This window comes from Streptomyces sp. NPDC001852 (assembly GCF_042891825.1).
Classification (GTDB): domain Bacteria; phylum Actinomycetota; class Actinomycetes; order Streptomycetales; family Streptomycetaceae; genus Streptomyces.
The window spans coordinates 111,966-169,636 of record NZ_JBIATN010000009.1 but is presented as its reverse complement, the minus strand read 5'-3'; the positions used below and the strand labels follow the sequence as shown (position 1 = coordinate 169,636).

Annotated in this window: 44 protein-coding genes and 1 riboswitch (2 of these 45 cut by a window edge); of the genes, 28 read left to right on the top strand and 16 right to left on the bottom strand. The window is 73.1% G+C overall.

The window, feature by feature from the left end:
- The 4 genes from ACFYZB_RS17770 to ACFYZB_RS17755 all read left to right on the top strand — a co-directional run.
- A protein-coding gene (locus ACFYZB_RS17770) for a protein kinase (RefSeq protein ID WP_388759302.1) crosses the window boundary here: on the top strand, positions 1-2,437 show its 3' portion. Its footprint begins 650 nt before the window's first position; only the last 2,437 of its 3,087 coding nucleotides appear in the window; its start codon lies beyond the left edge, outside the window; its stop codon occupies positions 2,435-2,437.
- A gap of 149 nt (positions 2,438-2,586) precedes the next feature.
- Entirely contained in the window at positions 2,587-4,389 is a 1,803-nt protein-coding gene (locus tag ACFYZB_RS17765) for a protein kinase (RefSeq protein WP_388759300.1), read from the top strand.
- An 86-nt stretch (positions 4,390-4,475) separates the two neighbouring features.
- Positions 4,476-6,275: a serine/threonine-protein kinase gene (locus ACFYZB_RS17760; protein WP_388759298.1), complete on the top strand. Its 1,800-nt coding sequence runs from the start codon at positions 4,476-4,478 to the stop codon at positions 6,273-6,275.
- Between the two features lie 53 nt (positions 6,276-6,328).
- Positions 6,329-7,969, top strand: a complete 1,641-nt coding sequence (locus tag ACFYZB_RS17755) for a serine/threonine-protein kinase (RefSeq protein ID WP_388759296.1) — start codon at positions 6,329-6,331, stop codon at positions 7,967-7,969.
- Here the strand turns inward: ACFYZB_RS17755 and ACFYZB_RS17750 are convergent.
- Positions 7,956-8,888: an AraC family transcriptional regulator gene (locus tag ACFYZB_RS17750; protein ID WP_388759294.1), complete on the bottom strand. Its 933-nt coding sequence runs from the start codon at positions 8,886-8,888 to the stop codon at positions 7,956-7,958. The two genes, ACFYZB_RS17755 and ACFYZB_RS17750, sit on opposite strands and share 14 nt — an antisense overlap.
- 106 nt (positions 8,889-8,994) lie before the next feature.
- Here ACFYZB_RS17750 and ACFYZB_RS17745 point away from each other — a divergent pair, with 106 nt between their 5' ends.
- The 4 genes from ACFYZB_RS17745 (at position 8,995) to ACFYZB_RS17730 (ending at position 14,530) form a co-directional block, all read left to right on the top strand.
- The gene (locus tag ACFYZB_RS17745) at positions 8,995-9,897 is read left to right on the top strand and encodes an MBL fold metallo-hydrolase (protein ID WP_388759291.1); all 903 of its coding nucleotides are present in this window, start codon (positions 8,995-8,997) and stop codon (positions 9,895-9,897) included.
- Between the two features lie 130 nt (positions 9,898-10,027).
- Entirely contained in the window at positions 10,028-10,918 is an 891-nt protein-coding gene (locus ACFYZB_RS17740) for a serine/threonine-protein kinase (RefSeq protein ID WP_388759289.1), read from the top strand.
- A 136-nt stretch (positions 10,919-11,054) separates the two neighbouring features.
- Positions 11,055-12,668 carry a succinic semialdehyde dehydrogenase gene (locus ACFYZB_RS17735; RefSeq protein ID WP_388759288.1) on the top strand — a complete coding sequence of 538 codons (1,614 nt, stop codon included), beginning with the start codon at positions 11,055-11,057 and terminating at the stop codon, positions 12,666-12,668.
- A 56-nt stretch (positions 12,669-12,724) separates the two neighbouring features.
- A complete protein-coding gene (locus ACFYZB_RS17730; RefSeq protein WP_388759286.1) occupies positions 12,725-14,530 on the top strand; it encodes a GMC family oxidoreductase N-terminal domain-containing protein in 1,806 nt (601 codons plus the stop codon).
- Between the two features lie 106 nt (positions 14,531-14,636).
- On the opposite strand, the gene ACFYZB_RS17725 is transcribed toward ACFYZB_RS17730, so the two are convergent.
- On the bottom strand, positions 14,637-15,680 hold the full coding sequence (locus ACFYZB_RS17725; RefSeq protein WP_388759284.1) for an LAETG motif-containing sortase-dependent surface protein: 1,044 nt from the start codon (positions 15,678-15,680) through the stop codon (positions 14,637-14,639).
- Between the two features lie 665 nt (positions 15,681-16,345).
- Positions 16,346-16,624 (bottom strand): chorismate mutase, encoded by a 279-nt coding sequence (locus ACFYZB_RS17720; protein WP_351210511.1) that lies wholly within the window; start codon positions 16,622-16,624, stop codon positions 16,346-16,348.
- Positions 16,625-16,908: 284 nt separating this feature from the next.
- Here ACFYZB_RS17720 and guaA point away from each other — a divergent pair, with 284 nt between their 5' ends.
- A complete protein-coding gene (gene guaA, locus ACFYZB_RS17715) occupies positions 16,909-18,489 on the top strand; it encodes a glutamine-hydrolyzing GMP synthase (RefSeq protein ID WP_388759282.1) in 1,581 nt (526 codons plus the stop codon).
- A 12-nt stretch (positions 18,490-18,501) separates the two neighbouring features.
- Here the strand turns inward: guaA and ACFYZB_RS17710 are convergent, their stop codons facing one another.
- The gene (locus ACFYZB_RS17710) at positions 18,502-18,966 is read right to left on the bottom strand and encodes a pyridoxamine 5'-phosphate oxidase family protein (RefSeq protein WP_388759498.1); all 465 of its coding nucleotides are present in this window, start codon (positions 18,964-18,966) and stop codon (positions 18,502-18,504) included.
- A 149-nt stretch (positions 18,967-19,115) separates the two neighbouring features.
- Here ACFYZB_RS17710 and ACFYZB_RS17705 point away from each other — a divergent pair, with 149 nt between their 5' ends.
- The gene (locus ACFYZB_RS17705) at positions 19,116-19,910 is read left to right on the top strand and encodes a class II aldolase/adducin family protein (protein WP_388759280.1); all 795 of its coding nucleotides are present in this window, start codon (positions 19,116-19,118) and stop codon (positions 19,908-19,910) included.
- A 140-nt stretch (positions 19,911-20,050) separates the two neighbouring features.
- Here ACFYZB_RS17705 and ACFYZB_RS17700 read toward each other — a convergent pair whose 3' ends face one another.
- Complete coding sequence (locus ACFYZB_RS17700; protein WP_388759278.1) at positions 20,051-20,938, bottom strand: DUF4429 domain-containing protein; 888 nt, start codon at positions 20,936-20,938, stop codon at positions 20,051-20,053.
- Between the two features lie 190 nt (positions 20,939-21,128).
- On the opposite strand from ACFYZB_RS17700, the gene ACFYZB_RS17695 reads away from it, so the two are divergent.
- From ACFYZB_RS17695 to ACFYZB_RS17685, 3 genes are all read left to right on the top strand, one after another.
- A complete protein-coding gene (locus ACFYZB_RS17695; RefSeq protein WP_388759276.1) occupies positions 21,129-22,403 on the top strand; it encodes a hypothetical protein in 1,275 nt (424 codons plus the stop codon).
- A gap of 22 nt (positions 22,404-22,425) precedes the next feature.
- Positions 22,426-22,647 carry a hypothetical protein gene (locus tag ACFYZB_RS17690; RefSeq protein ID WP_388759274.1) on the top strand — a complete coding sequence of 74 codons (222 nt, stop codon included), beginning with the start codon at positions 22,426-22,428 and terminating at the stop codon, positions 22,645-22,647.
- Between the two features lie 403 nt (positions 22,648-23,050).
- Positions 23,051-23,581, top strand: coding sequence for a DoxX family membrane protein (locus ACFYZB_RS17685; protein WP_351210525.1), 531 nt, complete (start codon positions 23,051-23,053; stop codon positions 23,579-23,581).
- Positions 23,582-23,672: 91 nt separating this feature from the next.
- Here ACFYZB_RS17685 and ACFYZB_RS17680 read toward each other — a convergent pair whose 3' ends face one another.
- Both ACFYZB_RS17680 and ACFYZB_RS17675 read right to left on the bottom strand, forming a co-directional pair.
- The gene (locus ACFYZB_RS17680) at positions 23,673-23,882 is read right to left on the bottom strand and encodes a hypothetical protein (RefSeq protein WP_388759272.1); all 210 of its coding nucleotides are present in this window, start codon (positions 23,880-23,882) and stop codon (positions 23,673-23,675) included.
- Positions 23,869-25,323, bottom strand: coding sequence for a PspC domain-containing protein (locus ACFYZB_RS17675; RefSeq protein WP_388759271.1), 1,455 nt, complete (start codon positions 25,321-25,323; stop codon positions 23,869-23,871). Before ACFYZB_RS17675 ends, ACFYZB_RS17680 begins: the two co-directional genes overlap by 14 nt.
- A gap of 175 nt (positions 25,324-25,498) precedes the next feature.
- On the opposite strand from ACFYZB_RS17675, the gene ACFYZB_RS17670 reads away from it, so the two are divergent.
- Together ACFYZB_RS17670 and ACFYZB_RS17665 are read left to right on the top strand one after the other, a co-directional pair.
- The gene (locus ACFYZB_RS17670; RefSeq protein ID WP_388759269.1) at positions 25,499-26,824 is read left to right on the top strand and encodes a PspC domain-containing protein; all 1,326 of its coding nucleotides are present in this window, start codon (positions 25,499-25,501) and stop codon (positions 26,822-26,824) included.
- Positions 26,821-27,561: a LuxR C-terminal-related transcriptional regulator gene (locus ACFYZB_RS17665; RefSeq protein WP_388759267.1), complete on the top strand. Its 741-nt coding sequence runs from the start codon at positions 26,821-26,823 to the stop codon at positions 27,559-27,561. The genes ACFYZB_RS17670 and ACFYZB_RS17665 overlap by 4 nt, the downstream gene beginning before the upstream one ends.
- A gap of 16 nt (positions 27,562-27,577) precedes the next feature.
- Here the strand turns inward: ACFYZB_RS17665 and ACFYZB_RS17660 are convergent, their stop codons facing one another.
- Entirely contained in the window at positions 27,578-28,645 is a 1,068-nt protein-coding gene (locus tag ACFYZB_RS17660; RefSeq protein WP_388759496.1) for an NlpC/P60 family protein, read from the bottom strand.
- Positions 28,646-29,073: 428 nt separating this feature from the next.
- Here ACFYZB_RS17660 and ACFYZB_RS17655 point away from each other — a divergent pair, with 428 nt between their 5' ends.
- Positions 29,074-29,427, top strand: coding sequence for a hypothetical protein (locus ACFYZB_RS17655; protein WP_351210535.1), 354 nt, complete (start codon positions 29,074-29,076; stop codon positions 29,425-29,427).
- 153 nt (positions 29,428-29,580) lie between these two features.
- Here ACFYZB_RS17655 and ACFYZB_RS17650 read toward each other — a convergent pair whose 3' ends face one another.
- Complete coding sequence (locus tag ACFYZB_RS17650; RefSeq protein ID WP_388759265.1) at positions 29,581-30,747, bottom strand: NlpC/P60 family protein; 1,167 nt, start codon at positions 30,745-30,747, stop codon at positions 29,581-29,583.
- Positions 30,748-30,754: 7 nt separating this feature from the next.
- Positions 30,755-30,924: riboswitch (cyclic di-AMP (ydaO/yuaA leader) on the bottom strand.
- 212 nt (positions 30,925-31,136) lie between these two features.
- On the opposite strand from ACFYZB_RS17650, the gene pcrA reads away from it, so the two are divergent.
- Entirely contained in the window at positions 31,137-33,626 is a 2,490-nt protein-coding gene (pcrA, locus tag ACFYZB_RS17645) for a DNA helicase PcrA (protein WP_388759263.1), read from the top strand.
- 42 nt (positions 33,627-33,668) lie between these two features.
- Here the strand turns inward: pcrA and ACFYZB_RS17640 are convergent, their stop codons facing one another.
- On the bottom strand, positions 33,669-35,198 hold the full coding sequence (locus tag ACFYZB_RS17640) for a M23 family metallopeptidase (RefSeq protein WP_388759261.1): 1,530 nt from the start codon (positions 35,196-35,198) through the stop codon (positions 33,669-33,671).
- 244 nt (positions 35,199-35,442) lie between these two features.
- Positions 35,443-36,294 (bottom strand): alpha/beta fold hydrolase, encoded by an 852-nt coding sequence (locus tag ACFYZB_RS17635; RefSeq protein WP_351210544.1) that lies wholly within the window; start codon positions 36,292-36,294, stop codon positions 35,443-35,445.
- A 224-nt stretch (positions 36,295-36,518) separates the two neighbouring features.
- Between ACFYZB_RS17635 and ACFYZB_RS17630 the strand changes: the two genes are divergently transcribed.
- Positions 36,519-36,941, top strand: coding sequence for a cobalamin B12-binding domain-containing protein (locus ACFYZB_RS17630; protein WP_351210670.1), 423 nt, complete (start codon positions 36,519-36,521; stop codon positions 36,939-36,941).
- On the opposite strand, the gene ACFYZB_RS17625 is transcribed toward ACFYZB_RS17630, so the two are convergent.
- Complete coding sequence (locus ACFYZB_RS17625; RefSeq protein WP_388759259.1) at positions 36,917-38,617, bottom strand: DUF5691 domain-containing protein; 1,701 nt, start codon at positions 38,615-38,617, stop codon at positions 36,917-36,919. The genes ACFYZB_RS17630 and ACFYZB_RS17625 overlap by 25 nt on opposite strands.
- Before the next feature lie 198 nt (positions 38,618-38,815).
- A complete protein-coding gene (locus ACFYZB_RS17620; protein ID WP_388759257.1) occupies positions 38,816-40,171 on the bottom strand; it encodes an SWIM zinc finger family protein in 1,356 nt (451 codons plus the stop codon).
- 141 nt (positions 40,172-40,312) lie between these two features.
- On the opposite strand from ACFYZB_RS17620, the gene ACFYZB_RS17615 reads away from it, so the two are divergent.
- From ACFYZB_RS17615 to sucD, 7 genes are all read left to right on the top strand, one after another.
- The gene (locus ACFYZB_RS17615) at positions 40,313-41,476 is read left to right on the top strand and encodes an AAA family ATPase (RefSeq protein WP_388759255.1); all 1,164 of its coding nucleotides are present in this window, start codon (positions 40,313-40,315) and stop codon (positions 41,474-41,476) included.
- Positions 41,473-44,082 (top strand): DUF5682 family protein, encoded by a 2,610-nt coding sequence (locus ACFYZB_RS17610; RefSeq protein ID WP_388759253.1) that lies wholly within the window; start codon positions 41,473-41,475, stop codon positions 44,080-44,082. Before ACFYZB_RS17615 ends, ACFYZB_RS17610 begins: the two co-directional genes overlap by 4 nt.
- Entirely contained in the window at positions 44,079-45,257 is a 1,179-nt protein-coding gene (locus tag ACFYZB_RS17605; RefSeq protein WP_351210554.1) for a VWA domain-containing protein, read from the top strand. Before ACFYZB_RS17610 ends, ACFYZB_RS17605 begins: the two co-directional genes overlap by 4 nt.
- Positions 45,258-45,375: 118 nt before the next feature.
- The gene (locus tag ACFYZB_RS17600) at positions 45,376-46,245 is read left to right on the top strand and encodes a hypothetical protein (protein ID WP_388759252.1); all 870 of its coding nucleotides are present in this window, start codon (positions 45,376-45,378) and stop codon (positions 46,243-46,245) included.
- 224 nt (positions 46,246-46,469) lie between these two features.
- Complete coding sequence (locus ACFYZB_RS17595; protein WP_388759250.1) at positions 46,470-48,557, top strand: hypothetical protein; 2,088 nt, start codon at positions 46,470-46,472, stop codon at positions 48,555-48,557.
- A 426-nt stretch (positions 48,558-48,983) separates the two neighbouring features.
- On the top strand, positions 48,984-50,162 hold the full coding sequence (gene sucC / locus ACFYZB_RS17590; protein WP_388759248.1) for an ADP-forming succinate--CoA ligase subunit beta: 1,179 nt from the start codon (positions 48,984-48,986) through the stop codon (positions 50,160-50,162).
- Positions 50,163-50,190: 28 nt separating this feature from the next.
- A complete protein-coding gene (gene sucD / locus ACFYZB_RS17585; protein WP_351210561.1) occupies positions 50,191-51,075 on the top strand; it encodes a succinate--CoA ligase subunit alpha in 885 nt (294 codons plus the stop codon).
- Positions 51,076-51,203: 128 nt separating this feature from the next.
- Here sucD and ACFYZB_RS17580 read toward each other — a convergent pair whose 3' ends face one another.
- A complete protein-coding gene (locus ACFYZB_RS17580) occupies positions 51,204-52,139 on the bottom strand; it encodes an RNA polymerase sigma factor (protein WP_388759246.1) in 936 nt (311 codons plus the stop codon).
- A 96-nt stretch (positions 52,140-52,235) separates the two neighbouring features.
- Here ACFYZB_RS17580 and ACFYZB_RS17575 point away from each other — a divergent pair, with 96 nt between their 5' ends.
- Complete coding sequence (locus tag ACFYZB_RS17575; protein ID WP_388759245.1) at positions 52,236-54,191, top strand: DUF6350 family protein; 1,956 nt, start codon at positions 52,236-52,238, stop codon at positions 54,189-54,191.
- A gap of 45 nt (positions 54,192-54,236) precedes the next feature.
- On the opposite strand, the gene ACFYZB_RS17570 is transcribed toward ACFYZB_RS17575, so the two are convergent.
- Positions 54,237-55,061, bottom strand: a complete 825-nt coding sequence (locus ACFYZB_RS17570; protein ID WP_388759243.1) for a hypothetical protein — start codon at positions 55,059-55,061, stop codon at positions 54,237-54,239.
- A gap of 317 nt (positions 55,062-55,378) precedes the next feature.
- On the opposite strand from ACFYZB_RS17570, the gene purN reads away from it, so the two are divergent.
- Entirely contained in the window at positions 55,379-56,017 is a 639-nt protein-coding gene (gene purN, locus ACFYZB_RS17565; protein ID WP_388759241.1) for a phosphoribosylglycinamide formyltransferase, read from the top strand.
- Positions 56,014-57,582, top strand: coding sequence for a bifunctional phosphoribosylaminoimidazolecarboxamide formyltransferase/IMP cyclohydrolase (gene purH / locus ACFYZB_RS17560; protein WP_388759239.1), 1,569 nt, complete (start codon positions 56,014-56,016; stop codon positions 57,580-57,582). Before purN ends, purH begins: the two co-directional genes overlap by 4 nt.
- A gap of 71 nt (positions 57,583-57,653) precedes the next feature.
- On the opposite strand, the gene ACFYZB_RS17555 is transcribed toward purH, so the two are convergent.
- Positions 57,654-57,671 carry the 3' end of a hypothetical protein gene (locus tag ACFYZB_RS17555; protein WP_388759237.1) on the bottom strand. Its footprint extends 453 nt past the window's final position, so only the last 18 of its 471 coding nucleotides appear in the window; its start codon lies beyond the right edge, outside the window; it ends in the stop codon at positions 57,654-57,656.

Genomic DNA, 57,671 nt, shown 5'->3' with positions numbered 1-57,671 from the left:
GCGCACGGAAACCGGCTCGGCCGCGCCGGGCACCGCTCCCGGGGCCTCGGCTCGGGCTTCCGGCGGCTTGGGGGATCCTGCGGGGGCGGGCGGTGGCCCGGCTCAGGGGCCGGGGGCCGCTCGTGGGGCTGCGGGCGACTTGGGCGCTTCCGCGGGGGCGAGCGGTGATCAGGGCGTGCCTGTGGGGCCGGGCGGTGCCCTGGATGTGCCTGCGGGTCGGGGCGGTGGCCTGGGGATGGCTCCGGGGCCGGGTGCGCCGGGAGCGGGACGTGGGCCCGGCGGGACTTCCCTCGTCGGGACCTCCGGGGGTTCCTCCGGTTCCGGCGACCGGCCGGGGGGTGCCGCCGGAGCAGGCGGAGTGCCTTCCGCGGACGTCGACCCCGAGGCCGCGCGCCGGGCCGCGATCCAGGCAAGGGCGGCCGGAGGGCTGCCGGTGCCGGGGGCGAACGGGGTATCCGGCGGGACCGGTGCGCCCGGCCCGGCGGGGCAACGGCCCCTGGAGAACGGCGCGGACATCCGTGCCGCCCGCGCCGGGGCCATCGCCGCGTACCGCGCGGGCGCCCGGGCCGCCGCACGGGTGCAGGAGGCCCGGCAGAGCGGGCGCGCCGCCCTGCCCGGCGCCCGGCCGCCCGAGGACGACGCCGGTGCCACCCGGGCCGACGGCACGCCGCAGCCGCCGTACCCCGGCGGTCCGGCCGCGACCCCGCCCGGACGGATCGCCGACCCCTACGGAGTGCAGGGCGCCCCCTGGCACGGCGCCTCCCCGCGCCCGGCTGCCGACGGCGCCTCCTCGGCCCTGAGCGGCGGCCCCCAGCGCCCGGGGCTGTCCCCGGCGAGCCCGCGCCAGGCACACCCGTCCGTCCCGGGCCAGGCCCCCGCCACCGCCTCCCGGACCGGCGGCGCCCCCCGCCGTCACGGCTCCGACCTGCCCCCCTACGGCACCGGCCCGACCCCGTACGACGCCGGACCGGCTCACCGCGACCCCCACCCCCCTGCGCACGCCATCGGCCCCGCCCAGCAGCACGGGGCGTACGCGACCGACGGCGCCCCCCAGCTCCTCCCCTCGCAAGCCCCGCAAGGCCCCCACGCCCCCGCTCACCCCGGCACGCCGCTGCCCCCGCACGCCGCCGACGGCGGCACCGCCCACCGCCGCTGGAACGACCCTCGAGAGGCCGGTGGCCGGTGGGGGCCCGGGAGCGCTCTGGCGGTCGAGCGGGCGCGGCAGGTGCGGATGACCGTCGTGGGGCCGGTGACCGAGCGGTGGGCGCCGGAGCAGGCCTATCCCGTGCACGAGAACTGGCAGCTGGCGGCGCCGATCGGCCCCGCGACCGACCTGTGGGCGCTCGGTGCGCTGCTGTTCCGGGCCGTGCAGGGACATGCGCCGTACCCGGAGGAGTCGACGGCCGAGCTGGTACAGCTGGTGTGCGCCGAGCCGCCCGCCTTCGCCGAGGAGTGCGGCCCGCTCCGGCCGGTCGTGGAGTCGCTGCTGCGCCAGGACCCCACCGAGCGGCTGGACTTCGAGGAGCTGAACGGCTGGCTGCGCTCGCTGGTGCGCTCCGCGCCCGAGCCGGACGCCGGCACCCATGTCGTACCCGTGCCGCCCGCCGACCCGAACCGGCTGCCGATCGTGCGGCGCCGCGGCGAGCTGGTGCGGATGCGGCGACGGCGCGCCGGACTGCCCGAGGTCCATCCGCACGGCCGGCACAAGCGCGCGCGGGCCCCGGAGGAGCCGCGTTCGCCGCGCAGGCTCGGCCGGACGCTGCTTGTGCTGGTCCTGCTCCTGCTGGCCGGCGCGATCGCGTACGCGATGCTGTTCATGCCCAAGCAGGGGCGGAGCGGGGCCGCGGGCGGCGACCGCACCGGCAGCGCGGGCGAGGCCGCTCCCGCGCCCTCGGCCACCCGGCAGCCCTCCCCGCAGCAGAGCGGCAGCCCCTCCGCGTCCGCGCCCGCCACCGAGCCACAGACCGGCGGCGACGCGTCCGTCGCCGGCGGGTTCACCCTGCGCAAGGATCCGGAGGGGTTCCAGGTCGCCGTCGCCGAGGGCTGGGACCGCACCCCGAAGAACGGCAGCGGCCAGGTGGTCTACACGCACGGGAACTTCGAGCTGATCGTCGTACCCGGACGGGACAGCGCCTCGGCCTACGGCAGCGACCCGATGACCTACCAGCGGGACAAGGAGAGCGAGCTCCAGCCCTACCGCGACTCCAGCTGGGCCACGGCCACCGGCCTGAGAACCATCGAGGTGGGCGGGCGGACCATGGCCGAGGGGCAGTTCACCTGGACCGACGGCCAGGGCCGCGACCTGTTCGTGCGCAACATGGCGATCCTGCTGAACGGCCGCTACCACGTCATCCAGGTGCGCGGTCCCGAGGCCCAGCGCGATCAGGTGACACAGCTCTACGAGCAGGCCACGACGACGTACCGCTACACGGGTTGAGCGCCCCGTATACCGGTTGACCGATCCTGACCGATTCCGGCGGCGACAACCGTCACAGTGCTGTCACCTTGGGACCCCGCCGGTTCCCTGTTGGTTGACCGGTCCTTAGTCTGACCCTGTCAAGAGCATTGCGGGGCAACGTGAATCAGATGCAGGGCCTGCTCATAGCGGGCCGCTACCGGCTCGCCGATTCGATCGGCAGCGGCGGCATGGGCCGGGTGTGGCGCGCCCACGACGAGGTGCTGCACCGGACGGTCGCCGTGAAGGAGTTGACCGCGGCGCTCTACGTCTCCGACGCCGACCGGGCCGTGCTGCTCGCGCGCACCCGGGCCGAGGCCCGCGCCGCCGCGCGCATCAACCACTCCGCCGTCGTCACCGTGCACGACGTCCTCGAACACGACGGCCGCCCCTGGATCGTCATGGAGCTGGTCGAGGGCAACTCGCTGGCCGACGCGGTCAAGGAGCGGGGACGGGTGGAGACCAGGGAGGCCGCCCGGATCGGGCTGTGGGTGCTGCGGGCGCTGCGCGCCGCGCACTCCGCCGGCGTGCTGCACCGGGACGTCAAGCCCGGCAACGTCCTCCTCGGCCGGGACGGCCGGGTCCTGCTCACCGACTTCGGCATCGCGCAGATAGAGGGCGACTCCACCATCACCCGCACCGGGGAGGTCGTCGGCTCGGTCGACTATCTCGCGCCCGAGCGGGTGCGCGGTCATGACCCCGGCCCGGCCTCGGACCTGTGGGCGCTCGGCGCCACGCTGTACACGGCGGTCGAGGGCCGTTCGCCGTTCCGCCGTACCTCACCGCTGAACACCATGCAGGCGGTCGTGGAGGAGGAGGCCGCCGAGCCGCGCCACGCCGGTGCGCTCGGCCCCGTCATAGCCGCCCTGCTGCGCAAGGAACCGGAGCGCCGGCCGAGCGCGGAGGAGGCGGAGCAGATGCTCGCCGAGGCCGCGGAGGGCCGCCGCCCGCACACCGCCCAGATGTTCATCCCGACCCAGGGCTCGGGCGTGCCCACCGGTGGGCCGAGCACCTCGGGTTACGGCTCCGGCCCGACCGCGTCCGGTTACGGCCCCACCGGAACCACTCCGGGCTACGACGGAACCACCCCCGGGTACGACGGAACCTCCCCGGGCTACGGCCCCACGGGAACCACGTCCGGTTTCGGCTCCACGGCAACCACCCCCGGCGGCCACGGCCCCGGGACACCGGCGGCCCCGGGCCCTTCCACGACCGGGCCGACGGCCGTGGCGCCCACACCGCAGGGCCCGGCGCCCGCACGGCCCCGCCCGCGCCGCCGGCTGCGCACCCTCGTCCTCGTCGTCGCCGCCGCGGCCGTGCTCGGCGGTGGCGCCGCGGTGGCCTTCCAGCAGTGGGGCGGCAGCGAGCAGAACACCGGGTCGAGCGGAGGCGCGGGCCCGGCCACGGACTCGCCCTCCGCGAGCAGCAGCGCCACCCCGGGCGGTGCCGGAACCGTGCCCGCCAGCTGGCAGGTCCAACATGACCCGCTCGGTTTCAGCCTCTCCCTGCCCAAGGGCTGGAAGCGGACGGTCTACGAGCTCAAGGGCGGCCTCAAGCAGATCGACTACAGCCCCGACGGCGGCCATCACTTCGTTCGCGTCGCCATCAACAGCTCGCCCGACTTCGCCGACGCCTACCAGCACCAGGTCGATCTGGAACAGCAGTTGCAGCGACTGGTCGACTACAAGCGCGTGACCTTGAAGCAGAACATCTACCGCGACCGCAGCGGTTCGCTGTGGGAGTACACCTGGCACGCGTTGAAGAAGGACCCGCCGCACGTCGCCGGTCCGCGGCACGCGATCGAGGAGACGTACTACGCGCGTTCCGGCACCGAGTACGCCATCTACATGTCCACCCCGGAACAGGACTGGGCGAAGACCAGCAAGCAGTTCAAGTGGGTGCTCCAGGGCTGGCAGGAGCCCAACGAGGGCTGATACGGCCGAAAACCGCTGGTCGATCGGCCCGTCTTGGCCGATCGGTGCCCCGGAGCGCGCGGGTCCGGTGAGGCATGATGGGGCGCATGGGGACCGAGGGCGCCGACTTCCGGGTGATCGCGGGCCGTTACCGTCTGGAGGCACGCATCGGGCGCGGCGGCATGGGCGTCGTGTGGCGGGCCGTGGACCAGGTGCTGGGCCGGCGCGTCGCGGTCAAGGAACTCCTCCCGGACGACTCCCTCGCCGAGGGCGACGCCCGGCGCCGCCGGGACCGTACGTTCCGTGAGGCACGGGCGGTCGCCCAGCTGCGGCATCCGCACATCATCGTCGTGCACGACGTGGTGGAACAGGACGAACGCCCCTACCTGGTCATGGAGTTGGTCGACGGCGGCTCGCTCGCCGACCGCATCTCACGGCAGGGCCCGGTCGACGCCGCCGAGGCCGCGCGGATCGGCGTCGCCCTGCTCAGCGCGGTGCGCACCGCGCACGAGGCGGGCGTGCTGCACCGGGACATCAAGCCCGCGAACGTGCTGATCGAGTCGGACACCGGCAGGGTCGTGCTGACCGACTTCGGCATCGCGCAGGTCGAGGGCGCCACCACGCTCACCGAGACCGGCTCCTTCGTCGGCTCGCCCGAATACACCGCGCCGGAGCGGATGTCGGGGCTGCGCACCGGCCCGGAGTCCGACCTGTGGTCGCTGGGCGCGCTGCTGTGCACGGTGCTCAGCGGCGAGTCGCCGTTCCGGCGCGACTCGCTCGGCGGCATCCTGCACGCCGTGGTCGCCGCCGAGATCCGGCCACCCGCCGAGGCGGAGCCGCTGCTGCCGGTCGTACGGGGGCTCCTGGAACGGGATCCCGACCGGCGGCTCGGCGCGGCCGAGGCCGAGCAGATGCTGCGGACGTTCCTGGAGACGGGCCGGACCCCGGAGGCGCCGGACGTGTCCGGCCCCAGCGCCACCGGCCGCGTGCACCGGCTCGGCGTGGGCCGGCCACCGAGGCCGGGTGCGGCCAAGACCGGTACGGCGGGGGGACGCTCGGCACGGTCCGGTGCGACCGGGGGACGTACGGCGAAGTCCGCCGCGACGGGGCGGGGTGCGCCGGAGGGCGCCGCGCCGTACACGCCGACCCAGCGGGACCTTCCGCACGGCGGGCCGCCGCCGTCCGCCGCGGCCGGCCCGCCCGACGGGCCCCGGACCCGGCCGCCCTCCACGCGCGGGGTGCTGGTCGCGGCCCTGCTGATCGCCGCGCTGGCCGGGGCCGGCGTCTCGGCGGCGGCACTGCTGCTGCACCGGGACGGCGGCGGGGGAGGCGGCAGCCCCGGCGGCACGGCGACCTCCCCGGCGACCGGTGCCGGTACCGGCGCGCCCTCGTCGCCGACGGCGCCCCCGAGCCCCACCACCTCCCGCCCCACCGGCTCGGGCTCGGCCGGGCCGCGCACCGCGCCCTCCGGTTACCGCACGGCCCGGGACCCGGCCGGCTTCTCCCTCGCCGTACCGCAGGACTTCACCCGCAGCCCGCAGGGCGAGCGCGTCTTCTACCTCTCGCCCGGCGGCACCTTCCGCCTCGGTGTCAAGGCCGCCGATCCCCAACCGGGCGGCCCGCAGGCCGTGATGAACCGTTCGGCCGCCAACGGCCCGTCCGCCAACCCCGGTTACCACGACGGCCGGGTCACCCCCACCACGCACGACGGACACCCGGCGGCGCTCTGGGAGTTCACCTGGAACGGCTTCAGCGCGGCGGAGGGCCCGCGCCACACCTACGACCTGTGCTGGGAGGAGGCCGGGCGGATGTACGACGTATGGGTGTCGGCGCCGGTCGGCAAGGTGCGGGAGGCACGGGAGTACTTCGACGTGGCGGTGGACACCTTCTCGGTCACGGGTTCGTGACCGGTTCGTCCTCCGTGTGGCTGGGGGCGCGCATGGCGCGATATGGATGATGCATGAGCAGTGACGGGGGAGTCGGGCCCGGGACCGACGACACGACGAGTTTTGTTCTGCAACCGCCGCAGCCGCAACCGCAACCGCGGTCGCACACGCAGCCGCAGTCGCAGCCGCCGCCCGTCCCGCCCCGGCAGCCGGAGGCGGGCGCCGGGCGGCGGCTCGTCGCCGGCCGGTACCGGCTGCTCGGCAGGCTGGGCCATGGCGGGATGGGGACCGTGTGGCGGGCCCAGGACGAGACGGTGGACCGGGAGGTCGCCGTCAAGGAGCCACGCGTACCGGACCACCTTCCCGAACGGGAACGCGCCAACGCCTTCGAGCGCATGCGCCGCGAGGCCCGCGCGGCGGCCAGGCTGGACCACCCGGCGGTGGTGAACGTCCACGACGTCGCGCTCGTCGACGGCCGGCCCTGGATCGTGATGGAGCTGGTGCGCGGCCGCAGCCTCGGCGACCTCCTGCGCGAGGGCACCCTGGACGCGCGCGAGGCCGCCCGGATCGGCCTGCAGGTGCTCGGCGCGCTCGAGGCGGCGCACGCGGCGGGCGTCCTGCACCGGGACGTCAAGCCCGACAACGTGCTGCTCGGCCGGCACGACCGGGTGGTCCTCACGGACTTCGGGATCGCGCAGATCGAGGGCGACACGCGGCTCACGGACACCGGCGGCTTCGTCGGCTCCCCCGAGTACATCGCGCCGGAGCGGGTGCTGGGGCAGCGGCCCGGCCCGGCGAGCGACCTGTGGTCCCTGGGCGTGCTGCTCTACACGGCCACCGAGGGCGTCTCGCCGTTCCGCCGCAGCAACACCCCGGCCACCCTCCAGTCGGTCCTCAACTCCACCCCGGCCGCCCCCGCGTCCGCCTCCGGCCCGCTGGCCGAGGTCATCGACGGGCTGCTCCACAAGGACCCCGCGCACCGGCCGCAGGCGGACCGGGTACGGACGCTGCTGGAGGCGGCGGCCCAGCCCCCGGCGCCGCCGCCGGCACCCACCCGGCCCGCCCAGGTGGTCACCCCCGCCAGGCCGGCCGGTCGCCGCCTCGGCCGCACGACGTGGCTCGGCGCGGGTGCGGCGCTGGTCGTGACCGCGGTGGTGGCGTACCTGGTGCTCGCCGACCCGTTCGCGGGCCCGCTGCCCGACGGCTGGGCCCGGCGCCCGGCCCCGAAGCTGGGCGCCACCCTCGCCGCCCCGCAGAGTTACCAGGTGGTCAGGCCCGCCAAGGACGACTCCGACCAGAACTGGGTGACGTACGAGGACTGGGGCGGCGGCATCTGGATCACGCTGGACCTGGCCAGGAAGTCGCAGGACTCCCTGAACCAGATCAAGAACAGCGCGCGCTCCCAGATGTACGCCGACGACGAGAAGTTCCGCGGCGACGGCGACTACAGCCTGCAGATGCCCGGCGGCGCGAGGACCCGCCCGGACGACACCACGACGTACCACGGCAAGGAGGCCGCGAAGAACACCATCGTCTACACGACCAACGACAGCCAGAACCCCCGCCCGCGCGAGCTCCAGATCTTCTACTACCGGACGAGTGGCGGCGACCTGTACAAGCTCACCGTCGGCTACCCGGGCAAGGGTGACTTCACGGCCCGCGGCCGCGACGTGGCCAGGGCGGCGATCGCGAACCTGGACATCAAGAAGCTCTGACCCCTCGGGCGCCGCGGTCCCGGTACCGGCCCGGTGTGGTCCCGAACTGCCGGCTGAAGGCGTGCGAGAGGGCGTACGGGCTGCCGTACCCGGTCTCCCTGGCCACGGTCGCGAGCGGCGCGTCCGTCTCGCGCAGCCGTCCCGCCGCCAGGGTCAGTCGCCACCAGGTCAGATACGCCATCGGCGGGCGGCCGACGAGGGAGGTGAAGCGGCGGGACAGGGTCGCGCGGGAGACACCTGCCGCGGCGGCCAGCCGGTCGGTGGTCCAGGGGGCCGCGGGGTCGGAGTGCAGGGCGCGCAGGGCCGCGGCCGTCGGGCGGTCGGTCAGGGCGGCGGGCCAGCCGCCGGTGCGGGCGTGGGCGGCCCAGGCGCGGATCACATAGACCAGCAGCAGGTCCAGCAGGCCGGGCAGGACCAGGCTCGCGCCGGGACGGTCGCCCTCCTCGTCCAGCTCACGGGCCAACAGGCCGACGGCCGCCCGCAGTTCGGGGGAGCCCGTATCGCCGTCCGGCAGGTGCACCATGTCGGGCAGTCCGGCCAGCAAAGGGTGCGTCCGGCTGCGGTCCAGGCGGTACTTGCCGCACAGCAGCCCCACCTCGGGCCCGGCCCCCGGCAGCGGCAGGTGCGGCTTTCGCACCTCCTCGAAGGGCACCGCCCGGCGTGCCGCGTCCGGCCCCGCCGCGGCGTCGGCCAGCACATGCCCGGCGCCGTGCGGGACCAGCACCACGTCGCCGGCGCCCAGGGGCACCGGTACGCCGCCGTCGTCCGGCAGCAGCGTGCAGGCGCCGCTCAGGACGACGTGGAAGCCCGCGCCCTCGTACGGCGCCAGCCGTACGGCCCAGTCGCCGCTCACCCGCAGCCGGCTGAAGGAGGGCCGCCCGACCCGGACGGCGGAGATCGCATCGCTGACCACGTCCATCGGACACCTCCCTGAGAGTCGCCGAGTGTCCCTGTGAGACGGCAGCGTATTCGACGGAGCCGGAGAAGCATTGGGATGCTCACCACGGGCATTCTAGGTTGGGGGTATGGCCGAAGACAGCGTGCAGAAGTTCCTGATCGGAGATGTCGAGGTCCTGCGCATCGTGGAATGGCAGGGCCCCACCGCACCCGCCCGGCGGCTCGTGCCGGACTGCGGTCCCGAGTTGTGGAAGGAGTACGAGGACCAGCTCGTCCCGGAGCACTGGGAGCCCGGTGCCGATCTCGCGGTGTCGGCGCTGCAGACCTGGGTGGTGCGCAGCGCCGGGCGGACGGTGCTGGTCGACACCGGGGTGGGCCGGGACCGGGAGCGGCCCGGCAACCCGCTGTTCCACCGGCGCCCCGGCGACCTCCCCGGGCGGCTGCGGCGGGCCGGGGTGGATCCCGGCGAGGTGGACCTGGTGGTGAACACCCACATCCACGCCGACCACTGTGGCTGGAACACCCATGACGTCGACGGCGAGTGGGTCCCGACCTTCCCGCGCGCCCGGTATCTCCTGCCGGCCCCCGACGACCGCCACTTCGGTCCCGAGGGCGGATACGCCGGCGGGGTCCGGGTGGACGACCGGCTGCTCTACGAGGACAGCATCGCGCCCGTGCACCGGGCCGGGCAGGCCGTGCTGTGGGAGGACACCCACCGGATCGACGAGCACCTCGTGCTGGAGCCCGCCCCCGGTCACACCCCGGGCTCCTCCGTGCTCCGGGTCGAATCCCGCGGCGAGCGGGGCGTGTTCGTCGGCGACCTCCTGCACAGCCCGGTGCAGATCCTGCGCCCCGAGTGCAGCAGCTGCTTCTGCCTCGACCCGCGGCAGGCGGCCGCGAGCCGGCGACGCGTACTGGAACGGGCGGCAGCGGAAGGGGAGTTGGTGGTACCGGCCCACTTCGCCGGAGCCGGCGCGCTGGAGGTGCGAAAAGCGCGACACGGCTTCACCCTGCACCGATGGGCCGCCTGACCTCCCACCGGCAGCCACGGCCCGCTTCTCGCGATGCTGACGGATCGGCCGTGTCCCGCCCCGGCCGGTGACGACTGGTCGCGCGTGCTCCGCTTCGACAAGGGTGTGGTGCTCGCGGTACTCATGTGACATGAGTGGAGACGGCGAACACCCGCCCGACGCACATCAGATCGCCGACGCACGTCTGATCGGTGGCCGCTACCGGCTGGCCGGACGCCTCGGGTCCGGGCCCTCCGGGACCGTCTGGCGGGCCCTGGACGAGCAGGAGCCGGGCCGCCGGGTCGCCGTCAAGGAGCCGCTGCTGCCCGGCGATCCGGACGGCGACGAGGACAGCCGCCGCATCGCCCACCGGCTTCACCGGGAGGCCCGCGCCGCGGCCCGGGTGCGCCATCCCTCCGCCGTCACGGTGTACGACGTCGTCACCGAGGGCCAAGTCCCCTGGATCGTCATGGAGTTGGTGGCGGGCGAGTCGCTGCGGGAGGCCCTGCGGCGCGGCCCCCTCCCACCCGGCGAGGCCGTCCGGATCGGGCTCGCCGTCCTCGGCGCCCTGCGCGCCGCCCACGCCGTCGGCATCGTCCACCGGGACGTCAAACCGGCCAACGTCCTGCTGGAGTCCGGCACCGGGCGGGTGGTCGTCACCGACTTCGGGACCGGCGCCGGGCACCCCGAGGACGCGCCCGCCGGTTTCGTCGCCCCGGAGCGTGCCGCGGGGCCCGGCGCCGGCCCGGCCTCCGACCTGTGGTCCCTCGGCGCCCTGCTCCGCGCCGCCCTCGCGGACACGGACCCCGGCCCGCTGGCCCCGCTGCTGGACCGGCTGCACGCCGACGAACCCGAGGCCCGCCCGGGTGCGGAGGAGGTCACCGCGGCCCTGCAGGAGTACCTCGGGCTCACGCCCGTACCGGACACGGCGCCCGAAGCCGCACCCGAGCCCCCTTCGCCGCCCCCGCCCGTCGACCCCCCGCGCCGCACTCCGCGGACCGCGCTCGGACTCCTCCTCGCGAAAAAAGCGGGGTTCGAATGATCCTTCTGCCCGCCGCCGTGCCAACGCGCTGATCAGCATATTCGCTGCCAGTGATCACTGGCAGTGTGTGAGCACTCGGTGAATCCCCGTTACCGACGGGTACACAAAGGCTGCGTCGCGGCATACCCTGCGCGTCATGACGGACACGCAGGCCCCGGACAGCACCGGCACCAACCCGCTCGCGCCCGCCCCCGAGGGCGCCCGCACCGCCGCCGACGTGGTCACCCCGGAACTGGTGGCCCAGCTCACCAAGGGCGTCGTCGGCTCCGGCCGTACCGCCAACCACACCCCGTTCACCGGCGAGAAGCTGGCCGACCTGCCCGAGTCCACCCCCGAGGACGTACAGCAGGCCTTCGAGGCCGCCCGCGCCGCACAGGCAGTGTGGGAGAAGACCCCGGTACGGCAGCGGGCCGCCGTCCTGCTCCGCTTCCACGACCTGGTGCTGCAGCGGCAGGCCGAGGTGCTCGACCTGATCCAGCTGGAGACGGGCAAGGCCCGGCTGCACGCGCACGAGGAGGTGCAGGCCGTCGCGGTCGCGGCCCGCCACTACGGCCGCAAGGCCCCCGCCTACCTGCGGTCCAAGCGGCACACCGGCGCCGTCCCCACGCTCACGAAGGTCACCGAACTGCGCCACCCGCGCGGCGTCGTCGGCCAGATCGCGCCCTGGAACTACCCCCTGGAGCTGTCCGTCGGCGACGCGCTGCCCGCCTTCGTCGCCGGCAACGCGGTCGTGATGAAGCCGGACACCGAGACCTGCCTCACCGCGCTGTGGGCCCGCGACCTGCTCATCGAGGCCGGCCTGCCCGAGGGCGTCTTCCAGGTCGTCCTCGGCGAGGGCCCGGTCGTCGGTCCCGAACTCGTCCGGCACGCCGACTACGTCTCCTTCACCGGCTCCACCCGCACAGGGCGCGAGGTCGCGCAGGGTGCGGCGGCCCGCCTGGTCGGCGTGTCCCTCGAACTCGGCGGCAAGAACGCCATGCTGGTGCTGGACGACGCCGACATCGAGAAGGCCGCCGCCGGCGCCGTACGGGCCTGCTTCTCCTCCGCCGGACAGCTCTGCATCTCCATCGAGCGGCTGTACGTCCACGAGTCGGTCGCCGACGCCTTCCTGGAGCGCTTCGCCGCCCGCACCCGTGCCATGCGGCTCGGCAACTCCCTCGCCTACGGCGCCGACATGGGCTCGCTCGTCGGCGAACGCCAGCTCAAGACCGTCGAACGGCACGTCGAGGAGGCCGTCGCCAAGGGCGCGAAGGTGCTCGCGGGCGGGGTCGCCCGCCCGGACATCGGCCCGTACTTCTTCGAGCCGACCATCCTCGACGGCGTCGAGGACTCCATGTCCGTGTGCGAGGAGGAGACCTTCGGCCCGGTCGTCTCGATCTACCGTTTCAAGACCGACGACGAGGCGATCGAGCGCGCCAACGCCACCCCGTACGGCCTGAACTCCTCCGTCTGGACGAAGAACGCCGCGCGCGGCCGGGACGTCGCCGCCCGCCTGCGCACCGGCACGGTCAACGTCAACGAGGGCTACGCACCCGCCTACGGCAGCGTCCAGTCCCCGATGGGCGGCATGAAGGACTCCGGTCTCGGCCGCCGTCACGGCTCCGAGGGCATCCTCAAGTACACGGAGGCCCAGACGGTGGCCCAGCAGCGGTTGCTGCCGATGGCGCCGTCACTGGGCATGACGGACGAGGCCTACGCCCGCTTCATGAGCACGAGTCTGCGCCTGATGAAGGCATTCCGGTTCCGCTAGAAGTCCCCCGCCCGCCAACCCCGTTCGGAAAACCCCGTTCTCGACGAGGAGAGCACGTGTCGCAGGAGAAGTCTGTCCAGACCCGGGACGAGGACGGGTACGACTACGACGTCATCGTGGTCGGTTCGGGGTTCGGCGGCTCGGTGTCCGCCCTCCGCCTGACCGAGAAGGGATACCGGGTCGGCGTGCTCGAAGCCGGCCGCCGCTTCACCCGCGACGCGTTGCCCAGGAACTCCTGGGACCTGAAGAACTACCTCTGGGCCCCCAGGCTCGGCATGTTCGGCATCCAGCGGATCCACCTGCTCGGCAACGTCATGGTGCTGGCCGGCGCGGGCGTCGGCGGCGGCTCGCTCAACTACGCCAACACCCTCTACGTACCGCCGAAGGCCTTCTTCGACGACCCCCAGTGGCGGGACATCACGGACTGGCAGGAGGAGTTGAAGCCGTACTACGACCAGGCCCGGCGCATGCTGGGCGTACGGCTCAACCCGACGATGACCCCCTCCGACGTCCATCTGAAGGCGGCGGCGCAGCGGATGGGCGTCGGCGACACCTTCCACCTCGCCCCGGTCGGCGTGTTCTTCGGCGACGGCAAGGACGCCGACGGGACGGCGAAGGCCAGGCCCGGTGAGCAGGTGAACGACCCGTACTTCGGCGGCGCCGGCCCGTCCCGCAACGCCTGCACCGAGTGCGGCGAGTGCATGACCGGCTGCCGGCACGGCGCGAAGAACACCCTCAACGAGAACTACCTCTACCTCGCCGAGAAGGCGGGCGCGGTGGTCCACCCCATGACGACGGTCGTGTCCGTCACGGACGACTCACGGGGTGGGTACGCGGTGGCGACCCTGCCGACGGACCGGAAGAAGAAGGGCGAGGGCCGGCTCTTCACGGCGCGCAGGGTCGTCCTCGCGGCCGGCACCTACGGCACACAGACCCTCCTGCACCGGATGAAGGCCGGCGGCCAGCTGCCGTACCTCTCCGCCCGGCTCGGCGACCTGACCCGCACCAACTCCGAGGCACTGGTGGGTGCGCAGACCGACAACCGCCGCTATCGCAAGGCGACCGGCGAAGCGAGGGCCGACTTCACCCGGGGCGTGGCGATCACGTCCTCGATCCACCCCGACGAGAACACCCACATCGAGCCGGTCCGCTACGGCAAGGGCTCCAACTCGATGGGCGGCCTGTCCATCCTCCAGGTCCCCTACGCCGAGGGCTCCTCGCGCGCGCTGGCCTGGCTGGCGAACGCCGCCCGGCACCCGGTCCTGGTCCTGCGCTCCCTCTCCAACCGGCGCTGGTCCGAGCGGACCATCATCGGCCTGGTGATGCAGTCGCTGGACAACTCCCTGACGACGTACCTGAAACCGGACGGCGTCGGCAAGGGCCTGCTCACCGCCCGCCAGGGCCACGGCACCCCCAACCCCAAGCAGATCAAGGCCGCCACGGAGGCCGCCTCCGCGCTCGCCGCCGAGATCAACGGCTTCGCGGGCAGCAACGTCGGCGAACTGATGGGCACCCCGCTCACCGCGCACTTCCTCGGTGGCTGTCCCATCGGCGACTCCGCGGAGACCGGCGTGCTCGACCCCTACCACCGCCTCTACGGGCACCCCGGCATCTCGGTCGTGGACGGCGCCGCGGTCTCGGCGAACCTGGGCGTGAACCCCTCGCTGACGATCACCGCGCAGGCCGAGCGCGCGATGTCCTTCTGGCCGAACAAGGGCGAGGAGGACCCGCGTCCTGCGCAGGGTGCGGTGTACGAGCGGCTGAAGCCGGTGGAGCCGCAGGCCCCGGCGGTTCCCGCGGAGGCGTTCGGCGCGCTGCGCCTGCCGTTCCTGGGGATGCCGGCGGTACCGCCGAAGGAGTAGGGCGGTACCGCGCCAAGAACCGGCGCGGGTATGCCGAAGGGGCCTGCACCCCCCTCCTGGCGCAGGCCCCTCCGGTTGTGCGACCGCGCCTTACGCGGCTGCCGCCTTACGCGGCTGCGTCCGAACCGGCGCCCTTGCGGCGACGGACGGCGAACACCGCTCCGGCGCCGAGGACGACGGCGACACCGCCGACGAGACCGATGGTCGGCAGCATGGAGCTGGAACCGGTCTCCGCGAGCGAGCCGGTGACGTCCTGGGTGTTGCTCTTGCCCGGCTTCTGGGTGGGAACCGGGACCTGGCCGCCCTCCTGGGGCTTCGTCCCGCCGGTGTCGGTGCCGGCCTTGACGATCTTGATCAGGTAGGCGGCCTGGTCCGAGCCGATGCAGTTCTTCTCGTCGTCGAAGTACATCCCGCCGCCGATGGTCAGGCCCTGCCCGACCGGCGCGTTGGCCTTCACGTTCAGCCGGAGCTGGTAGTTCACCGTCTGGCCGGCCTTGATGGCGGCGAGGTCGAGGTAGCCGTTGGAGTGGCCGGCGCCGTCCTCGACGTCGTACCAGGCTCCGTCGTACTTCACCTGGAGCTGGACCTGGCTGGTCTTGAAGGCGTACTGGGCGTTCGGGTCGCTCGGACCGACACCCGCGTAGAAGATGACGTCCTTGAGGTCGCCCGACGTCGGGTTCTTGACGCTGAGCGTGAAGGGGTGCCAGCCGCTGCCCACGGCGATCTCGCCGGGCAGGCCGCTGAGCGAGGCGTGGATCTTGGACTTGTAGCCGGCGTCGTCCTGCTCGCAGATGCCGGTCGGCGTGGTCGGCTCACCACTGGGCTCGGCGCTCTCGCTGGGCTCGGTGGACGTGGACGCGGAGGCGGACGCGGATGCCGACTCGGACGCGGAGTCGGAGGCGGACGCCGACGTGCTCGCGCTCGCGGAGTCGGAGGCCGACGCGCTGTCCGACGGCGTGCCGGCGGGCGAGCTCGCGTCGGCGGCCGGGCTGGTGCTCGGGTCGGCCGCGGGAGTCGTCTCGGTCGCGGCCGGGCTGCTCACCGAGGAACTCGGCGAGTCGTCGGCGAACGCGGCAGGGGCACAGACGAGGGCGAGCGGCGCGAGGGCGGCCGTCGCGGCCGCGGTCATCATGGCGCGGCGAAGCTTCATCGAGGACCTCTTGTGGGGCTCGCGTGCTGCCGGGGGGCGGCACGTGGTCGGAGGCCTCCGTGTGTGGGGCACGGGCATGGCCGTTGGTTGCACAGGTGAGACCCGTGGCCTGTGAGGAGGGTTGTGCGTCAGCCGACAGGAGGTTTCTGTGAAGTGGCTCACATTTGTCGGGGCATGACGAAGGGCCCCGCGGGACGGAGGGACCGCGGGGCCCTTCTTCTGGCCAGCACCGGCGTCAGGGCAGCGCCGGTGCCCGGGGCGGCGCCGGGGGGTTGCGCCGCTGGTTCATGGCCCCGGCCCCGGCCGTGTCATCGGCGGGCCGGGCCGGACGGTGTGCGGCAATGCCGTTTCCGTGCCGTTGTCTGCGCGGGGACTTGGGGCTTCTGCGCGCAATGTTTGTTTTCCGCATGCTTGCTTTCCCGCCGGTCGGCCCCGGGCGTCCCCGGAGCCGACCGTTCTCTAGGGTGACCGGGCTGCTGTCCCCTGCCGTCCGGTCACTTCCCTGGAGCGAGGTCCCACGGCGTACGGCACGACCCGTACGCCTCATCGCCCCAGCGAGCCACGCGTGGTTCTGTCGGGCCCGCCCCTGGCTGGCACGGACACCCGGCTCAACGAAGTGCGGCGCGAGCCGGTCACGCGCCGTACGGGTGAGACGTCGTTCGAACTCAGATACGGCCCCGGCACAGCTCGAGCAGGGTCATGGCGAGGCCGGTGCCCGGCTTGCCGAGGGCCTCGCGGTAGCGCCCGAGGATCTCCATCTCACGGGAGAGGTGCACCCGGCGCCCGCCAGAGGCGATGCGGGTCTGCTGGACCACGGCGGAGACGGCCATCCGCTCCTGGATGAGACCGATGATCCGGTCATCGAGCACGTCGATGCGCTCACGGGCGTCGGCGATGGTCTCTTCCGGGGAGGTCATGGTCTCTTCCGGGGAGGTGGTGGTCATGTCGGGGCTCCTTGACGAGGGTGTCGGTGATGCCCCGGAACGACAGGACCCGGAAAACGCAAGGCGCCCCGGGCCTTGTCGGCCCGGGGCGCCTGGGAAGTCGCTTGGCGTTCGCTCAAGCAGCACGACCATGGCAGCCGGCGGGCCGGTTGCCATAGGTAAAGAGGAAGGTCGAGTGCGTGAGCATGGGTGCAGTATGCCACGGCTCCTTCCGGAGAGGGTCCCCGGCCGCCCCCGTTAGAATCGGAACCACAGACCCCCGCCCAACCGCCGGAAGGCACATCGTGTCATCAGCGACCCCCGCTGCCGCCACCCCCGACACCGTCCTGGTCGTCGACTTCGGCGCGCAGTACGCCCAGCTCATCGCCCGTCGCGTCCGCGAGGCCCGGGTCTACAGCGAGATCGTGCCGAGCACCATGCCGGTCCAGGAGATGCTCGCCAAGAACCCCGCGGCGATCATCCTGTCCGGAGGCCCGTCCTCGGTGTACGAGGCGGGTGCCCCCCGCCTCGACCGCGCGATCTTCGAGGCCGGCGTCCCCGTCTTCGGCATGTGCTACGGCTTCCAGCTGATGGCACAGTCCCTCGGCGGCACCGTCGACAACACCGGCGCCCGCGAGTACGGCCGTACCGACCTGCACGTCTCCAGGACGTCCTCCACCCTCTTCGAGGGCACCCCGGACGAGCAGCACGTGTGGATGTCACACGGCGACGCCTGCTCCGCCGCCCCCGAGGGCTTCACGGTCACCGCGTCCACGGACGTCGTCCCGGTCGCCGCCTTCGAGAACGACGAGAAGAAGCTCTACGGCGTCCAGTACCACCCGGAGGTCATGCACTCCACGCACGGTCAGCAGGTGCTGGAGCACTTCCTGTACCGCGGCGCCGGCCTGAAGCCGAACTGGACGACCGGCAACGTGATCGAGGAGCAGGTCACGGCGATCCGCGAACAGGTCGGCGACAAGCGCGCGATCTGCGGCCTGTCCGGCGGCGTGGACTCCGCCGTCGCCGCCGCCCTCGTCGCGCGCGCCATCGGCGACCAGCTGACCTGCGTGTACGTCGACCACGGCCTGATGCGCAAGGGCGAGACCGAGCAGGTCGAGAAGGACTTCGTGGCCGCGACCGGCGTCAAGCTGGTCGTCGTGGACGCCGAGGAGCGCTTCCTGACCGCGCTCAAGGGCGTCACCGACCCCGAGGAGAAGCGCAAGATCATCGGCCGCGAGTTCATCCGCGTCTTCGAGCAGGCGCAGGCCGACATCATCGCCGACGAGGGCCCGGCCGTGGAGTTCCTGGTCCAGGGCACCCTGTACCCGGACGTGGTCGAGTCCGGCGGCGGCACCGGCACCGCCAACATCAAGTCGCACCACAACGTCGGCGGCCTGCCCGAGGACCTCGAGTTCAAGCTGGTCGAGCCGCTGCGCAAGCTGTTCAAGGACGAGGTCCGCATGGTCGGCCAGGAGCTCGGCCTGCCGGACGAGATCGTCCAGCGCCAGCCGTTCCCGGGCCCCGGCCTCGGCATCCGGATCGTCGGCGAGGTCACCAAGGAGCGGCTCGACCTGCTCCGCGACGCGGACGCGATCGCCCGCGAGGAGCTGACCGCGGCCGGCCTCGACCGGGACATCTGGCAGTGCCCGGTGGTGCTGCTCGCCGACGTCCGCTCCGTCGGCGTCCAGGGCGACGGCCGCACCTACGGCCACCCGATCGTGCTGCGCCCGGTGTCCTCCGAGGACGCCATGACCGCCGACTGGTCCCGGCTGCCGTACGACGTCCTGGCCCGCATCTCGACCCGGATCACCAACGAGGTCCGGGACGTCAACCGCGTCGTCCTCGACGTGACCTCGAAGCCGCCGGGCACCATCGAGTGGGAGTGACCCCCACGGCCCCTACGTGCGCCTGATCGTGCGCAGGGGCTCACCGGGCCGCCAGACCTGGACGACCAGATACCGCTCGTCCTCGACGTAGGTCCGCACGACCTCCGTCAGCTCGGTACGGAAGAGGTGGAACGGCTCCGGCGGTTCCACCTCTTCCGCGTAAGACCTCTTCCCCTCGCCCCCGACCTCGTACGCCCGCCCCGCGATCCGTACGTCCCCGCCGCCCGTCCCCGTGTCCTCGCCCGGGTTCGCCTGGAGCGCGAAGCGCGCATCGCGCCGCAGGTCGAGGGCCTTTCGCGAGCCCGCCATCATGCCGAGCCACAGCTCGCCGCCGCGGAAGTCGGCCTCCAGGCCGGAGGTGCGCGGCGAGCCGTCCCGGCGGAGGGTGGCGAGGACATGGTGACGAAAGGCCCGGAACCGCTGCTCGACGGTCATCGCCAGCTCGGGCTCGGCGCAGACGAAGGCCGCCCAGTTCATCCGTGTCATACGCGCCAGTCTCACCGGCAAACCAGACACCTTCTGTCGGGTATCCGCCGCGTACGTCATCTTTACAAAACAGCTCTGCCCTTTTGCGCTGACCGGCGGTAACTTCCGGCGCATAGAGCAATCCCAGCGCTGGAGGACCTATGCACGGGCCCACCCCGCCCCTGCCGCTGCCCACCGACCAGCTGCGGTTCGCCATGCCGCCGATGTTCGACTCGGTGGAGGACGAGCGCCGGCACCGCAAGGAGCGGCTCGCCGGTGCCCTGCGGATCTTCGGGCGGACCGGGCTCGAGGACGGGGTCTCCGGGCACATCACCGCCCGCGACCCGGAGTTCTCCGACTGCTTCTGGGTCAACCCGTTCGGGATGTCGTTCAAGCACGTCACCGTCGGCGATCTCGTCCTCGTCAACCAGGACGGTCAGGTCGTCGAGGGCCGCTACCACGTCAACCAGGCCGCGTTCACCGTGCACGCCCAGGTCCACGCCGCCCGCCCCGACGTCGTCGCCGTCGCCCACTGCCACTCCGTCTACGGCCGCGCCCTCGCCGCGCTCGGCGAACTGATCGACCCCATCACCCAGGAGAGCTGTGCCTTCTACGAGGACGTGGCCCTGTACGACGCCTACTCCGGCGTCACCGTCGACGTCGAGGAAGGCCGCCGGATCGCCGGGGCCCTCGGTTCCCGCAAAGCGCTCGTGCTGCGCAACCACGGACTGCTCACCGTCGGTGACTCGGTGGACGCCGCCGCCTGGTGGTTCCTGTCCATGGAGCGGTCCTGCCAGGTGCAGCTGACGGCGAAGGCGGCCGGCCGGCCGGTCCTCATCGACCACAAACTGGCCGTCGCCACCCGCGAACAGCTCGGCGGCGACCTGGTGGCCTGGATCAACTACCAGCCCCTGTGGCAGGACATCAGCCGCAGCGAGCCCGACCTGCTCAGCTGACCCGGAACCTCGCAGAACGTCCGGACCGGCTCAGCTGACCCGGAACCTCGGCGGGGCGGCTCGGACTGCTCCCCTGATCCGAAGCCCCGGCGGGCGGCTCGGCCTGCTCGGCCCAAGCCTGGGCGGGAGGCCGGGCCCGCTCAGCCGAAGCCCCTCAGCACGGCCGCCTTGGTCCTCGCGAACTCCTCGTCCGTGAGCACCCCGTCCCGGTGCAGCTCCCCCAACTCCCGCAGCCGGCGCAGCAGTACGTCATGGTGGTCGGCCCGCCCCGGTACGGCCGAGCGCTGCCGGCCCCGGTCGTCGTAGGCGCCACCCGTGCGGGTGGAGGGGTGCGGCAGGCGGGCGGTGACGGCCGTCGCGACCAGCGCGGTCAGCAGATCGCGCCGCACGCTGCCCCACAGGTCCAGGGTGTAGGGGTCCCGCTCGGGCGGCAGCTTGGAGAACACCGTCTCCGGGGTCACGAACCGGAGAAACCCGTCTTCGTACCCGGAGTTGGGCAGCCACTCCACCTGCACCAGATCGCCGAGGCCGATGATCCGCGGGCCGGTCGCGCGTTTGACCCGGTCGGAGGTGTCGGCCCAGTCGATGCGCACCTGTGTGCCGTCGAAGGAGACCGTGCCGTCGGAGGACCGCACGGACACCGGTACCGGCGGGCCCGGCAGCAGATAGGCGGTCGTCGGCTCCTTGGGGACCCGGTCGAGGAGCAGGGCGTGCCGGATCTCCTCGGCGACGTACTCCGCGACCCCGCCGCGGTCCGCGTCCACCGTCAGCCGGTAGGGGTCGGCCGGGTCCGGCAGCCGCCCACCCGTCGCCTGCAGCAGCGGATCGGCGCCCTCGCGCAGCCGCATCCTCAGCCGGCCCCGCTTGCGCTCGGGTTCGTAGACCACGTCCGAGACCGCCTCCAGCGGCACGGAGACCTCGCCGTACGTCTGCCGGAACAGCGGAACGCAGCGGTGCAGTCCGGGGGTGATCCGGATCGTGTTGCCGTCGAAGGCCCAGGACCCGTCCCGCTGGATGATCTCGGCCATACGGGAATTCTCGCAGCCGGGTCAACACGGCGGCTCGTACTTCACCCGCCGTGACCCGGTCCGGGGGTCCCGGACGGCCCGGCGTAGGGCACAATTCGCTGTCGATGCAAGGGACTTGTGCGGCGGCGAGGCCTTCCCCGGAGGGCCCGCCGGCCGCGCCGGCAGGTCGTGGGGAAGGCGGGCGCAGGTCGTGGCGGTGCAGGAGGCGAGACAGGGCACTGGTGCCGGGCACTTGGGCGGCTGCGCCTGCGGGGACTGTCCGCACGGCGCCCGGGAGGGACACCGGCGGGCCGTCGCCGCTTTCCTGCGCCGCCGGGACGAGTTCGCGGCCGGGCAGGGCCTGCCGGTGGCCGTGGCCCACTCGGCCTCGGCCTCCCGACAGTGGGTCTCCGAGGAACTGACCCAGGGGGCGGAGGCCGTCGCCGAACGCGGCCGCACCGAGGGCGAGGCATGGCTGGCCCGGCTGTGGCTGCGCACGGTCTGCACCGTGTGGGGCGCGGTGCTCGCACTGCTGCTCGGCGAGGCGCTCACCGCGGTCGGTGCGGGCTGGACCGGCGCCCGCACCGCGGCCCTGACCGCCGCGCTCGTCGTCGCCGGTGTGCTCGGCGCCGCCTCCTGGCTGCACCGGGCGCGTGGCGGGGCGCTGGCACCGGTGATCGGCGAGGACAACCGGATGTCCACCTCCCGTACGGTCGCCGCCTGTTGGGTGCTGTTCGTCGGCTACGCCGTCCTGCTGCTGGCCGCCCGGCTGGCCGCCGCCTCCGACCACACCGAACGCGACGCGCTGATCTCGGGCCTCGACCTCGAGCGTGGCGCGGGCGTGGTGACCGTCCTCGCCGTGGTGTGCGGCATCGCCGTCCTGGTCCGCCGGGTGGTGGGCCTGCGCATTCTGGCGCAGCGGCTGCAGAAGGTGCCGGCGCACCGGCCGCGCGCCGCCGACCTGCTCACCGACGACGCCGGCCGGGGCGCCTTCACCGACATCCAGTACGTCGCCATCAGCGCCGTCGCCCTGCTGTTCGCCGCCGTCCGGCTGGCCCGCCGCCCCGACCAACTGCCCGACCTGCCCTGGGGGCTGGGCATGGTCGTGCTGATCTCGGCCGTGACCTACCTCGCCGGCAAGTACGCCGAGGGCGGCCGCCCGGTCGTCCTCTCCGTCGTCCGCGCCCGGGAACCCGGCGACCTGGACGGGCCGATCCGCACCGGCGACGACATCGAGATCCGCGGCGCCGGTTTCGTACCGCCCGGCGCACAGAGTGCCGACCGGCTCTCCCGCATGGTGGTCCGCATCGGCAGCGTCGACGTGCACGTCCCGCTGGTCCCCGTCACCGGCGGCTTCAGCAACCCCACCGACAGCGTCCTGACCGTGCCCGTACCCGCGGATGTCGAGCCCGGCGCGGTGGAGGTGCAGGTGGTCACCGCGGCCGGGGTGGCGACCAACCGCTGTATCGTCCAGGTGACGGAGTGAGCGGCGGGGGAGCGGCGGACCGATGAGCGAGAGCGTCCTGTCGGTGATACCGGCCGACCCGCACTGGCAGCCCGCACCGGACGCCGGGAAGCATGCCGCGGCCCTGGTCCTGGAACTGGTCTCCGCCTCGACGGACGGCACCGAGGCCGACCCGGACGACGTCGAACTGGACGTCGACCGGCACGATGCGATCGCCGCCGTCGACTGCGGCCAGAACCTGATGCGCATCGGCTGCCCGCACTGAGGTGCCTCCGTCGACCGCGACGGGTGCGCGGACCTGCTGGAGGAACACAAGGGCCTCCTGCCCACCCTCGACATCACCACCCCCTTCTGCACCACCGACACCTCCCTGGACCGGCGGGGCTACGACTGGCCGTGCGGTTTCGCCCGCTTCGAGATCGCCGCCTGAATCCGCAGCGCCCTCTGCTCACGCCCGAGGAACCGGCCACCGTCGGCCGGGTACTCGGCCGCCCGGTGCGGCAGATCCTGGGCCGCGTCCGAGCGGAGCCCGACGACCCCGCCCGGCCTCCTCGCACGAGGGGCCGAAATCCGGAAAAACATCCGGGTTGGGATTGAACTGCTCCTCCTTGTCGTACGTATGGTCAAAGTGAGGGGGCGGAACTGCGGGCGAGAGGCGGTCGGCGACGATGACTCACGGCATGCGGACGGACACGCACATGAACCGGCTGAACGGTTCGGGCGGATGGCGGGACACCGCCGCCCACTACGCCCTGCTGCCGTTGCGCGTCTTCCTCGGCGTCACCTTCATCTACGCCAGCCTGGACAAGCTCACCAGCAGCTCCTTCCTGAAGTCCGGCGGCGCCGGGTCCATCGGCGACACCATGCGCTCGGCCCGCGACTCCGCCGCCATCCCGGCCCTGGTCGACCTGGCCCTGAAGGCCCCGGTCGGCTTCGGCTACGCCATCGCCCTCGGTGAACTGGCCGTCGGCATCGGCACCCTGCTCGGTCTGCTCGCCCGGCTGGCGGCGCTCGGCGGCGCGCTGATCTCGTTCAGCCTGTGGATGACGGTCAGCTGGTCGACGACCCCCTACTACTACGGCAACGATCTCGCCTACTTCATGGCCTGGATCCCCCTGATCCTCGCCGGCGCGCCCTATCTCTCCGTGGACGCGGCCTGGCGAGCCCGCCGCCGACAGCGACTGGGCGGCTACCGCTAGCCGACACCGGACACCCACGGCGGTCGGCCACTCACCCACTGCCGACCACCCACCGACAGCCGGACCCCGGCGTCCCGCTGGATCTCGGCCGTCAGCGGCTTTCGGCGTCGCCCCGTCTCCGTATGCCCCGGGCCACGGCCGCCGTGGCACCGGCGAGGAACAGGCCACCCACGATCAGCGGCACGACCGCGAACCACGACGTCTCCCACAGGCCGGCCGCGTCTCCCGCGAAGACCACACCGGTGGCGGTGACGAAGAGACCGGCGACCAGCTTCCCGGGCTGGAACTCATGACGCAGCACGATCGACCTCCACCTGTCCCACACCGACCTTCAACGTGAGGTCCAGCGTGCCCGTGGCCTTGGCGCCCTTGGCCGGCGCCAGCGTCACGTTCTTGAGCCTGCGCGGCTGCACGTCCACGTCCTTCCTGCTGTCCCCGGGCAACCGGATGTCTCCGACGCCCACCTCGATGTCCATCCGCACGGTCGCGTCCGCCGGCACGATCACCTTCAGCTGTCCCGCGCCCACGTGGGCGTCCGTCGCGACCGTCCGCCCCTTGCCCGGACGGACCCGGCTCAGGTCCAGCGTGCCGCGCCCGGTGCCGAGGTCGTACGCCGGCCGTACCTGGGCCGTCGCGGCGGGCGTCCAGGCGGTGTCCCTCCAGCGGGTGGTGATGTCCTTGGGCATGGCCGCCGCCCCGGCGAGCAGCGCCGCCGTGACGATCGCCAGGAAGACCGTCCCGGCTCCCGTGCGGCCGAGGAACGCGCTGATCGTGATGCCCAGGCCGAAGACCGCCAGGGCGCACGCCAGACCGGTCTGCAGGCTGGTGCCCAGCGGGTGGGTGTCCCACGTGAGCCCCGTGCCCAGGCCGCCCGCCACCAGGGCGAGCAGGAACACCCAGCCGCCGATCCAGCGCGGGCCGCGCGGTCTCGGGGGCGCACTCGGCTGCGGCTGCTGTATGGCACCGGGGTGCGTCCAGGGAGTGGCGATGCCGACGTCGAGCACCGAGGTGAGGTCCCGGTTGCGCGCGTCGCCGGGCCCCCACAGATAGCCCGTGCCGCCGACGTGGCTGCCGTCCTTGACGATCGGGTCCCGCCACCACGACGGGTAGATCGCGACGACCGGCGGCGCCTGGGCCTCCGGCGGCGCGTCGGCGGCGGCCTGGGCGGCGAGCGGGTCGGGATCGGTGGCGCCGCGGCGCCGCGACCAGTACCCGGCGCCCGCCAGCAGCAGGGAGAGCACCACGGCGAAGGCCAGCACCCCGCCGTTTCTCAGCATGGTCAGGAGGACGCCGCAGCCGACCAGGGCGAACAGCACCGCGGCGAGCGCCTGGCCGTCGACCCGGCCCGTCAGCAGCTTGCGGACCTCGTTCTCCTCCTCGTCCTCGTACGGCACCAGCAGCCAGGCGAAGCCGTAGAAGATGAGGCCGATGCCGCCGGTCGCGGACAGCACGGCGAGGGTGATCCGGAAGACCACCGGGTCCATGTCGGTGTGCCGGCCGAGGCCCGCGCACACGCCCGCGATCATCTTGTGCCCGCGGTCACGGCGGAACCCCTCGGGGGCTCCGGCGCCGTGCTGCTCCTGATCCCGCTGCAGTGCGTCGGCGTGCGTATCGGCGCCGGCGCCGGCCGCTCCCGTCTTCTGCGTCGCGGCGGGCGCGGCATCCGTCGGTCCGGTGCCCGGGGCCGGGCGCGGGCCGGTGCCGGGTCCCGGACCCGTCGCGGCGTGCTCGTGATCCGTCATGCGTCCATGGTGACGGCCCGGCCGCCGCCGCGGCAGTCGGGACGACCCTGGCCGAACCCTGAAATCGGCCCTGACACGAGGCGGGGAACCGTTCGAGCCGCCCGCGGCCGCCCCTGCCCGGTCCTCCCCGACCGGGCCCCGAGGAAGATCAGGGGCGTCTCGGGGGCCGACCCTGATGCCTGGCCCCGCCGGGCATGTGACCATCGTTGGCATGCCGGAAGCCGCAAGCCTGCCAGTCGACGACCCGCGGCCGCCGCGCAAGCTCTACCGCAGCAGCGACGGACGCTGGCTCGGCGGAGTGGCGCGGGGCCTCGCCGGGCATCTCGGGCTGCCCGTCATCTGGGTGCGACTCGCGTTCGTCGGCCTTTTCATGGCCAACGGCCTCGGCGCGCTGCTGTACGCGGCGTTCTGGTTCTTCGTCCCGCTCGGCGTCGGTGGCGTGGGAGACCACAAGCCACCACTGGTCGCCACGGAGACCGCGCCGGGCGGCCGCCGCAGACTCGTGGCCCGCAAGCCGGACCGCGGGCAGATCGTCGCCCTGCTCCTCATGGTCATCGTGTCCATGGTCTTCGTGGGCAGCGTCAATCCGACCAGCGCGGCCAAGGCGTATCTGCTGCCCGCCGTCCTCGTCGCGGCCGGTGTCGCCCTCGTCTGGCGTCAGGCCGACAACGCCCGCCGGGCCCGCTGGGTCGAGGTCGGACGCCGGCGCCGCACCCTCACCCTGCTGCGCGCGGCCGGCGGTGTCCTGCTCGTCACGGCCGGTGTGTCCGCCATCTTCGTGCTGCAGGGCTCGGCCGCCCATCTCGGCGCGGTCCTGCAGGCGGCCCTCGCCGTCCTCGTCGGCATCACGCTTCTCGCCGGCCCCTATCTGGTCCGCATGACCCAGGACCTGTCCGAGGAACGCCTGATGCGCATCCGCGCCCAGGAGCGTGCCGAGGTCGCCGCCCACGTCCATGACTCCGTGCTGCACACCCTCACCCTGATCCAGCGCAACGCCGACAACGCGGGCGAGGTGCGCCGCCTCGCCCGCGCCCAGGAGCGAGACCTGCGTACCTGGCTGTACAAGCCGGAGGGCACCGGCAGGGACGAGGCCGACGAGCCGGACACGGTCGCCGAGGCGGTCCGGCGCAACGCCGCCGAGGTGGAGGACAAGCACGGGGTGCCCATCGAGGTCGTCGTCGTCGGCGACTGCCCACTGGACGAGAGAACCGGCGCGCAGATGCAGGCCGCGCGTGAGGCAATGGTGAACGCCGCCAAGTACGGTGGCGAGGGCGGCGCCGTACAGGTCTATGCCGAAGTCGAGGGGAGGACGGTGTTCGTGTCCGTGCGCGACCGCGGGCCCGGCTTCGACCTCGACTCGATACCCGCCGACCGCATGGGCGTCAGAGAATCGATCATCGGCCGCATGGAACGCAACGGCGGCACGGCCCGGCTGCGGTCCGTGCCGGGCGGTGGCACGGAGGTCGAGCTGGAGATGGAGAGGGCGGAGAAGACGTCATGAGCGACGCGACCGAGGCGAACGGCACGGCGGGCACCCCCGAGGGGGCCGCGTCCGGCGCTGTCGGCGGCGCGGGCGGACGGCACGTACGGGTGGTGCTCGTGGACGACCACCGGATGTTCCGCACCGGCGTCCAGGCAGAGATCGGGCAGACCGCCGAGACCGGCGTGGAGGTGGTCGGCGAGGCCGCGGACGTCGACCAGGCGGTCACCGTCATCACCGCCACCCGGCCCGAGGTGGTCCTCCTCGATGTCCACCTGCCGGGCGGCGGCGGCGTCGAAGTGCTGCGCCGATGCGCGCCGTTGATGGCGGACGCCGAGCGGCCCGTCCGCTTTCTCGCGCTGTCCGTGTCGGACGCGGCGGAGGACGTGATCGGCGTGATCCGCGGTGGCGCCCGCGGCTATGTCACCAAGACCATCACCGGCACCGACCTGGTCGGTTCCATCTTCCGGGTCCAGGAGGGCGATGCCGTCTTCTCCCCGCGCCTGGCCGGGTTCGTCCTGGACGCCTTCGCCTCCACCGACGCCCCGCCCGTGGACGAGGACCTGGACCGCCTCACCCAGCGCGAGCGCGAGGTGCTCCGCCTGATCGCCCGTGGCTACGCCTACAAGGAGATCGCCAAGCAGCTGTTCATCTCGGTGAAGACCGTCGAGTCCCATGTCTCGGCGGTCCTGCGCAAGCTCCAGCTGTCCAACCGCCACGAGCTGACCCGCTGGGCGACGGCCCGCCGGCTGGTCTGACCCCTGCGGGCCGGGCCTAGGCCACCCGGGTCGCCCCCGCGAACGGCATCAGGTCGAGGGGGGCCAGCCGGACCGGTGCCGAGGGGTTCGGGGCGTGGATGATCTGTCCGTCTCCCACGTAGATGCCGACGTGGCTGATCCCGGAGTAGAAGAACACCAGGTCCCCCGGCTGGAGTTCGGAGCGGGAGACGCGTCGGCCCGCGTCGATCTGGGCGTAGGTGGTGCGCGGCAGGGAGATGCCGGCGGCGCGGTAGGCGGCCTGCACCAGCCCCGAGCAGTCGAAGGCGTTCGGGCCGGCCGCGCCCCACACATAGGGGCTGCCGAGCTTGGCGTAGGCGTAGTCGACGGCAGCCGCGGCGCGCGCGTTCGGGGCGGTGACCGTCCCGGCCTGCTCCAGCGCGTCCCGGGTGTCCGAGGCCGAGCGGGAGGCACGTCCCGGCAGAGTGACGTCACCACCGGTGATCTGGGCCCGCTGCTGTGGAGCGAGCTGCGCCAGCAGTTGGCGGGCCGCGTCCAGCTTGGCGGTGATGGCCTTCTTCTGCCGTCGCAGCTCGGCCTGCCGGGACCGCAGCGACGTCAGCTCGATGCGCGCCGCGCCTCGCAACTGCTCGATCTCCCGCAGCTGTCCGCGCACCTGGGACACGGCGGCGGCCTGCCGGTCACCGGCCCGCTCCACGAACGCGGCGTCGTCCAGGTACCGGTCCGGGTCGCCGGACAGCGCCAGCTGCCAGGTCGGTGCGAAGCCGCCCTCGCGGTACTGCGCCGCCGCGAACGAACCCAGTGCGTCCCGGGCGGTGTTGAGCCGTTGCTGCTTGCGGGCGGTCTCGTCCCGCAGCGCGTTCAGCCGCCGCTGCGCCGCGTCCGCCTTCTCCCTGACGCCGTCGTACGTCTCGGTCGCGGCCTCGGCCTCCTGGTACAGCTCGTCCACCTTGGCCTTCACCTGTGCCGGCGTCAGCTGTGGCTCGGCGTGACCCGTCCCGTCGAACCCCGTCGCGGTGGCCGCGCCCGCCAGGGCGAGTGTGGCGGCCGTCCGGGCCGTATGCCCGCCCATCGAACGTTGCCGGGGCTTGCGGTGCGCTGCCACCTGGACCGTCACGTCCTTCCGTACGACTCGCACGACCGAGAGGTCCGTGCGTCCGGCGGCGGCCCGCACAGGGGAAGCGGGCCACCGCCGGACCTTCTCGGCGGTGGTGGCCGACGGCCGCCCCTGGCCCGGGCGGCGGTGGGGAGCCGGTCACCTGGGGGAGGACGCTAGGCCCGACTGTGACGACTGGGTAACGCAGTGTACGGAACTGGCCTCGACGGACCGGAATGTGACCGCAAGTGACCGCACGGCCGGTCTGGAGTCGTCGGCTTCACGCAGCGTGGTGACCGAAGCCCGGAAAGCGGGACGGAGGCGAGGCTCCGGGTGCTATGGGGCGCATATATGCAAGATCGTCCGCGCGCTCGCCGACCGCTGTGGCCGGGGCCGGTGACAGGAGGCTGCTGGGCCCCTGGTTAGGCTCCGGGCCCATGGACGTACTCATCCATCTCTTCGTCGGCCTGCACATCATCGGCATCGCCGCGCTGCTCGGCGGTTTCCTCACCCAGATGAAGGCGATGGGCCAGGGCACGGCCCGGTTCGTGCCCGGCATGCTGCACGGCGCACTGACCATGCTGGTCACCGGCGTGGCCCTGGTCGGTCTCAACCAGGCCGACGACCACCACGTCAACACCATCAAGATCGGCGTCAAGCTGGCGCTGCTGGTCGTGATCCTTGGACTGGTCTACGTGAAGCGTGACGAGGAGAAGATCGACAAGGGCCTGTTCGGACTCGTCGGCACGCTGACCATGACGAACATCTTCATCGCCGTCCTGTGGACCTGACGGTCATCCGTCCCTGCCACCGGCGGGGGCGGCGAGCGCCGCACCGGAGGCGACCAGGACGCCGGCACGCGCGCGTGGGACGGTGATGCGTCGGCACGCGCGCGTGGACGGCGCAAGTGACGGGGCCGGCCGCCGTGTCCGGGGGGCGGATGGTCAGCCCGGTCGTACGACGCTGTGGATGATCGACTCGCCGCCGTAGTAGATCGACTCCTCGCGGACGTACGCGCCCGGCTTCGGGGCGTGGATCATCATGCCGTTGCCTATGTAGACACCGACGTGGCTGATGTCGTCGTAGAAGAAGATCAGATCGCCTGGCCGCGCGTCGGCGAGCGAGACCGTGGTGCCTGCGTTGACCTGGTCGTACGTGGTGCGCGGAAGCGTGACGCCGGCGGCCTTCCAGGCGGCCTGGGTGAGGCCCGAGCAGTCGTAGGAGTCCGGGCCGGTGGCGCCCCACACATACGGCTTGCCGATCTGCGCGCGGGCGAAGGCGATCGCCTTCTCGGCCTTCGTGTCGTACGAGCCGGACGCCGTGGATCCGGTCGAGCCGGAGCCCGTCGAGCCGGAGCCGGAGCCGGTGCCCGAGGACGACGACGAGCCGGCCTGCTGCTGGGCCGCCTGTTGCTTCGCCAGCTCGGCCGCCTTGCGCGCCGCCTCCTGCTGCTGCTCCCGCTCGATGGCGGCCAGCCGGGCCTTCTCCTGGGCCGTCAGCTGCGACAGCAGCTCGCGCGCCGAGGCCAGCTTCTGCTGGACGGTGGACTTGGCGGTCTGCAGGTCGTGCTGTGAGTCGGTTAGCGTCTGCAGGCTCTCCGCGGCCTCCCGCCGCTTCTTCATGGTTGCGGCCTGCTCGCCGATGTAGTCGTCGACCGCGCTCTTCTCCCGCGAGGTCAGCCGGTTCATCAGCTGCGTCTGGTCGAAGTAGTCCTGCGGGTCGTTCGCCAGCAGGAAGGTGGCCGTGTCGGGAGCGGCGGTGCCGGTGCGGTACTGGGCCGCGGCGAAGGAACCCAGTTCTTCGCGGGCCTTGTTGAGGCGTGCCGTGCGCCGGGCGAGGTCGTCGCGCAGGGCGTCGACGCGGCCCCGCTGTCTGACGGACCGCTCCTTGGCCGCGTCGTACTTCTCGGTCGCCGACTCCGCCTGGCGGTAGAGGTCGTCGACCTTCTTCTCGACCTCCTCCAGGCTCGGCTTGGCGTGATCGGTACTCGGGGCGGCCTCGGCGGTCTGCGAGAGCACGGCCATGGAGGTGAGGGCGGCGGTGGCGAGGGCGGGGGTGCGAAGGCCCGTTCCGATGGTCCCGCCGGGGCGCGGCTTGCGGTGCGACGCCAAGGGAGGCGACTCCTTCCAATGGGCCGCCTACCGGGTTAGCTGTCGGGTTCGGGCGGTGGTTCGGAAGGGTTGCCCTACGGTGGCGTCCCGGGTGGGAGCCGGCCGATTCACCCCAAAGTCGGTGGGTCCCCGGCTCCGGGCGCCATGCGGGCGCGCCGGACTCGGCGGAGGCCGCGCACGCGGCCTGACGGCAACCTAGCCAACTGGTGTGACTAGTGTGAAGGTTGGTGCGTGATATGTCCGATACATTTTCGTGATCTGAGCCCGGAATCGCGTCTGCGTCATCGGGTGATTCCGCAGCGTAAGGAAGGTTTTCCGCATTGGCCCGCGCCGGTCGGTTTCTGGGACGGCGAACGGTTGTCGGTGGGGCGCCCTAGACTCGTAGAGCGATGAGCAGCCTCTTTGACGACAGCTTCCTGGCGGACCTCCAGCCCCCTCGCGGGCACGAGGAGGAACATCCGCCGCCCGAGGACGATCACGCTCCGGAGCCGCTTCCGGACGATCTGTTCGGCGGGAAGTTCGACGTGCCGCCGGACCGGGACGCCTACTACCGCGACGGCGCCCCGCGCCCCGCGCTCGACGCGGCGGCACTGCTGGAGGGGCTGAACGACAACCAGCGCGCCGCGGTCGTGCACGCCGGCTCCCCGCTGCTCATCGTCGCCGGCGCCGGCTCGGGCAAGACCCGCGTGCTCACCCACCGCATCGCCCACCTGCTCGCCGAGCGGCACGTGCACCCTGGCCAGGTCCTCGCGATCACCTTCACCAACAAGGCCGCGGGCGAGATGAAGGAGCGCGTCGAGCACCTCGTCGGCCCGCGCGCGAACGCGATGTGGGTGATGACCTTCCACAGCGCGTGCGTGCGCATCCTGCGCCGCGAGTCGAAGAAGCTCGGCTTCACGTCGTCGTTCTCGATCTACGACGCCGCCGACAGCAAGCGCCTGATGGCGCTGGTCTGCCGCGATCTGGACCTCGACCCCAAGCGCTTCCCGCCGAAGTCGTTCAGCGCGAAGATCAGCAACCTGAAGAACGAGCTGATCGACGAGGAGGACTTCGCCGCCCAGGCCACCGACGGCTTCGAGAAGACCCTCGCCCAGGCTTACGCGCTCTACCAGTCGCGGCTGCGCGAGGCCAACGCGCTCGACTTCGACGACCTGATCATGACGACGGTGAACCTGCTGCGTGCCTTCCCGGACGTGGCCGAGCACTACCGCCGCCGCTTCCGGCACGTCCTCGTCGACGAGTACCAGGACACCAACCACGCCCAGTACGCGCTGGTGAGGGAGCTCGTCGGCACCGGGGAGCGCTCCGCCGAGGAGGGCGACACCCCGCCCGGCGAGTACGACCTCCCGCCCGCCGAGCTGTGCGTCGTGGGTGACGCGGACCAGTCGATCTACGCCTTCCGGGGCGCGACCATCCGCAACATCCTGCAGTTCGAGGAGGACTACCCGAACGCGACGACGATCCTGCTGGAGCAGAACTACCGCTCCACGCAGACCATCCTGTCCGCCGCCAACGCGGTCATCGAGCGCAACGAGTCCCGCCGCCCGAAGAACCTGTGGACCAACGCCGGCCAGGGCGCACGGATCACCGGTTACGTCGCGGACACCGAGCACGACGAGGCCCAGTTCGTCGCCGACGAGATAGACCGCCTGGTCGACGCGGGCGAGGCCAAGGCCGGTGACGTCGCCGTCTTCTACCGCACCAACGCACAGTCCCGTGTCTTCGAAGAGGTCTTCATCCGCGTCGGCCTGCCCTACAAGGTCGTCGGCGGTGTCCGCTTCTACGAGCGCAAGGAGGTCCGGGACGTCCTGGCCTACCTGCGGGTCCTCGCCAACCCCGAGGACTCGGTGCCGCTGCGCCGCATCCTCAACGTGCCCAAGCGGGGCATCGGCGAGCGCGCGGAGGCGATGATCGACGCCCTCGCCCAGCGCGAGAAGATCAGCTTCCCGCAGGCGCTCAAGCGCGTGGACGAGGCGTACGGCATGGCCGCGCGCTCCACCAACGCCGTCAAGCGGTTCAACACCCTGATGGAGGACCTGCGCACGATCGTCGAGTCCGGCGCCGGACCGGCGACCGTGCTGGAGGCCATACTCGAACGCACCGGCTATCTCGCCGAGTTGCAGGCCTCCACCGACCCGCAGGACGAGACCCGCATCGAGAACCTCCAGGAACTCGCCGCCGTGGCCCTGGAGTTCGAGCAGGCGCGCGGCGAGGGCGAGTCGGTGGGGCTGGCCGACTTCCTGGAGCAGGTCGCCCTGGTCGCCGACTCCGACCAGATCCCCGACGAGGACGAGGAAGGCTCCGGCGTCATCACCCTGATGACCCTGCACACCGCCAAGGGCCTGGAGTTCCCGGTCGTCTTCCTGACCGGCATGGAGGACGGCGTCTTCCCGCACATGCGCGCCCTCGGCCAGACCAAGGAACTGGAGGAGGAGCGGCGCCTCGCGTACGTCGGCATCACGCGCGCGCGGGAGCGGCTCTACCTGACGCGGTCGGCGATGCGCAGCGCCTGGGGCCAGCCGTCGTACAACCCGCCCTCCCGCTTCCTGGAGGAGATCCCGCCCACCCATGTGGACTGGAAGCGGACGGGGGCGACGGCACCGGTCTCGTCCGGGCCGGCCTCCGGGATCGCGGCCTCGCTGTCCTCGTCCCGCTCGCGTTCCTCGGCGTCAGGCGCGTCGGGGTTCGCCACCCGGCGCACCGCGGAGAAGCCGGTGGTCACCCTGGCCGTCGGGGACCGGGTCACGCACGACCAGTTCGGGCTCGGCACGGTCGTCGCCGTGAAGGGCACGGGCGCGAACGCGGAGGCGACGATCGACTTCGGCGACACCAAGCCGAAGCGGCTGCTGCTGCGGTACGCGCCGGTGGAGAAGCTGTAGGTCCAAGGGCCCTCGCCGCTCGGCGAGGGCCCACGGGACCACTCAGGTGGGGTCGAGGCCGTGGCTGCGCAGCCACGGCAGCGGGTCTATGGCAGCCCCGCCCGCGGGCCGTACCTCGAAGTGCAGATGCGGCCCGGTGGAGTTGCCGGAATTGCCGGAGTAGGCGATCGGCTCGCCGGCCTTGACGACCGTCCCCGAGGCGACGCGGTAGCTGGACAGGTGGCAGTACCAGGTCTGCGTGCCGTCCTTCGCCGTCACGATCATCATGTTGCCGTAGGCGCTGTTCCACTTGGTGGTGACGGTGCCGTCGGTGGCGGCCATCACCGTGGTGCCGTAGGCGACGGGGAAGTCGATGCCCGTGTGCACGGACATCCAGTTCACGCCCGCCTGGCCGAAGTAGGCGCTGAGCCCCTTCTGCGTGACCGGCAGCACGAACTTGGGGCGCAGCCGTTCCTTGAGCGCGGCCGCCGCGGCGGCCTTCTTCTTCTCCAGCTCCTGCTGGTTCTTCAGGTCGAGCCGCTCCTGCGTACGGCTCGCCCGGTCGGCGAAGTCGTGGGCGCCGGCGGACAGGGTGTTGAGCTGGGAGTCCAGCTTGCTGTTGGCGGCCGAGGCCTTGACCGTGTGCGCGTCCGGGGCGGAGGCGGTGGTGTCCTGGCCGTCGTCGGTCAGCGCGCCGACCGAGGCTGCGGCGATGCCGGCGACGCCCATCACACAGGCCGAGGGCACGGCGACGGTCAGCAGCGCCGAGCGCTTGGCCGGCGTACGACGGCGGGAGCGCGCGGCACTGCGCGCGCCGACCCGCGTCGCCGGCGCGCTCTCTTCCTGGTCGTCCAGCAGGCCGGGCCCGGCGGGCGATTCACCCGTGACGCCCGATTCGTCGCCCCCGGTGTGCTGTTCGCCGAACGCGCTGCCCTCGTAGGGCACCTCGTCCTCGTAGGGCACCTCGTCCTCGTACGGCGTCGGGTCGTACGGCACCTGCGGGAAGGCCGAGGTCGCCTGCGGGCCGCCGGCCTGGTCGAAGACGGGTGCGGACTGCTGGACGAACGGTTCGGCAGCTTGCTCTGCCTCCATCGGGACGGCCTGGCCGCCGGAATTCCACTGCGTGGCGTCGAACGTGCCCGACTCGAAGGTCTGGGTGCCCCACGCCCACTGCTGGGTGGGGTCGGCGATGCCGGACTGGTCGGGCGGCAGCCAGGTGCTCGTGTCCCACTGGCCGCTGATGTCGTTGCCCGTCGCCTGGGCGGGAATCGTCCAGGCGGTGGAGTCGTAGACGCCGGAGTCGTAGGCGGCGTGGTGCTGGGCCGCGTACGGGTCGTAGTTCAGGGCCTGGCCGGTCTGCCACTGTGTGCTGTCGTACGCGCCGCTGCTCTGCTGGCCGGACAGGCTGCCGAAGAGCGGGTCGGCGGAGAAGGTGCCGGTGCCGTCCGGAAACCCGGTGGTGCCGTAGCCGCCGTACGTGGTGAAGTCACCGTAGTGGGCTTCATGCGTTCCGTACGGCGCGTAGTGCGCGGCGGAGGCGTCGGAAGCCGGGGCCGGGGTGGTCATGGTCCCCGACGGGTGACGGTCGTTCACCAACTTCTCTTTCGCCTCGACAACAGGGGCTGCCAGAGCAGTGCGGTGACTGTACCCGCCGGTACCTGGGCGCGACAATCTTCGGGTGGTTTCGCGCCCGCCGTAAACGGGCAATCGGCGGCGTTTCGGGGGGCGCCGGACACGAGTTTGGCCGAGAGTTCGATTGCTGTTCTATGTGTGGTGACTGTTCGTCACCTGTGCGTCACTCCGCCGTCGGATGCTTCACGCCACCATCACACCGCCGTCACGCCACCGTCAGACCGCCGGCGATCCGGTCCTCGGGGTGCGGGGAGTCGAGAGCCTCGCGTATTCCGGCCGCCACGGCGGGGTGCACCGGCAGGGCGAGATGCCCGATGCCGGTCACCCGGACGTTCTGCGCGTCGAGGTCCGGGTGCTCCAGGCGGGCCGTCTCCAGCGGCACCATCACGGAGTCCAGGTCGCTCCAGAAGCTGACGAACCGGGTACGGCAGCCGGGTGCGGGCCGATTGAGCTCCTCGATCACTCCCGAGCCGGGCCGCATCTGGCGCACGATCGGGTGGGCGTTGGCCAGAGGGGCCGCGCGGGTCCCCGAGTGCGGCGTACCCAGTGTGACGAGGGTGCGCACCCGCAGATCACCGCCCAGGCGCTGCACGTAGTAACGGGCGATGAGTCCGCCGAGGCTGTGCCCCACGATGTCGACCCGGTCGCTGCCGGTGCGCTCGCACAGCTCCTCGACGTGCCGGCCGAGCAGCTCGGCGGCGGCACGGATGTCGCAGGTCAGCGGGGAGTAGTTGAGCGATGCGACGTGCTGCCTGCCGTGCTGGGTGAGGTTGCGGCGCAGCAGCACGAACACCGAGCGGTTGTCGATGAAACCGTGCAGCAGCACCACCGGCGGGCCGGATCGGAGCGGCAGCTGGGTGGTGCCGCCCTGGGCGGGCAGGGCGGGGGTGCGGCGTTCCTGGGTGAGGCCGGTCGGATACAGCAGGAGATGACCGGCCAGGATCGCGGCCTCGAGGGCGGTCGCCTTGAGCAGCGCCACGGAGATTCCGGCGAGTCTGCCGGGCCACAGGCGCCGGCAGAACGGGAGAAAAAGTGGCAGTACTCCGGTGACCTTCATGGGCCGACCTCCTGTCGGCACGCCGGAGGACGGCTCGATCCCCCGTGTGCCCTCATGTCCCACCATGTGATTTCCCCCTCGCTGCGCACCGTAAAACTGCCGGTTGCGGGATGCTGGAGATAACGTTCGTTCACTTCGCGACGGTGGCGGAACGCGCCAAAAGTGCGGTACTTGTCGTTGGGGACGGAAGCGATCGCTTCCGTGGTCGTTTGATGGAGGCAGTGATGGGTGTGGCAGCCGGTCCGATCCGCGTGGTGGTCGCCAAGCCAGGGCTCGACGGCCACGATCGGGGGGCCAAGGTCATCGCGCGTGCCCTGCGCGATGCCGGCATGGAAGTCATCTACACCGGGCTCCACCAGACGCCGGAACAGATCGTGGACACCGCCATCCAGGAGGACGCCGACGCGATCGGCCTGTCCATCCTCTCCGGCGCGCACAACACGCTGTTCGCCGCGGTGATCGACCTGCTCAAGGAGCGCGACGCCGAGGACATCCTCGTCTTCGGCGGCGGCATCGTCCCGGACGAGGACATCCCGCCGCTGAAGGAGAAGGGCGTCGCGGAGATCTTCACGCCGGGCGCGACGACCGCGTCGATCGTTCAGTGGGTGCGGGAGAACGTCCGTCAGTCGGCTGCCTCCGGCGGTTGAGCGGCCGCCTCCGGCGGTCGGGCAGGCAGTTCGGCGAGTGGGGGCCGGTTCGGGGCGAGTTCCGCGGCCATGTCCGCGCGCAGCCGCAGTGTGGTCACCAGTCGCTGGAACGCCTCCGCCCAGTAGCCTCCGGCTCCCGGCGCCGCGTCCTCCCGTTCGTCTGGTATCGCCAGCAGCGCCTCGAGCCGGGTGGCCTGCGCAGGGTCCAGGCAGCGTTCGGCCAGCCCCATCACTCCGCTGAAGCTCCAGGGGTAACTGCCCGCGTCGCGTGCGATGTTGAGCGCGTCCACGACCGCCCGGCCCAGCGGCGCGGCCCAGGGCACCGCACACACCCCGAGTAGCTGGAACGCCTCCGACAGTCCGTGCGTGGCGATGAACCCGGCCACCCATGCGGCCCGTTCCGCCGGGTCCAGGGTGGCCAGCAGCTTCGCGCGTTCGGCCAGCGACACCGCGCCCGGCCCGCCGGCCTCCGGCGCTGCCGGCGAGCCGAGCAGCGCCCTCGACCACTCGGGGTCCCGCTGCCGCACCGCCGCCCGGCACCAGGCCGCGTGCAGTTCGCCCTGCCAGTCGTCCGTCACCGGCAGGGCCACGATCTCCTGCGCCGCCTGCCCGCCGAGCCGCTCCGGCCAGGTGGACAGCGGGGCTGCCTCCACCAACTGCCCCAGCCACCATGAGCGTTCTCCTCTGCCTGCGGGCGGTGTGGCCACCACACCGTCGCGCTCCATGCCGGAGTCACACTCGAGCGGCGCTTTCACCACGATCGCCGGCCGATTCCTCGTGAGGTCGAGGGCCACGCATGCGGCGGCCCGTACGGCCATGCGCGCGGCGAGCGCCGAAGCGGGCAGCGCCGACAGCAGCTCCGCCGCCGTCGCCCGCACATTGCGGCTGCGGTCGCCCAGCGCCTGCTCCAGGAACGGCTCGTCCGCGGCGGAAAGGCCCGTGCGCAGCGAGTCGAGGAACATCAACCGGTCCTCCGCCCGCTCCGTCGACCAGGTCGACGCGAGCAGCTCGTGCGCGAGCGCGGGCGCAACGGCGCGCAGCGCGCCCAGCAGGGCCACCCGCTCGGCGAACAGCCCCTCCTGCCACAGCTCGCGCACCGCCTGGGTGTCGCCGGGGTCGGGCAGCGCCGCACCGCCGCCGGGGGCCGCGCGCAGCGCGAAGCGCCAGTCCGTGTTCAGCCGGGCCAGCCACAGCGCCCGGGGGCCCGCGAACGCCAGCGCCGCCGGGCGCAGGTCCGTACGGCCACGGGCCGCGTCCAGCAGGGCGGGAAGTGTCTGCGGGGGTGCCGCGTATCCGTGGGCGTTGGCCGCCGCGAGCCACTGCGGGAGCAGCTCCATGAGGTCCGGTGAGCTGCCCCGGCGGCCGCCGCCCCCGCCGCCGGAACGGTCGGCCAGCAGCGTGGCGAGTCTGCGGGCCGCCGCGGGAGGCAGGGCCGGGCGGTGATCCTCGGGCGCCGGGTCCGGCCGGGCTGCCGCCCGCGCGGGCCGCAGCCCGGCCCGCCGCCGTACGGTCGCCACGGCGGCCTGGTCGAGGAGCGCCAGGGGTGCCTCGCGAACGGACCCGGCGTACGCCGCGGGGCGCCGGTCGGTGCCGAGGAGAGCGGTCGTGACCAGGTCCTCCCAGGAGATCGCCGGGGCAGCGGGGGCCAGGTCGGCCGAGGGCGTCGTCGCGTTCATCGCGTTCCTTTCCTTAGCGTCCCGACGGGTTCCGGCGGTTGTCGGCAGGCCGGCGGCCGGTAGCCGGGGCTCCGCCCCAGACCCCGCCGGGGGCTGCGGCCCTGGACCGCACCGCGCCCACCCACCACCCGACTCGGTCGTCGGAGGCCTCGCCGTGCCGGGCGTGTCCGAAGGTGCCGCGCCGTGCCGGCGGAGAGGTCAGCACAGTGGCACCGCCTCGCCCGGGCCCTGCGGCCAGGCCGTGAGCGGGGTGAAGCCGCGGTGGCCGCACTCGCCGAAGACCGTGACCGGGGCGCCGCCGGACAGGGCGACCAGCCGCCACAGGCCGGGGCGGGAACGGGCGGCCCGGGTCAGCGGCAGGGCGGAGTCCGTGTCCGCGTCGGCCAGCTGCCACTCGTCGCCGTCCGGGACCGGTATCACCTGACCCAGCGTCACCGGGACCGACTCCAGCCAGGGGTCGTCGCGCAGCGCCTCGCCGTACCGGGCCGCCGCCTCGGCCGTGTTCGTGCCCGGTGGGCGGAGTGCGGCCGGCTCGGGCGGGGCGAACCGCTCGCCCAGGGCGGACCGGGACTGGCCTGCTCCCGGATAGGCTGACAGCTCCGCGTCCAGCACCAGCCCGACCGGCAGGGACAGCTCCGGAGCCCGGCCGGCCGCGCCGTAGGACAGCAGCAGCCGGGTGCACTCCGAGGTGGCGCCGTGCAGCCAAATCCGGCGGGTCGTCAGTTTCGGGTCCACCGTGTCGTACTGGGCGAGGACCAGCCAGCGGTCGCGCAGCGGCGCGCCGTCCGCCGTGGCGGGCAGGCCCATCCGGGAGCGGACCGTGGCCACGAGGGCGTCCGGCAGCCGGTCGCGGCGCAGCCAGCCCTGGTCGAGCAGATGCAGCAGCGCGCACTCCTCCAGCAACCGGGCCGGCCAGCCCGCACCCGACGCCGGTATCGCCCCCAACTCCCGCACCCGTGAGGCCAGTCCGGGCGCCTGGGCGTCGACCATGCGGGCCGCCGTCTCGTCCCACAGGCCGTACCCCGCCTGCTCGGCCGCGGCCAGGCCGCCGCGCAGCAGGTCCGCGAAGCGCTGCTCCAGCTCCGTCGCACCCGCGGTGACCCGCTCGGCCCGGCGCTCGGCCCGCCGCCGGGCCGCCGCCGGATCGGCGGATCCGCTCCCCGAACTCCCCTCGCTCCGGGGCTGCTTGCCGTCGGCGCGCCTGCGTCTGTCCGCGAGCCACTGCTCGGCCCAGGCCGGCGGCTCTGCGGACGCCGGGACCGAGCCGTCGTCACCCGCCCACAGCAGAAGCAGTCCGAGCGCGTGCTTGCACGGGAACTTCCGGCTCGGACAACTGCACGTGTACGCCGGTCCGGCCGGGCCGGCGAGATCGACCACCGTCTGGTACGGCCTGCTGCCGCTTCCCTTGCACAGCCCCCACACCGTCCCCTCCCCGCTCCCCGCCTCGGACCACGGACCGGCCGCGCCGAGCTTGCCTCCCGCCGCGCGTGACGTGGCGTCAGGCGCCAGCGAAAGCACCTGTTCCGCGGTCCAGCGCACCCCCTGCTCAGTCATGCCTCCGACGGTACGCCCCGCCACTGACAATCCGTCCGGAGCGGGTGTCTCCGCAGGTCAGAGCGATTGTCAGTGGCGTGGTGCACGGTGGATGCCAGATCCGAACCGGCCGAGCTGGAGGGGGCCTCAGCCATGTCAGCCATGCCTGCGTCTGCCACGTCTGCTTCTGCGTCCGTGCGACCGACCACCGCCGGACCGACCGATGGCGAGGGCGCGTCCGAGAACGCACAGGCACTGCGACCGCACGCCGAGCACGCCTTCGCCGCCGAACTCGCCGCACTCGCCGGGCAGGACGACCGCCCGCGTCCGGCCCGCTGGAAGCTGTCGCCGTGGGCGGTGGCGACGTACCTGCTCGGCGGCACCCTGCCGGACGGCACCGTGATCACACCCAAGTACGTGGGCCCGCGCCGGATCATCGAGGTGGCCGTCACCACACTCGCCACCGACCGTGCCCTGCTCCTGCTCGGCGTGCCCGGCACCGCCAAGACCTGGGTGTCGGAGCACCTGGCGGCCGCCGTCAGCGGTGACTCCACCCTGCTGGTGCAGGGCACGGCCGGCACCCCGGAGGAGGCGATCCGGTACGGCTGGAACTACGCGCAGCTGCTCGCGCACGGGCCGAGCCGTGACGCCCTCGTGCCCAGCCCCGTCATGCGCGCCATGGCCGAGGGCATGACGGCCCGGGTGGAGGAGCTGACCCGTGTCCCGGCCGATGTGCAGGACACGTTGATCACGATCCTGTCCGAGAAGACCCTGCCCATCCCGGAGCTGGGCCAGGAGGTACAGGCGGTCCGCGGGTTCAACCTCATCGCCACCGCCAACGACCGGGACAGAGGGGTCAACGACCTCTCGAGCGCGCTGCGCCGCCGCTTCAACACCGTGGTGCTGCCGCTGCCCGAGAGCGCCGACGCCGAGGTCGACATCGTCAGCCGCCGGGTCGAGCAGATCGGCCGTTCCCTCGACCTGCCGGCCGCGCCCGACGGCATCGAGGAGATCCGCCGCGTCGTGACCGTCTTCCGCGAGCTGCGGGACGGCATCACCGCCGACGGCCGCACCAAGCTGAAATCGCCCAGCGGCACGCTGTCCACGGCCGAGGCGATCTCCGTGGTCACAGGCGGCCTCGCTCTGTCCGCGCACTTCGGGGACGGCGTGCTGCGGCCGGGTGATGTAGCCGCCGGCATCCTCGGCGCCGTCGTGCGCGACCCGGCGGCCGACCGGGTCGTCTGGCAGGAGTACCTGGAGACGGTCGTCCGCGAGCGCGACGGCTGGACGGACTTCTACCGCGCGTGCCGGGAGGTGAGCGCATGACCGACGACAGCCGCTGGCCCAAGGCCCATGGTTCCGGACCGCTGTTGCTGGGCGTGCGGCACCACGGCCCCGGCTCCGCCCGCGCGGTGCGCAGCGCCCTGGACGCCGCCCGGCCCGTCGCCGTTCTGATCGAGGGCCCGCCCGAGGCCGACGCGCTGATCCCCCTGGCCGCCGACCCGGACCTGCGGCCCCCGGTCGCCCTGCTGGCCCACGCCGTGGACGAGCCAGGCCGCTCGGCGTTCTGGCCGTTCGCCGAGTTCAGCCCCGAATGGGTGGCGATCCGCTGGGCCCTGGAACACGGTCTCCCGGCCCGCTTCATCGACCTGCCGGCCGCGCACACGCTCGCGTGGGAGGAGAACGAGAAGGAGAAGACCGCGGCGGATCCGCTGCCCACCGGTGCCGGCCCGGACAGCGGGGAACAGGTCCGGGTCGACCCGCTCGCCGTGCTCGCCGAGGCCGCCGGACACGACGATCCGGAGCGCTGGTGGGAGGACGTGGTCGAGCACCGGGGCCCGGGGGAGCGGGACCCCTTCGCGCCCTTCGCCGCGCTGGAGGAGGCGATGGCCGCGCTCCGCGAGCGGTACGGCGCCGGCGGGCACTCCCGGGACCTGGTCCGCGAGGCGCACATGCGGCTCCGGCTGCGCGCGGCACGCAAGGAGTTCGGGGAGGAGGTGGCCGTGGTCTGCGGGGCCTGGCATGTGCCCGCGCTGCGCGAGAAGTCCACGGTCACCGCCGACCGGTCCCTGCTGAAGGGCCTGCCCAAGGCCAGGACCGACCTGACCTGGGTGCCCTGGACCCACCGCAGGCTCGCCCGGTCCGGCGGCTACGGTGCGGGCATCGACTCGCCGGGGTGGTACGGCCATCTGTTCCACGCCCCCGACCGGCCGGTCGAGCGGTGGCTGACCAAGGTGGCGCGGCTGCTGCGGGAGGAGGACCGCATCGTGTCCTCCGCCCATGTCATCGAGGCCGTCCGGCTCGCGGAGACCCTGGCGGCGCTGCGCGGGCGCCCGCTGCCGGGGCTGAGCGAGACCACCGAGGCGGTGCGCGCGGTGATGGGCGACGGCTCGGACGTGCCGCTGGCGCTGGTGCACGACCGGCTGGTGGTCGGGGACGTCCTCGGAGAGGTCCCGGCGTCGGCGCCCGCGGTCCCGTTGCAGCGCGACCTGGCCCGGCAGCAGCGTTCGCTGCGGCTCAAACCCGAGGCGCTGGAGCGCGAACTGGAGCTGGACCTGCGGGGCGACACCGACGCCGGCCGCAGCAGGCTGCTGCACCGGCTCCGGCTGCTCGGCGTCGGCTGGGGCGAGCCGGCGCGGTCACGGGGGAGTACGGGCACGTTCCGGGAGACGTGGCGGCTGCGCTGGGAGCCGGAGTTGTCGGTGCGGGTCGCCGAGGCGGGTGTATGGGGGACGACCGTACGGGGCGCGGCGCAGGCCAAGGCCGAGGCGGACGCGACGGCCGCGCGGACCCTCGCCGATGTCACCGCGCTCGCCGAACAGTGCCTGCTCGCCGGGCTGCCGGACGCCCTGCCCGTGGTCATGCGGGTCCTCGCCGACCGGGCCGCGCTCGACGCCGACGTGGGTCATCTCGCCCAGGCCCTGCCCGCCCTGGTCCGCTCCCTGCGCTACGGGGACGTGCGCGGCACCGACACCGGCGCGCTGGCCGACGTCGCCGCGGGCCTCGCCGGACGGATCTTCGTCGGCCTGCCACCGGCGTGCGTCGCCCTCGACAGGGATGCGGCGGACCAGATGCGCACCCATGTCGACGCCGTGCACACGGCGGTTGGACTGCTCTCGCAGACGCCGGCCGCGGCGGGTGCCGGTGAGTTTGTTGGTGTGGAGGGGCGCGGTGATGCCAATGGGGGAGCGGGAACGGGGGATCCTGGCGCCCTCGGTGCGGGTGCGGGTGACGGTGCCGGCGAGCGCGCCGACCCCGGTGGCTTTGCCGGGACTGACGGGGGTGCGGGCGCCGGGACCGGGGCCGGAGGGCGTGCCGGGGGCGGTGCGGATGGCGGTGCCGTACCCAGTGCCGGGCCCGGTGACCTGCGCGACCGTTGGCGAGCGGTGCTGGGGACCTTGTCGTCGCGCGACAGCGTGCCCGGGGTACTGCGGGGGCGGGCGGTTCGGTTGCTGTTGGACGACGGTGAGTTGGGGCCCGGCGAGGCGGCGCGGCTGATGGGGCTCGCGCTGTCACCCGGGACTCCGCCCGCCGACGCCGCCGCCTGGATCGAGGGCTTCGTCGGCGGCGGAGGCGGACTGCTGCTGGTGCACGACGAGCGGCTGCTCGGTCTGGTGGACAGCTGGCTGACCGGGGTCTCGGTGGAGGCGTTCACGGACGTACTGCCGCTGCTGCGCCGCACGTTCGCGGCGTATGAGCCAGGGGTGCGCAGAACGCTCGGGGAACTGGTCCGGCGTGGCTCCGGAGGCGCGTCCGGCCGGACGGCCCGTGCTGCCATGACACCGGGTTTCGCCGCCGAACCGGACACCGAGCGCGCCGACGCCGTACTGCCGGTGCTGAGCCTGCTGCTCGGCCTGACCGGCCCAACTGGAAGCGACCCGACCGGGTGCGGCGTGGTCGAGGACAACAGCCTTGTGGGGGTGGGTGTATGACGGTCGGGTCGAGGCCGGTGGAGGTCGAGGACGCGGCGCGGGAGCGGTTGCGGCGCTGGCGGCTGGTGCTCGGTGGGGAGCAGGCGGACGGCACCGGGTGTGCGCTGTCCGGGCGGGACGCGGCGATGGACGGCACGCTCGCCGCCCTCTACGGCAAGGGTGACAAACCGCAGGCGGGACGGGACCGTTCGGCGGGGCTCGGCGCCTCGGCGCCGTCGGTGGCGCGCTGGCTCGGGGACATCCGCACGTACTTCCCGTCCTCCGTGGTCCAGGTCATGCAGCGCGACGCCATCGACCGGCTCGGCCTCGCCTCGCTGCTGCTGGAGCCGGAGATGCTGGAAGCGGTGGAGGCGGACGTGCACCTGGTCGGCACGCTGCTCTCGCTGAACAAGGCGATGCCGGAGACGACGAAGGAGACCGCGCGCGCGGTCGTGCGCAAGGTCGTGGAGGACCTGGAGAAACGGCTCGCGAACCGTACGCGGGCCACTCTCACCGGTGCCCTCGACCGCAGCGCGCGGATCAGCCGCCCGCGCCACCACGACATCGACTGGAACCGCACCATCGCGGCCAACCTCAGGCACTACCTGCCCGAGTACCGCACGGTCGTGCCGGAACGGCTCGTCGGATACGGGCGGGCCGCCCAGTCCGTGAAGAAGGAGGTCATCCTCTGCATCGACCAGTCCGGGTCGATGGCGGCGTCCGTGGTCTACGCGTCCGTGTTCGGGGCGGTCCTCGCCTCCATGCGGTCGATCAGCACCCGGCTCGTCGTCTTCGACACGGCGGTGGTCGACCTCACCGACCAGCTGGACGACCCGGTCGACGTCCTCTTCGGTACCCAGCTCGGCGGCGGCACGGACATCAACCGGGCGCTGGCCTACTGCCAGTCACAGATCACCCGGCCCGCCGAGACCGTGGTCGTGCTGATCAGCGACCTCTACGAGGGCGGCATCCGCGACGAGATGCTCAAGCGGGTGGCGGCGATGAAGGCGTCCGGGGTGCAGTTCGCGGCGCTGCTCGCGCTGTCGGACGAGGGCGCGCCCGCCTATGACCGGGAGCACGCGGCGTCGCTCGCCGCGCTCGGCGCACCGGCCTTCGCCTGCACGCCCGACCTGTTCCCCGAGGTCATGGCCGCCGCACTGGAGAAGCGGCCGTTGCCCATACCGGACACCGTGTGACGCGGGACACGAAAGGGGCGAGAAAAGGGACATGACTACCCATCGGTAACAGGGGGCTTGCGCGGTCTCCGGCGTGCCGTGCAAGGATCGGCGGAGCCCGTGTCGTACCGAGCCGAGGATGTCCAGCTCCTTGACCTTCCCAGCAGCCCTCCTTGGTACCACCGTGCGCGTGCTGCGTACGGCGGCCGGGCGGCGTGCGCTCCAACTGGCGCTGCTGGTCGGCGGACTGTTCGCGCTGGGTTTCCTCTGCGGCGAACAGGCGCACGCGGCCGACGGGACCCCGGTACCGGCGCAAGCGGCATCGGCTGCGCCGCCGGTGTCGGCTGCACCGCCGGTGTCGGCTGCACCGGCCGTACAGACCGTCCGCACGGCCACCGAACGGGCTGCCGCCCAGGTCCACTCCGCCGGCGAACGGGCCGTCACTCCCGTACGCGACGTGCTCAGCACCGTTTCCCGGACCGTCGGGACCGCGGTTGTCCAGGCCGTGGTCGACAAGCCCCGGGCCTCGGCGCCCTCCCTGCCGCTGCCCGACCTCGGTGACGTCGCGGACTCGCCCGTCCGGTTGACGCCGGGGCCGAAGTCCGCGGTGCCCGGCCCGCAGAAGCACATCGGTACGGCGGCGCCCGCTCCGGCGAAGCGGGAGCAGGACCAGTGGCCCGCCCGCGCCCAGGTCCGTACGGCCGTCGGCGCACCCGCGCCGGTCGCCGTGTACGGCCCGCAGGCCGCCCCCGTGCCGCAGTCCGTGGCGCACACCTTCGCGCACCACACCTCCACCCTGGGCGTCCCCGGCCGGCCGGCGCCCCCCGGGGACCCCGACGGTGTGCTCGGCAAGCAGGCAGCCGACGGCAGTTCCTTCCGCCACGGTGACGCGCACGCCGTCACCCTCGACGACCGGGCGCCCCTGTGGCTCGCGCCCGGCGCCGCCGCGCGCGTCGACGCGCCCCGCACCCGGGACCGGCACCGGGACATCCCCGTCTTCCCCGGCTAGGCAGCAGGGTCGACCTCCCCGCCGCGGACCTGTCGCGCGGGGGCGGAGCAGGTCTGCCCCTCCGTCCGGACCCTCCAGCGATCGGCGCTGTCGAGCGCGGTCGGCCGCCGAAGCGTTCACCGCGACCGGCGTTCAGCCGTCTCCGGACGTCCCCCTAGCCGATTCCCATCGACTCCAGTCGTTTCCGGCCACTTCAGGCCATTCCAAAGGACTTGACGCACGCAATGAACAAGAACATCCGTCGTTCGATCGTGATAGCCGCCGGTGTCACTGGTGCGTGGGCGCTCAGCTCGGCCGTCGCCAGCGCGGACGAGCTGTCCGACACCTCCGTCTCCGTGCCGGACGCGGGCACCGACAGTGTCGCCGGAACGGTCGACGGCGTCCTCTCCGGCGTCCACGACACCGTCTCCGGCGTCCAGAACACCGTCCAGAACACCGTCAAGGACACCGTCTCCGGACTGACCGGCACGGCCGGCTCGGCCACCCCGGCCCCCTCCTCCACCTCGCTCACCTCGACGGCGTCCACCGCCACCGGCACAGCCGACCAGGCCCGCCGTTACGTCGACGCCAAGGTCCCGGCCGCCGCGAAGATCCGGGGCGCGGAGGCCGTCAAGGGCGCTCAGGCGGCCCGCAGGGCGCGGGCGCACGTCCAGGCCGACAGCACGCACGTCGACAGCACGCGCCTCGACGGCCGCATCGCCCATGCGGCCCATGCCGCCGACCCGGCCGCGCACGCCGCCGCGACCGCGACCCGGGCCATCGCCCACGGCACTGTCCAGGACGAGATCGACTACCTCTTCGGTCCGCTGTCCTCCTTCGCGCCCGAGGTGGAGGAGGCCCTGGCGGCCGCCCAGACCAAGCTCCAGGCCACCCAGGCGGCCACCCGCCTGAAGGCGCAGGGTGTCGAGGGCGCCGTACGGACGACGGCGCAGCAGACCGTCGCGGCGGCGCAGGGCAGGACCGCCGGTGCCGCGAGCGCCGTGAGCGGCACGGCGGCCGGGGCGACCGGCGCGGCCGAGGCCTCCGTCGCCGGTGTGCCCGCGCATGTCACCGGTACGGCCACGGGCGCCGGGCAGCGGGTCGTCGGCACGGTCCGGGCCGTGCCCGGCGCGGTCACTCCGGTGGTGGACGAGACGACGGCCGCCGCCGTTCCACCGGTGGCCTCCGCGGCGGTGCACGGCGCGGTGCCGCTCGCCGGCCGGGCTGTGCCGGGCGTACAGGGCACGGCCGGGCATGCGGCGGCGGGCGGGTACGGGACCGTCCAGCAGACCGTCTCCGCCGTGCACGGGGTCGCCGGGGGTGCGGTCTCCGGGGCGCAGGGCGTCGCCGGGGGCGCGGTGTCGGGGGCGTACGGGACCGCCGAGGCCGCCGTGTCGGGTGTGTACGGGACCGTCGCGGGCGCGGTGTCGGGGGCGTACGGAACCGTCGCCGGCGTCGCCCCCGGTGCGTACGGGACGGCCGGGGACGCCGCGTCCGGGGTGCACGGGGTCGCCGCGGGTGCCCTCGGCGATGTGCGGCCGGTGGCGGCAGAGGTGACGGCTTACGCGGGCGGGCCGGCCGGGCAGGTCGCGCAGGACGCCACGGACGCGGTGCTGCCGCCGGTGGCCTCCGGGGCCGTGCACGGGGTCGTACCGGTCGCCGGGCAGGCCGTCACGGACTCCGGCGCCCTCGGTCACGGCGTGGCCGGTGACGTCCAGCCCTTCGCGGGCGCCGTCCTCGGCGCCGTACCCCCGCTCGCGCACGGTGTGACCACGCGGACCGGAGCCTTCGCCGAGGGCGTCACCGCCCAGGTGCCGTCCTTCACGGCCGGGGTCACCGGCGCGACGACGCCGCTCACCGGCACCGCCACGTCCACGGTCTCGCAGACCGCGCTCACCGCCACGGGCACCGTGCATGAGGCGGCCGGTACCGCCACCGGCACCGTGGACCGCGCGACCGCGACCGTCACCGGAGCCGTGTACGAGGCGACCGGGACCGTGGCGCCCGTGGCCGGGCGGGTGACCGGGACCGTGCTGCCGGTCGGCGACGGGGCCGGCGGTAGCGCCGTCGGTCTGGCCCACGGCGTCGCGGGCGAGGCCGGGCCCTTCGCGGCCGGGGTCACCGGTGCGGCCGCGCCGGTCGTCCAGCAGGCCGGAGGGTTCGCCGGGAACGTCCACGGCACGGTCCGGGACGCCGGGGGCTCGCTCGCCGGTCACGCCGTCGACGGGGGCCGAGGGGCCGCCCGTACGGCCGTACCGACGTACCTCCAGGACTTCCAGGACCACGGGTACGGCGTGCGGGACGCCGCACCGGGAATCGGGTACCAGGGCTGAGTGCCCCGAACAGCTCCGCGGGGTGTCCGGACCCGGACGGCCGAATGCCGTCGGCCCGTCCGGCCGGGGCCCTGCGGCCCGGGCGGGTGGTCCCCATTGGGGTGGGGATCAACCGCCCCGGCCCCGGCGCCACCGGGGTCGCCCCAGAGGCCTCACCGGGTCAACCCCAGCCCGGTGAGGCCTCGCAGATCACTTCGATTGCGGCACGGCGTGTCAGGAAACCCGGCATCATGTGACAGGTATCACCGCTCGTGTGTGACCCTCGATTTAGGGAGCCCCCGCAAGCGGCGATAACCTGCGAGACGGACATGCCGCGCGCTCGGACACCGTGTGCGCCCCCCTTGTGACAAGCGGACGTCACGTTGCCCTTCGCGGCACGCCCACGCATCCAACGAACCGCGAGATCACTGATAGGGACGGAAGCGCGTGGACCTGTTCGAGTACCAGGCGAGGGACCTCTTCGCCAAGCACGATGTACCGGTGCTGGCCGGTGAAGTCATCGACACGCCTGAGGCGGCGCGCGAGATCACCGAGCGTCTGGGCGGCAAGTCCGTCGTCAAGGCGCAGGTGAAGGTCGGTGGTCGCGGCAAGGCCGGTGGCGTCAAGCTGGCCGCCTCCGCGGACGAGGCCGTCGCCCGCGCGACGGACATCCTCGGCATGGACATCAAGGGCCACACGGTCCACAAGGTCATGATCGCCGAGACCGCTCCGGAGATCCTCGAGGAGTACTACGTCTCCTTCCTCCTCGACCGTGCCAACCGCACCTTCCTCTCCATCGCCTCCGTCGAGGGCGGCATGGAGATCGAGGAGGTGGCGGCCACCCGTCCGGAGGCCGTCGCCAAGACGGCGATCGACCCGATCGACGGTGTGGACGAGGCCAAGGCCCGCGAGATCGTCGCGGCCGCCAAGTTCCCGGCCGAGGTCGCCGACAAGGTCGCGAACGTCCTCGTCAAGCTGTGGGACACCTTCATCAAGGAGGACGCCCTCCTGGTCGAGGTCAACCCGCTGGCCAAGGTCGCCTCCGGCGACGTCATCGCCCTCGACGGCAAGGTGTCGCTCGACGACAACGCCGAGTTCCGTCACCCCGACTTCGAGGAGCTCCACGACAAGGCCGCGGCCAACCCGCTCGAGGCCGCCGCCAAGGAGAAGAACCTCAACTACGTCAAGCTCGACGGCGAGGTCGGCATCATCGGCAACGGCGCCGGTCTCGTCATGAGCACCCTGGACGTCGTCGCGTACGCCGGTGAGAAGCACGGTGGCGTCAAGCCCGCCAACTTCCTGGACATCGGCGGTGGCGCCTCCGCCCAGGTCATGGCGAACGGCCTGGAGATCATCCTGGGCGACCCGGACGTCAAGTCCGTCTTCGTCAACGTCTTCGGTGGCATCACCGCCTGTGACGAGGTCGCCAACGGCATCGTGCAGGCCCTGAAGCTCCTGGAGGACCGCGGCGAGAAGGTCGAGAAGCCGCTCGTCGTCCGCCTCGACGGCAACAACGCCGAGCTGGGCCGGAAGATCCTCACCGACGCCAACCACCCGCTGGTGCAGCGCGTCGACACCATGGACGGCGCGGCCGACAAGGCCGCCGAGCTGGCCGCCGCCAAGTAAGCACTCAGGACGAGGACACCAACACACCATGGCTATCTGGCTCAACAAGGACAGCAAGGTCATCGTCCAGGGCATGACCGGCGCCACCGGCATGAAGCACACCAAGCTCATGCTCGGTGACGGCACGAACGTCGTGGGCGGCGTGAACCCGCGCAAGGCCGGCACCACCGTGGACTTCGACGGCACCGAGGTACCCGTCTTCGGCACCGTCGAGGAGGCCATCAAGGCCACCGGCGCCAACGTCTCCGTCATCTTCGTGCCGGAGAAGTTCACCAAGGACGCGGTCGTCGAGGCCATCGACGCCGAGATCCCGCTGGCCGTCGTGATCACCGAGGGCATCGCCGTGCACGACACGGCGTCCTTCTGGGCGTACGCCGGCAAGAAGGGCAACAAGACTCGCATCATCGGCCCGAACTGCCCCGGCATCATCACCCCGGGCCAGTCGAACGTCGGCATCATCCCGGGCGACATCACCAAGCCGGGCCGCATCGGCCTGGTCTCGAAGTCCGGCACGCTGACGTACCAGATGATGTACGAGCTCCGTGACATCGGCTTCTCGACGGCCGTCGGCATCGGTGGCGACCCGATCATCGGCTCCACCCACATCGACGCCCTGGCCGCGTTCCAGGACGACCCGGAGACCGAGCTGATCGTGATGATCGGTGAGATCGGTGGTGACGCCGAGGAGCGTGCGGCCGCGTTCATCAAGGAGAACGTGACCAAGCCGGTCGTCGGCTACGTCGCGGGCTTCACGGCGCCCGAGGGCAAGACCATGGGTCACGCCGGCGCCATCGTCTCCGGCTCCTCCGGCACCGCACAGGCCAAGAAGGAGGCCCTGGAGGCCGCGGGCGTCAAGGTCGGCAAGACCCCGACCGAGACGGCGAAGCTGGCCCGCGAGGTTCTGGGCGGCTGAGCTCCTTGATGCCGCTCGGCTTCTGAGCTGAACGTCGGTGGGCCCGTTCCCGGGTGGGGGCGGGCCCACCGGCGTTTGCGCTCGCCGCGCCGGGTGGGTGCAGCAGTGCCCGGCGGACGGATCTCCGCTCATCTCGCCAACGGCGCGAACCTCTCCGGCCCCCTCGCGGCAGCCCCCCGCAACTTCTCCCGCAACGCCTGTTGTTCCCGCGACAGCGGCCCCATCACCCCCGCCGGCGGAACCCCCTGCACCGCCTGCGCCGGGGCGAGCGGCGCCTCGTAGTGCGTCGGTGCCGACCGCAGCGTGAGCGTCGTAGCGCCGATGATCGTCACCGTGAACGCGATCGCCGCCCGCGTCCAGAGCACGTTCCGCCGTTCGCCCTCCCGCCGCACCGGCTCCGGCCGGGCCGCGCGCAGCCGCTCCGCCGAGGCCAGCACCAGCAGCCGGCGATGCAGCTCGGCGGGGTCGGCCAGCTCCGGCAGCCGCGCGGCCAGCGCCTCGCGGGCGTGGGTCAGCCGGTTCGCGGCGGCCGGTGTGCTCGCCTCCGTCTCCGCCGCCGTCTCCGGCAGGTCGAGGCCCACACCGTCGCACAGGACGAGCGTGCGCCGGTACGCCGGCGGCAGCTCGAGCAGGGCGCACAGCAGCGCCCGGTCGGCGGGGTCGGCGGGCGGTGGCTCCGGGTGGCGGTACCGGGGACGGAAGCGGTGCCACGGCGAGAGCGCGCAGTCGTACGCGGCCGCCCGTACCCAGCCGCCCGGATCGCGGTCCCGGGCCACTTCGGGCCAGCGCTGCCAGGCCAGCTGGAAGGCCCGCTCCACTGCCTCGCGGGCCAGCTCCCGGCGCCCGGTGAGCAGATAGGTCTGGCGTACGAGGGCGGCGGCGCAGAACTCGTACAGCTCGTCGAAGGCCTGGGCGGGCATCAGGGGATCAGCGGTGACGGCCGGGGGCGTCCCCCGGCTCACCTCCCGCGCGGCCATCTGAGCCCGCGTCAGCGACCGGGAATGGCGCAGGCGTCGGCGTTCCTCCGGCGGTGGCGGCGCACTGGCGGCGCCCTGCGTCGTCACGGTGCACCCTTACGTACGAAAAAGCACATAAAAGTATCTTGAGCGACACTACCGACGTTTGCCTGTTACGACCGGAATGCGGGTGTCGTTGGGAGCATGGCGTGCGTGATCCTGATGACCGTTCGCCGACCCTCGCTGACGCCCCTGCTGACCCGGATGCGGGACCGTGAGCCCGGACTGGCCGCGAGCCTGCTGGGCGGCGCCGTCGCGGCCGGACTCGGCTTCGCCTCGTTCGCCGCACTGCTGATGGTGCTGTGGGTCAGCTCGCCGTACCCCGACAGCGGTCCGGGCGGCGCGCTGCACGTCGCCGGCGCGCTGTGGCTGCTGGCCCACGGCGTCGAGCTGGTCCGCACCGACACGCTCTCCGGCACACCCATGCCGGTGGGCGTGACGCCCTTGTTGCTGCTGGTGTTGCCCGTGTGGCTGGTGTACCGGGCGGCCAGGGACGCGGTGGACGCGCCCGCCGACGCCGACGGCCCGCCGCCGGTGCCGGCGCGCACGGTGTGGACGGGGGTCGTCCTCGGCTACCTCGGCGTCGGCGGCGCGGTCGCGCTGTACTGCTCGGGCGGCGAACTGCGGCCCGCGTGGTTCTGGGTGACGGTCTGTCTGCCATTGGTCGCGGCCACCTCGGCGGCGGCCGGGGTCTGGTCGGCGTACGGCCGCCCGAGCGAGCCGGTGCTCAAGGCGCTGGAGGTGTTGCCGGGGCCGGTACGGCGGCTGGTGTTCGGCGAGGACGCACACGCCCGGCTGGGTACGGCCGTACGGGCCACCGGTGCCGCCACCGCGGTGTTCTTCGGCGGCGGGGCGCTGGCGCTCGGGGTGTCGCTGGTGTGGCACGGCGGCGCGGCGCGGGCGTCCTTCCTCCAGCTGACGGAGGGGTGGACGGGCCGGTTCGCGGTGCTGCTGCTCGGCATCGCGCTGATCCCCAACGCGGCGGTGTGGGCCGCGTCCTACGCCCTCGGCCCCGGTTTCCTGCTCGGCGCCGGGCATGTGGTGCAGCCCTTCGCCTCCGACCCGGCCCCGCTGCTGCCGCCGTTCCCCCTGCTGGCGGCGGTGCCGGACGCCGGCGCCGGAACCGTGCCGAACTGGGTGCCGGGGCTGGTGCCGGTGGCGGCCGGGATGACGGCGGGGTGGTTCGTGGCGCGCGGGGCCGTGCGAGAGCCGGAGCCGGGCGCACCGGCGTCGGCCCGCTGGTCGGCCGTCCGCACCGCCGGGACGGTGCTGCTGACGGCGACGCTCTGCGCGGCGGCCCTCGCCCTGCTCGCCGCCCTGGCCGGAGGTCCGCTGGGCGTGTCCGCGCTGGCCCGCTTCGGACCGGTGTGGTGGCAGACCGGGGGAGCGGCGGGGGCGTGGACGGCGCTGGCCGGTATGCCGGTGGCGCTGATCGTACGGGTCTGGCGGCTGTGGCGCGGGCGCGCGCGGGGCGGGGAGATCCCGACGCAGGGGGCGGGGGCGGTGACGGTGACGGGGACCTCCGGGAGCGGACGGGAGCGGGAGAAGACACCGGACCCGGCGAAGGCGCAGGGGGAGACCACCGCCAAGGGCAAGGGGGCGGAGCCGGACGACGGGGCAGCCATCGGCGGCACCGGCAAGGCCAAGGAGCCGGGCAAGGGCAAGGAGTCCGGCAAGGACCCGGGCAAGGGCAGGACGCCCGCCCCTCGACCGGAGTCGGCCGTGCCCGACGAAGACGAGCTGTACGACTTCCTCCCGGCCGACGACGCGTTCCCCCAGGACTGGCACGACGACCTCGCCCGGGCCTCACGCTGGGCGGCCCTGCGCGAGGAGGCCGCCTCCCGCGACCTGCCCAGCCCCGTGGCCCCTTCGATGCCCCCTGCGGAGCCCTCGGCCCCTGCGGAGTCACCATCGGCCGAGGAGCCGACGCCCGCTGCGGAGTCCATGCCCCCGGCCGGGCCGATGCCCCCCGCAGACCCGTCGGCCCACGCGCAGCCGACGTCCCCGCCCGAGCCTCGGCCGGACCACGCCGACCCGTCACCCACCGACCCGGCACCCGGCACCTCGAACCCCGGCACCTCGAACCCCGGCACCCCCTGACGCCGCGCCGCTCACCGGATGTGTCGGCGTGCCCCGGGCGGGGCCTCAGCTGTTCCCGACGCCCAGAACGCCGCGCAGCTCCTTCGGCAGCAACTGGTCGCAGGACTGTTTCGCCTCGTGGGTGAGGGCGTCGTTCACACAGGTGTAGTAGTCGCGGTAGACGAACTGGATCGTGAAGGTCGAGGCGACCAGGACCAGGGCCAGGGACGCGGTGATCAGGCCGCCGATGGCCGCGGTCACCTGGGGTCGGCCCGCCCCCGGCGGAGGGGCCGGGGTGTCCGGGTCGGGCGTGCGGGGCTTGGCGCGCAGTGCGCTGCCGCCCCAGTACAGGGCCAGCGCGCCCAGCAGCAGGGCCACGTACGGCCAGCTGAACAGGGCGAAGAAGACGCTCCACATGCCGGACAGGAGGGCGTAACGGGCGCGGCGCTGGACCGGGTCTGTCGGGTCCCAGCGCATGCCGCCGGGGCCGGCCGGTCCGCCCGGGCCCTGGGGTGCGCCCCCGGGCCGCTCGCCGAAGCCGCCGGGGGAGCGCCCGGGCTGGCGGTCGCTCCACTGGCTGCCCCACGGGGAGTCGCCCCCGGAACCGGACCCATGACCGGACCCCTGGGAGCCCTCGGGGTGCCGCGGCTGCCAGGGCCGGTCCGGCGTGCCCTCGGGCGGCGGCGCGAACGGATTGTCGTCCTGCGGCCCGGCGCCCCGTGCGTCACCGCCTGTGCTGCCCTGTCCGCGCTGCCCGCCCTCTGCGTCCTGCCCGCCCCGGGAGGCCTCCGGCGGCGAGGTCGGCCGCTCTCGCAGCAGCACGGTGCCACGCTCGCCTCCCAGGGCCGGGCTCGGAGGGAACGTGAGGACTCGCAGGCTGCGATCGGGCATCAAAAGAGCGTCTTCCCCTAGGTGAATACGGCTGCGCGCACGGCTGTCCGATACGGGCTTCCACTCCGACAACGCACCGTACGACGACCGCGTTCCCGAGGCTGCCCTTCGTGATCCTTGCGTGATTCCCTGCGAACGCTACCTTCCGGCCACACCCCCGTCCCGTGGGGGCCCTTCCCGTGTGCCGGTATCGTTGCTGACGGTCGGCCGCTTCGTAGACTTCCCTGTATCGAGGGGTGCAACGCATTCGTACGAATGTCCAAAGCGAGGTGCGAAGCGCGGACCGGAACCGTCGCCACCCGAGAAAGGGCCCCATCGTGGCCGCCACCCCCGCCGGCCCAGCGGCCAAGCGCCTCGTCGTGCTGGTCTCCGGATCCGGCACCAACCTGCAGGCGCTCCTGGACGAGATCGAGCGCACCGGGGCCGAGCGGTACGGCGCCCGGATCGTCGCCGTAGGGGCCGACCGCGCCGGCATCGAGGGGCTCGCCCGCGCCGAGCGCGCCGGGCTGCCGACCTTCGTGTGCAGGGTCAAGGACCACGCGAGCCGTGAGGAGTGGGACGCCGCCCTCGCCGAGGCCGTGGCCGGGTACGAGCCGGACCTCGTGGTCTCCGCCGGGTTCATGAAGATCGTGGGGAAGGAGTTCCTCGCGCGCTTCGGCGGGCGGTTCGTGAACACGCACCCCGCCCTGCTGCCCAGTTTTCCCGGGGCCCACGGCGTCCGCGACGCGCTCGCGTACGGCGCCAAGGTCACCGGCTGCACCGTCCACTTCGTCGACGACGGCGTCGACACCGGCCCGATCATCGCCCAGGGCGTGGTCGAGATCCGGGACGAGGACGACGAGAGCGCGCTGCACGAGCGCATCAAGGAAGTCGAGCGAAGGCTGCTCGTCGAGGTCGTGGGGCGGATCGCCCGCAACGGCTATCGCATTGAGGGACGAAAGGTAGTTATCCAGTGACCGCCACCGCCGAGAGCACCAAGCGGCCCATTCGCCGGGCGCTCGTCAGCGTCTACGACAAGACCGGGCTGGAAGACCTCGCGCGCGGGCTGCACGAGGCCGGTGTCGAGCTCGTCTCCACCGGGTCCACGGCCGGCCGGATCGCCGCCGCCGGCGTCCCCGTCACCAAGGTCGAGGAGCTGACCGGCTTCCCCGAGTGCCTGGACGGCCGGGTGAAGACGCTGCACCCGAGGGTGCACGCGGGCATCCTCGCCGACCTGCGGCTGGAGAGCCACCGCGAGCAGATCGCCGAGCTCGGCGTGGAGCCGTTCGACCTCGTCGTCGTCAACCTCTACCCCTTCCGCGAGACCGTCGCCTCGGGCGCGAGCGACGACGAGTGCGTCGAGCAGATCGACATCGGCGGCCCGTCCATGGTCCGCGCCGCCGCCAAGAACCACCCCTCCGTGGCCGTGGTCACCAGCCCCGAGCGGTACGCCGACGTGCTCGCGGCCGTCCAGGGCGGCGGCTTCGACCTCGCCGCCCGCAGGCGCCTGGCCGCCGAGGCGTTCCAGCACACCGCCGCCTACGACGTGGCCGTCGCCTCCTGGTTCGCCTCCTCCTACGCGCCGGTCGACGACTCGCAGTTCCCCGACTTCCTCGGCGCCACCTACGAGCGCAAGAACACCCTGCGCTACGGCGAGAACCCGCACCAGCCGGCCGCCCTGTACGTCGACGGCACTGGCGGACTCGCGGACGCCGAGCAGCTGCACGGCAAGGAGATGTCGTACAACAACTACACGGACACGGACGCCGCCCGCCGTGCCGCGTACGACCACGACGAGCCGTGCGTCGCGATCATCAAGCACGCCAACCCCTGCGGCATCGCGGTGGGTTCGGACGTCGCCGAGGCGCACCGCAAGGCGCACGCCTGCGACCCGGTCTCCGCGTACGGCGGTGTCATCGCCGTCAACCGGCCGGTGAGCCGGGAGATGGCCGAGCAGGTCGCGGAGATCTTCACCGAGGTCATCGTCGCCCCGGACTACGAGGAGGGGGCCCTGGAGGCTCTCGCCAGGAAGAAGAACATCCGCGTCCTGAAGGCCCCGGGCGCGCCCTGCAACCGGGTCGAGGCCAAGCAGGTCGACGGCGGTGTCCTGCTCCAGGTCACCGACCGGCTCCAGGCCGAGGGCGACGACCCGGCGGGCTGGACGCTGGCGTCGGGCGAGGCGCTGAGCGCCGACGAGCTCAAGGAGCTCGCCTTCGCCTGGAAGGCCTGCCGCGCGGTGAAGTCCAACGCGATCCTGCTCGCCAGGGACGGCGCCTCGGTCGGCGTCGGCATGGGCCAGGTCAACCGCGTCGACTCCTGCAAGCTGGCCGTCGAGCGGGCCGGTGAGGAGCGGGCGCGCGGCTCCTACGCCGCCTCCGACGCGTTCTTCCCCTTCCCCGACGGGCCGGAGATCCTCATCGCCGCCGGTGTCCGGGCGATCGTCCAGCCGGGCGGCTCGATCCGCGACGAGCAGGTCGTCGAGGCCGCCAAGAAGGCGGGCGTGACCATGTACTTCACGGGCACGCGCCACTTCTTCCACTGAGCACCTGACACGAGTGACGGCCTCCGGCCCTCCCCCGAGGGAGCCGGAGGCCGTCGGCCTTGCCGGGTCGGTCAGCAGGGACGCAGGGA

Coding starts and splice junctions, on each gene's coding strand:
- ACFYZB_RS17765 (WP_388759300.1), top strand. CDS start 2,587: ATGCAGGGCCTGCTCATAGCGGGCCGCTACCGGCTCGCCGATTCGATC.
- ACFYZB_RS17760 (WP_388759298.1), top strand. CDS start 4,476: ATGGGGACCGAGGGCGCCGACTTCCGGGTGATCGCGGGCCGTTACCGT.
- ACFYZB_RS17755 (WP_388759296.1), top strand. CDS start 6,329: ATGAGCAGTGACGGGGGAGTCGGGCCCGGGACCGACGACACGACGAGT.
- ACFYZB_RS17750 (WP_388759294.1), bottom strand. CDS start 8,888: ATGGACGTGGTCAGCGATGCGATCTCCGCCGTCCGGGTCGGGCGGCCC.
- ACFYZB_RS17745 (WP_388759291.1), top strand. CDS start 8,995: ATGGCCGAAGACAGCGTGCAGAAGTTCCTGATCGGAGATGTCGAGGTC.
- ACFYZB_RS17740 (WP_388759289.1), top strand. CDS start 10,028: ATGAGTGGAGACGGCGAACACCCGCCCGACGCACATCAGATCGCCGAC.
- ACFYZB_RS17735 (WP_388759288.1), top strand. CDS start 11,055: ATGACGGACACGCAGGCCCCGGACAGCACCGGCACCAACCCGCTCGCG.
- ACFYZB_RS17725 (WP_388759284.1), bottom strand. CDS start 15,680: ATGAAGCTTCGCCGCGCCATGATGACCGCGGCCGCGACGGCCGCCCTC.
- ACFYZB_RS17720 (WP_351210511.1), bottom strand. CDS start 16,624: ATGACCACCACCTCCCCGGAAGAGACCATGACCTCCCCGGAAGAGACC.
- ACFYZB_RS17710 (WP_388759498.1), bottom strand. CDS start 18,966: ATGAACTGGGCGGCCTTCGTCTGCGCCGAGCCCGAGCTGGCGATGACC.
- ACFYZB_RS17705 (WP_388759280.1), top strand. CDS start 19,116: ATGCACGGGCCCACCCCGCCCCTGCCGCTGCCCACCGACCAGCTGCGG.
- ACFYZB_RS17700 (WP_388759278.1), bottom strand. CDS start 20,938: ATGGCCGAGATCATCCAGCGGGACGGGTCCTGGGCCTTCGACGGCAAC.
- ACFYZB_RS17690 (WP_388759274.1), top strand. CDS start 22,426: ATGAGCGAGAGCGTCCTGTCGGTGATACCGGCCGACCCGCACTGGCAG.
- ACFYZB_RS17685 (WP_351210525.1), top strand. CDS start 23,051: ATGACTCACGGCATGCGGACGGACACGCACATGAACCGGCTGAACGGT.
- ACFYZB_RS17675 (WP_388759271.1), bottom strand. CDS start 25,323: ATGACGGATCACGAGCACGCCGCGACGGGTCCGGGACCCGGCACCGGC.
- ACFYZB_RS17670 (WP_388759269.1), top strand. CDS start 25,499: ATGCCTGGCCCCGCCGGGCATGTGACCATCGTTGGCATGCCGGAAGCC.
- ACFYZB_RS17665 (WP_388759267.1), top strand. CDS start 26,821: ATGAGCGACGCGACCGAGGCGAACGGCACGGCGGGCACCCCCGAGGGG.
- ACFYZB_RS17655 (WP_351210535.1), top strand. CDS start 29,074: ATGGACGTACTCATCCATCTCTTCGTCGGCCTGCACATCATCGGCATC.
- pcrA (WP_388759263.1), top strand. CDS start 31,137: ATGAGCAGCCTCTTTGACGACAGCTTCCTGGCGGACCTCCAGCCCCCT.
- ACFYZB_RS17635 (WP_351210544.1), bottom strand. CDS start 36,294: ATGAAGGTCACCGGAGTACTGCCACTTTTTCTCCCGTTCTGCCGGCGC.
- ACFYZB_RS17630 (WP_351210670.1), top strand. CDS start 36,519: ATGGGTGTGGCAGCCGGTCCGATCCGCGTGGTGGTCGCCAAGCCAGGG.
- ACFYZB_RS17625 (WP_388759259.1), bottom strand. CDS start 38,617: ATGAACGCGACGACGCCCTCGGCCGACCTGGCCCCCGCTGCCCCGGCG.
- ACFYZB_RS17620 (WP_388759257.1), bottom strand. CDS start 40,171: ATGACTGAGCAGGGGGTGCGCTGGACCGCGGAACAGGTGCTTTCGCTG.
- ACFYZB_RS17615 (WP_388759255.1), top strand. CDS start 40,313: ATGCCTGCGTCTGCCACGTCTGCTTCTGCGTCCGTGCGACCGACCACC.
- ACFYZB_RS17610 (WP_388759253.1), top strand. CDS start 41,473: ATGACCGACGACAGCCGCTGGCCCAAGGCCCATGGTTCCGGACCGCTG.
- ACFYZB_RS17605 (WP_351210554.1), top strand. CDS start 44,079: ATGACGGTCGGGTCGAGGCCGGTGGAGGTCGAGGACGCGGCGCGGGAG.
- ACFYZB_RS17600 (WP_388759252.1), top strand. CDS start 45,376: ATGTCCAGCTCCTTGACCTTCCCAGCAGCCCTCCTTGGTACCACCGTG.
- ACFYZB_RS17595 (WP_388759250.1), top strand. CDS start 46,470: ATGAACAAGAACATCCGTCGTTCGATCGTGATAGCCGCCGGTGTCACT.
- sucD (WP_351210561.1), top strand. CDS start 50,191: ATGGCTATCTGGCTCAACAAGGACAGCAAGGTCATCGTCCAGGGCATG.
- ACFYZB_RS17575 (WP_388759245.1), top strand. CDS start 52,236: ATGGCGTGCGTGATCCTGATGACCGTTCGCCGACCCTCGCTGACGCCC.
- ACFYZB_RS17570 (WP_388759243.1), bottom strand. CDS start 55,061: ATGCCCGATCGCAGCCTGCGAGTCCTCACGTTCCCTCCGAGCCCGGCC.